At 59.6% G+C, this 54,662-nt stretch carries 46 protein-coding genes and 1 riboswitch; of the genes, 28 read left to right on the forward strand and 18 right to left on the reverse strand.

Translation table 11 applies throughout. The annotated features are described in order from the left end of the window. The coding region (locus tag Q7W83_RS26140; protein ID WP_473657875.1) for an AraC family transcriptional regulator at positions 1–655 on the reverse strand (655 nt) is incomplete at its 3' end. Between the two features lie 536 nt (positions 656–1,191). Beyond that, the gene (locus Q7W83_RS26145) at positions 1,192–2,568 is read right to left on the reverse strand and encodes an L-serine ammonia-lyase (protein ID WP_150633760.1); all 1,377 of its coding nucleotides are present in this window, start codon (positions 2,566–2,568) and stop codon (positions 1,192–1,194) included. Positions 2,569–3,005: 437 nt separating this feature from the next. On the opposite strand from Q7W83_RS26145, the gene Q7W83_RS26150 reads away from it, so the two are divergent. The 3 genes from Q7W83_RS26150 to choV all read left to right on the forward strand — a co-directional run bounded on the left by Q7W83_RS26150 (position 3,006) and on the right by choV (position 6,054). Beyond that, complete coding sequence (locus Q7W83_RS26150; RefSeq protein WP_150633759.1) at positions 3,006–3,956, forward strand: choline ABC transporter substrate-binding protein; 951 nt, start codon at positions 3,006–3,008, stop codon at positions 3,954–3,956. Positions 3,957–4,033: 77 nt separating this feature from the next. Continuing rightward, positions 4,034–4,879: a choline ABC transporter permease subunit gene (choW, locus tag Q7W83_RS26155; protein ID WP_150633758.1), complete on the forward strand. Its 846-nt coding sequence runs from the start codon at positions 4,034–4,036 to the stop codon at positions 4,877–4,879. Beyond that, entirely contained in the window at positions 4,876–6,054 is a 1,179-nt protein-coding gene (choV, locus tag Q7W83_RS26160) for a choline ABC transporter ATP-binding protein (RefSeq protein ID WP_150633757.1), read from the forward strand. Before choW ends, choV begins: the two co-directional genes overlap by 4 nt. Before the next feature lie 197 nt (positions 6,055–6,251). Here choV and Q7W83_RS26165 read toward each other — a convergent pair whose 3' ends face one another. Beyond that, positions 6,252–8,201, reverse strand: coding sequence for a BCCT family transporter (locus Q7W83_RS26165; protein WP_224787833.1), 1,950 nt, complete (start codon positions 8,199–8,201; stop codon positions 6,252–6,254). 378 nt (positions 8,202–8,579) lie between these two features. Here Q7W83_RS26165 and betI point away from each other — a divergent pair, with 378 nt between their 5' ends. From betI to yccS, 12 genes are all read left to right on the forward strand, one after another. Then, the gene (betI, locus tag Q7W83_RS26170; protein ID WP_150633755.1) at positions 8,580–9,173 is read left to right on the forward strand and encodes a transcriptional regulator BetI; all 594 of its coding nucleotides are present in this window, start codon (positions 8,580–8,582) and stop codon (positions 9,171–9,173) included. 109 nt (positions 9,174–9,282) lie between these two features. After that, positions 9,283–10,755, forward strand: coding sequence for a betaine-aldehyde dehydrogenase (gene betB / locus Q7W83_RS26175; protein ID WP_150633754.1), 1,473 nt, complete (start codon positions 9,283–9,285; stop codon positions 10,753–10,755). A 150-nt stretch (positions 10,756–10,905) separates the two neighbouring features. Beyond that, positions 10,906–12,609 (forward strand): choline dehydrogenase, encoded by a 1,704-nt coding sequence (gene betA, locus Q7W83_RS26180; protein WP_150653982.1) that lies wholly within the window; start codon positions 10,906–10,908, stop codon positions 12,607–12,609. Between the two features lie 228 nt (positions 12,610–12,837). After that, complete coding sequence (locus Q7W83_RS26185; protein WP_150653981.1) at positions 12,838–13,830, forward strand: hypothetical protein; 993 nt, start codon at positions 12,838–12,840, stop codon at positions 13,828–13,830. Next, on the forward strand, positions 13,830–14,555 hold the full coding sequence (locus tag Q7W83_RS26190) for an AzlC family ABC transporter permease (RefSeq protein WP_150653980.1): 726 nt from the start codon (positions 13,830–13,832) through the stop codon (positions 14,553–14,555). The genes Q7W83_RS26185 and Q7W83_RS26190 overlap by 1 nt, the downstream gene beginning before the upstream one ends. Beyond that, positions 14,552–14,896 (forward strand): AzlD domain-containing protein, encoded by a 345-nt coding sequence (locus Q7W83_RS26195; protein ID WP_150653979.1) that lies wholly within the window; start codon positions 14,552–14,554, stop codon positions 14,894–14,896. Before Q7W83_RS26190 ends, Q7W83_RS26195 begins: the two co-directional genes overlap by 4 nt. A 235-nt stretch (positions 14,897–15,131) precedes the next feature. Further along, on the forward strand, positions 15,132–16,574 hold the full coding sequence (locus Q7W83_RS26200) for a TldD/PmbA family protein (protein ID WP_150633752.1): 1,443 nt from the start codon (positions 15,132–15,134) through the stop codon (positions 16,572–16,574). After that, complete coding sequence (locus Q7W83_RS26205; protein WP_473657885.1) at positions 16,574–17,911, forward strand: TldD/PmbA family protein; 1,338 nt, start codon at positions 16,574–16,576, stop codon at positions 17,909–17,911. The genes Q7W83_RS26200 and Q7W83_RS26205 overlap by 1 nt, the downstream gene beginning before the upstream one ends. Before the next feature lie 74 nt (positions 17,912–17,985). Next, positions 17,986–19,413, forward strand: coding sequence for a multidrug transporter subunit MdtD (gene mdtD / locus Q7W83_RS26210; RefSeq protein WP_150633750.1), 1,428 nt, complete (start codon positions 17,986–17,988; stop codon positions 19,411–19,413). A 105-nt stretch (positions 19,414–19,518) separates the two neighbouring features. Beyond that, complete coding sequence (dbpA, locus tag Q7W83_RS26215) at positions 19,519–20,856, forward strand: ATP-dependent RNA helicase DbpA (RefSeq protein ID WP_263596744.1); 1,338 nt, start codon at positions 19,519–19,521, stop codon at positions 20,854–20,856. Between the two features lie 144 nt (positions 20,857–21,000). Beyond that, on the forward strand, positions 21,001–22,179 hold the full coding sequence (locus tag Q7W83_RS26220; RefSeq protein ID WP_473657889.1) for a BaiN/RdsA family NAD(P)/FAD-dependent oxidoreductase: 1,179 nt from the start codon (positions 21,001–21,003) through the stop codon (positions 22,177–22,179). Positions 22,180–22,400: 221 nt separating this feature from the next. Then, on the forward strand, positions 22,401–24,584 hold the full coding sequence (gene yccS, locus Q7W83_RS26225) for a YccS family putative transporter (protein ID WP_150633747.1): 2,184 nt from the start codon (positions 22,401–22,403) through the stop codon (positions 24,582–24,584). Between the two features lie 158 nt (positions 24,585–24,742). Here the strand turns inward: yccS and Q7W83_RS26230 are convergent, their stop codons facing one another. Further along, entirely contained in the window at positions 24,743–25,480 is a 738-nt protein-coding gene (locus tag Q7W83_RS26230) for a substrate-binding periplasmic protein (RefSeq protein ID WP_150639084.1), read from the reverse strand. Between the two features lie 253 nt (positions 25,481–25,733). On the opposite strand from Q7W83_RS26230, the gene Q7W83_RS26235 reads away from it, so the two are divergent. Beyond that, positions 25,734–26,186, forward strand: coding sequence for a GNAT family N-acetyltransferase (locus tag Q7W83_RS26235; RefSeq protein ID WP_473657893.1), 453 nt, complete (start codon positions 25,734–25,736; stop codon positions 26,184–26,186). A gap of 120 nt (positions 26,187–26,306) precedes the next feature. Here Q7W83_RS26235 and Q7W83_RS26240 read toward each other — a convergent pair whose 3' ends face one another. From Q7W83_RS26240 to Q7W83_RS26250, 3 genes are read right to left on the reverse strand one after another with little or no spacing between them, the layout of a single operon-like run. Beyond that, a complete protein-coding gene (locus Q7W83_RS26240; protein WP_010466964.1) occupies positions 26,307–26,603 on the reverse strand; it encodes a winged helix-turn-helix domain-containing protein in 297 nt (98 codons plus the stop codon). A gap of 16 nt (positions 26,604–26,619) precedes the next feature. Beyond that, entirely contained in the window at positions 26,620–27,111 is a 492-nt protein-coding gene (locus Q7W83_RS26245; RefSeq protein ID WP_150633744.1) for a YgjP-like metallopeptidase domain-containing protein, read from the reverse strand. Between the two features lie 46 nt (positions 27,112–27,157). Continuing rightward, entirely contained in the window at positions 27,158–29,281 is a 2,124-nt protein-coding gene (locus Q7W83_RS26250; RefSeq protein ID WP_473657897.1) for a putative bifunctional diguanylate cyclase/phosphodiesterase, read from the reverse strand. Positions 29,282–29,603: 322 nt separating this feature from the next. Between Q7W83_RS26250 and Q7W83_RS26255 the strand changes: the two genes are divergently transcribed. Further along, entirely contained in the window at positions 29,604–30,272 is a 669-nt protein-coding gene (locus tag Q7W83_RS26255) for a polysaccharide lyase family 7 protein (RefSeq protein ID WP_150633742.1), read from the forward strand. Between the two features lie 62 nt (positions 30,273–30,334). Here the strand turns inward: Q7W83_RS26255 and fba are convergent, their stop codons facing one another. From fba to tkt, 6 genes are all read right to left on the reverse strand, one after another. Beyond that, on the reverse strand, positions 30,335–31,399 hold the full coding sequence (gene fba / locus Q7W83_RS26260; RefSeq protein ID WP_046045276.1) for a class II fructose-bisphosphate aldolase: 1,065 nt from the start codon (positions 31,397–31,399) through the stop codon (positions 30,335–30,337). Positions 31,400–31,561: 162 nt separating this feature from the next. Beyond that, on the reverse strand, positions 31,562–31,894 hold the full coding sequence (locus Q7W83_RS26265) for an MliC family protein (RefSeq protein ID WP_150639081.1): 333 nt from the start codon (positions 31,892–31,894) through the stop codon (positions 31,562–31,564). 56 nt (positions 31,895–31,950) lie between these two features. Next, entirely contained in the window at positions 31,951–32,172 is a 222-nt protein-coding gene (locus Q7W83_RS26270) for a hypothetical protein (RefSeq protein WP_150633740.1), read from the reverse strand. A 34-nt stretch (positions 32,173–32,206) separates the two neighbouring features. Beyond that, positions 32,207–33,370, reverse strand: coding sequence for a phosphoglycerate kinase (locus Q7W83_RS26275; protein ID WP_150639080.1), 1,164 nt, complete (start codon positions 33,368–33,370; stop codon positions 32,207–32,209). A 12-nt stretch (positions 33,371–33,382) separates the two neighbouring features. Then, positions 33,383–34,435: an erythrose-4-phosphate dehydrogenase gene (gene epd, locus Q7W83_RS26280; protein ID WP_150639079.1), complete on the reverse strand. Its 1,053-nt coding sequence runs from the start codon at positions 34,433–34,435 to the stop codon at positions 33,383–33,385. A gap of 151 nt (positions 34,436–34,586) precedes the next feature. After that, the gene (gene tkt, locus Q7W83_RS26285) at positions 34,587–36,584 is read right to left on the reverse strand and encodes a transketolase (protein ID WP_150633737.1); all 1,998 of its coding nucleotides are present in this window, start codon (positions 36,582–36,584) and stop codon (positions 34,587–34,589) included. Between the two features lie 260 nt (positions 36,585–36,844). Here tkt and Q7W83_RS26290 point away from each other — a divergent pair, with 260 nt between their 5' ends. From Q7W83_RS26290 to Q7W83_RS26305, 4 genes are all read left to right on the forward strand, one after another. Continuing rightward, positions 36,845–37,840 carry an ArsR/SmtB family transcription factor gene (locus Q7W83_RS26290; RefSeq protein WP_150633736.1) on the forward strand — a complete coding sequence of 332 codons (996 nt, stop codon included), beginning with the start codon at positions 36,845–36,847 and terminating at the stop codon, positions 37,838–37,840. A gap of 18 nt (positions 37,841–37,858) precedes the next feature. Next, complete coding sequence (metK, locus tag Q7W83_RS26295; RefSeq protein WP_123434685.1) at positions 37,859–39,049, forward strand: methionine adenosyltransferase; 1,191 nt, start codon at positions 37,859–37,861, stop codon at positions 39,047–39,049. A 189-nt stretch (positions 39,050–39,238) separates the two neighbouring features. Further along, on the forward strand, positions 39,239–40,912 hold the full coding sequence (ligB, locus tag Q7W83_RS26300) for an NAD-dependent DNA ligase LigB (protein WP_473657907.1): 1,674 nt from the start codon (positions 39,239–39,241) through the stop codon (positions 40,910–40,912). A gap of 104 nt (positions 40,913–41,016) precedes the next feature. After that, complete coding sequence (locus Q7W83_RS26305) at positions 41,017–41,412, forward strand: DUF1090 domain-containing protein (protein WP_150639077.1); 396 nt, start codon at positions 41,017–41,019, stop codon at positions 41,410–41,412. A gap of 66 nt (positions 41,413–41,478) precedes the next feature. Here Q7W83_RS26305 and Q7W83_RS26310 read toward each other — a convergent pair whose 3' ends face one another. Beyond that, on the reverse strand, positions 41,479–41,928 hold the full coding sequence (locus tag Q7W83_RS26310; protein WP_150633733.1) for a c-type cytochrome: 450 nt from the start codon (positions 41,926–41,928) through the stop codon (positions 41,479–41,481). A 128-nt stretch (positions 41,929–42,056) separates the two neighbouring features. Here Q7W83_RS26310 and mltA point away from each other — a divergent pair, with 128 nt between their 5' ends. Continuing rightward, the gene (gene mltA, locus Q7W83_RS26315) at positions 42,057–43,241 is read left to right on the forward strand and encodes a murein transglycosylase A (RefSeq protein WP_150639076.1); all 1,185 of its coding nucleotides are present in this window, start codon (positions 42,057–42,059) and stop codon (positions 43,239–43,241) included. 142 nt (positions 43,242–43,383) lie between these two features. On the opposite strand, the gene Q7W83_RS26320 is transcribed toward mltA, so the two are convergent. Continuing rightward, positions 43,384–43,767 (reverse strand): MAPEG family protein, encoded by a 384-nt coding sequence (locus Q7W83_RS26320; RefSeq protein ID WP_150633731.1) that lies wholly within the window; start codon positions 43,765–43,767, stop codon positions 43,384–43,386. Positions 43,768–43,807: 40 nt separating this feature from the next. Further along, the gene (locus Q7W83_RS26325) at positions 43,808–44,641 is read right to left on the reverse strand and encodes an EamA family transporter (protein ID WP_150653975.1); all 834 of its coding nucleotides are present in this window, start codon (positions 44,639–44,641) and stop codon (positions 43,808–43,810) included. A 222-nt stretch (positions 44,642–44,863) separates the two neighbouring features. Between Q7W83_RS26325 and Q7W83_RS26330 the strand changes: the two genes are divergently transcribed. After that, positions 44,864–46,033 carry an MFS transporter gene (locus Q7W83_RS26330; RefSeq protein ID WP_150633729.1) on the forward strand — a complete coding sequence of 390 codons (1,170 nt, stop codon included), beginning with the start codon at positions 44,864–44,866 and terminating at the stop codon, positions 46,031–46,033. A gap of 144 nt (positions 46,034–46,177) precedes the next feature. Next, complete coding sequence (locus tag Q7W83_RS26335; protein ID WP_150639075.1) at positions 46,178–47,443, forward strand: cation:proton antiporter; 1,266 nt, start codon at positions 46,178–46,180, stop codon at positions 47,441–47,443. Here Q7W83_RS26335 and Q7W83_RS26340 read toward each other — a convergent pair whose 3' ends face one another. Together Q7W83_RS26340 and Q7W83_RS26345 are read right to left on the reverse strand one after the other, a co-directional pair. Beyond that, on the reverse strand, positions 47,444–48,328 hold the full coding sequence (locus tag Q7W83_RS26340) for a formate/nitrite transporter family protein (RefSeq protein ID WP_150633727.1): 885 nt from the start codon (positions 48,326–48,328) through the stop codon (positions 47,444–47,446). It lies immediately after the preceding gene. 98 nt (positions 48,329–48,426) lie between these two features. Beyond that, entirely contained in the window at positions 48,427–48,831 is a 405-nt protein-coding gene (locus Q7W83_RS26345) for an acyl-CoA thioesterase (RefSeq protein ID WP_150633726.1), read from the reverse strand. 198 nt (positions 48,832–49,029) lie between these two features. Continuing rightward, a riboswitch (S-adenosyl-L-homocysteine riboswitch) is annotated at positions 49,030–49,131 on the forward strand. A gap of 23 nt (positions 49,132–49,154) precedes the next feature. Here Q7W83_RS26345 and ahcY point away from each other — a divergent pair. The 4 genes from ahcY to Q7W83_RS26365 form a co-directional block, all read left to right on the forward strand. Next, positions 49,155–50,564, forward strand: a complete 1,410-nt coding sequence (ahcY, locus tag Q7W83_RS26350; RefSeq protein ID WP_077747242.1) for an adenosylhomocysteinase — start codon at positions 49,155–49,157, stop codon at positions 50,562–50,564. 164 nt (positions 50,565–50,728) lie between these two features. Further along, a complete protein-coding gene (gene metF, locus Q7W83_RS26355) occupies positions 50,729–51,574 on the forward strand; it encodes a methylenetetrahydrofolate reductase [NAD(P)H] (RefSeq protein ID WP_150639074.1) in 846 nt (281 codons plus the stop codon). Positions 51,575–51,765: 191 nt separating this feature from the next. Further along, positions 51,766–52,581, forward strand: a complete 816-nt coding sequence (locus Q7W83_RS26360; protein ID WP_150633724.1) for a substrate-binding periplasmic protein — start codon at positions 51,766–51,768, stop codon at positions 52,579–52,581. A 223-nt stretch (positions 52,582–52,804) separates the two neighbouring features. Further along, a partial coding sequence (locus Q7W83_RS26365; protein WP_473657919.1) for a DEAD/DEAH box helicase occupies positions 52,805–54,662 on the forward strand: 1,858 nt, incomplete at its 3' end.

The following is a 54,662-nucleotide window of genomic DNA, read 5'->3' on the forward strand; positions in this document are numbered from 1 at the left end:
GCATGTGCTTGAGCGGCACGCGCTGGTGATCCTGTTCGTTACGGATGCGCTCGTAGACAAACATCTCCGAAATCGCCGCCGACAGTTCACGCCCATGATCACGGCTGATCAAGTGCAGCATCATGTCTAGCGGCGCGGTGCCGCCGGAGCTGGTGAAACGGTTACGGTCGAGGGTGAACAGGCGCGTGCTCATGACAACGCGCGGGAAAGCTTCCTGCATCGAGGCCAGACATTCCCAGTGCACGCTGCAATCGAAACCGTCCAGCAGGCCGGCGCAGGCCAGGGCCCAGCTGCCGGTGCAGACCGCACCGAGGCGGCAGGCCTTGCGGGCCTGGCTTTGCAACCAGGATACGTGTTCACGGGTAACGGTGCGCTGTATGCCGATACCGCCGCAGACAATGATGGTGTCCATGGGGGGTGCTTTGTGCATGGAGGCGTCGGGGGTGATCTGCAGACCGTCACTGGCCCAGACCTGACCGCCGTCGACGGTGAGCGTGGTCCAGCGATACAGCTCGCGACCGGACAATTGGTTGGCCATACGCAGAGGTTCTACGGCGGAGGCCAGAGAAATCAGCGTGAAATTGTCCAGCAGCAGAAAGCCGATGGATTGAGGCGCACGGTTCTGGGGTTGGGCCCCGGAGTTGAACGTCGTCATCGCGGTATCTCCTCACACAAAGCGGGTGATGGCCTCAGGCGGAGGCTCTTGTTATTGCCATCGTTCTCGCGTGGGAGACGGGCTTTGTAATGACAGAGCAAATGCCATGCCTAAAATTGAATGCACGTTCAATAACTCCTGAAAACGACGTCGCGGCGTGTCTATATAAGCCGTGCGCAGAGTGGGGGTTATAAGTGCCATTAACGGTAGAAAGCGCTCTGCCCCGTTGGGCTTGAGCAAATCGGTAGCACTTGTGGGAACAGGGCTACGGCGACCTGAGGGAGAGTGTCACCGCAAGCACAGGTGACAGGCGGTAATGGCCAGACTGGGTTCCTGATCAGGGGAAGTCGCTTATCTGTAAGCGACGCGCCAAAACGTGGCGCGTTTCAATTCCTGTGTTCACTTAGCGCGCAGTTTTGACTGGTCTGACGCTATCGCTGGCAAGCTCCCACAAGGTTCTGCTGTGTGGCATAGATAGCCTTCACACCAGAGATCCCTGTGGGAGCTGGCTTGCCAGCGATTGGGGCGACGCGGAATCAGCACTCCACCGCACTCACCGCCAACCCACCCCGCGATGTCTCTTTATATTTGTCATGCATATCCGCCCCGGTATCACGCATGGTGCGGATCACCCGGTCCAGCGAAATAAAGTGCTGACCATCGCCGCGCAACGCCATCTGCGCCGCGTTGATCGCTTTCACCGCAGCAATCGCATTGCGCTCGATGCACGGCACCTGCACCAGCCCGCCGACCGGGTCGCAGGTCAGTCCGAGGTTGTGCTCAAGGCCGATTTCCGCTGCGTTGCACAACTGCTCCGGGGTGGCGCCGAGAATCTCCGCCAACCCCGCCGCCGCCATCGCGCACGCCGAACCGACTTCGCCCTGGCAACCGACTTCCGCACCGGAAATAGAGGCGTTCTTCTTGCACAGAATCCCCACCGCTGCGGCACTGAGGAAGTAGTCGACCACGTTGGCCTCCGTCACCACCTCGCTGAACTTCATGAAATAGTGCAACACCGCCGGAATGATCCCCGCAGCACCATTGGTCGGCGCCGTAACCATGCGCCCACCGGCCGCGTTTTCTTCGTTGACCGCCAGGGCGAACAGGTTGACCCACTCCATCGCGCTCAGGGTCGAGCCGATGACGTTGGGCTTGTTCAGCTCTTGCAGGCTACGGTGCAATTTGGCCGCACGGCGGCGCACGTTCAGACCTCCGGGCAGGATGCCTTCGTGCTTGAGGCCTTGCTCGACGCAATCCTGCATGGCCCGCCAGAGCTTCATCAGCCCGGCGCGGATTTCGTCTTCGCTGCGCCAGACCTTCTCGTTGGCCATCATCAATTCAGCCACGCGCAGGTTGTGCTGCTTGCAGAGGCTGAGCAGTTCGACAGCGCTGGAGAATTCGTACGGCAACTCGGTGCGATCCAGATCCACCACGCCGCTGGAGGCTTGCGCTTCATCGACGACAAAACCGCCGCCGATGGAATAGTAAGTGTCGCGATGCAGCTCGCCCTCATCGCCTTCGGCAATCAGGGTCATGGCGTTGGGGTGGAATGGCAGGTTTTCGTCGATCAGGCGCATGTCCCGGGCCCAGATGAACGGCACTGATAAACGACCGTCGAGCAGCAGCGTGTGGGTTTCGCGCAGGGTTTCGATGCGAATGCCGATTTGCGACGGATCGATCGCATCCGGCCACTCACCCATCAGGCCCATGATCACCGCGTTGTCGCTGCCGTGACCGATGCCGGTGGCCGACAACGAACCATAAAGCTGAACTTCGATGCGCCGCACTTGTTCCAAAAGACCCTGCTCACGCAAACCTTGCACGAACAGCGCCGCGGCGCGCATCGGCCCTACGGTGTGCGAACTGGAAGGGCCGATGCCGATTTTGAACAGGTCGAAAACGCTGATAGCCATTACTGCCGAACTCCTGGATATGCCAACTCCAGGCGCAGAAGCGCCCGGTGACGGAGCTGCTACGCTCAAGCTGCAATCCGTCGGGATGGCCGCATCATCAGGCTTTTATCGTGTGGTTCGACGTCTCACACCGACGCACTCATGCCCAGCAACGCCGCAGGTCTTTTACGTAGCATTTCCGCCGTTTTTTTGCGGTTCAGAACGGCAAAAGGGCCTGAAAAAATCTGTAAACGACGTCACCGACACTGGATGCGACCATCCCTGTACTGGATACGACGCACCCTGTAGGCGTCAGATTTTCACTGGTACATGATCGTATCGACTCGATTGCAAGGCGCCGTGGTAGAGATGTCTCCAAAACGCCATCCAACCGCAACCTATAAGTGCGGTGGTCCACAGTCGGAACACTGCCAAAAAAAACACCAAGGAGTCCATCCATGAAAGGTTCCCCGTCGTTGTTGTTGGCCGCCATGCTGAGTCTGCCGTTACTGGCTCAAGCCGCAGAACCCGCTCAGTGCAGTACCGTAAACTTCTCCGATGTCGGCTGGACTGACATTACTGTCACCACCGCCACCACCAGCGTCGTCCTCGATGCCCTGGGCTACAAAACCAAAACCACCATGATTTCCGTGCCGGTGACCTACAAGTCGCTGGCCGATGGCAAGAACATGGACGTATTCCTGGGTAACTGGATGCCGACCATGGAAAACGACATCAAGGCCTACCGCGATGCTGGCACCGTGGATACCCTGCGCGCCAACCTGGAAAACGCAAAATACACACTCGCCGTCCCCGAAGAGTTGTATAACAAAGGCCTGAAGGATTTCGCCGACATTGCCAAGTTCAAGAAAGAACTCGACGGCAAGATCTACGGCATCGAACCGGGTAACGACGGCAACCGTCTGATCCAGAGCATGATCGACAAGGACGCCTTCGGCCTGAAAGCAGCCGGCTTCAAGGTAGTCGAGTCCAGCGAGGCAGGCATGCTCTCGCAAGTCGATCGCGCCCAGCGCCGCAACACCGCCGTGGTGTTCCTGGGCTGGGAACCGCACCCGATGAACACGCGTTTCAAGATGAAGTACCTGACCGGCGGCGACGATTATTTCGGCCCCAACTTCGGTCAGGCGACCATCTTCACCAACACCCGCAAGGGTTACGCCCAGGAATGCAGCAACGTTGGACAGTTGCTGAAAAACCTGGTGTTCACCCTCGACATGGAAAGCACGCTGATGGGCAACGTCCTGGACGACAAAATGAAGCCTGACGCGGCCGCCAAGGCCTGGCTGAAAAAGAATCCACAGGTGCTCGATACCTGGCTCGCTGGCGTGACCACCATTGACGGTAAACCAGGCCTGGAGGCCGTTAAAGCCAAGCTCGCGCAGCCTTGAATTAAGAAGCATCGCTTACGCCGGACGGCTTCGGTCGTCCGGGCTGTTTATTTCCTTGCATGCGGACGTTCACTACCATGCTGATTGATCAGAAAATCCCTTTAGGCCAGTACATCGCGGGCTTCGTTGAATGGTTGACGCAACACGGCGCCAACACCTTCGACGCCATTGCCGTGTCCCTGGAAACGATGATCCACGGCGTGACTTTCGCGCTGACCTGGTTCAACCCGCTGGCATTGATCGGCCTCATCGCGCTACTGGCACACTTCATTCAACGAAAATGGGGACTGACGGTCTTCGTCATCGCCTCCTTCCTGCTGATCCTCAATCTGGGGTACTGGCAGGAAACCATGGAAACCCTCGCCCAGGTGTTGTTCGCCACCCTGGTCTGCGTGGTCATCGGCGTGCCACTGGGCATCGTCGCCGCGCACAAACCGATGTTCTACACCGTGATGCGTCCGGTGCTCGATCTGATGCAGACCGTACCGACCTTCGTTTACCTCATTCCTACCCTGACCCTCTTCGGTCTGGGTGTGGTCCCTGGTCTGATCTCCACGGTGGTGTTCGCGATTGCCGCGCCCATCCGCCTGACTTACCTGGGCATTCGCGATGTTCCACAGGAACTGATGGACGCCGGCAAAGCCTTCGGCTGCTCGCGCCGTCAACTGCTCTCACGGATTGAACTGCCCCACGCCATGCCAAGCATCGCGGCCGGTATCACCCAGTGCATCATGCTGTCGTTGTCGATGGTGGTGATCGCGGCACTGGTGGGCGCCGACGGCCTGGGCAAACCCGTGGTCAACGCACTGAACACTGCTGATATCGCCCTCGGCTTCGAAGCCGGCCTGGCGATCGTATTGCTGGCGATCATGCTCGACCGTATCTGCAAACAACCCGACGCTAAAGTAGGGGGTGACGCATGAGCATTATTCGCTTCGAAGACGTCGACGTAATCTTCTCCAAGGACCCGCGTGAGGCGCTCAAGCTCCTCGACCAGGGCATGACCCGCGACCAGATCCTGAAAAAGACCGGGCAGATTGTCGGTGTCGAAAAGGCCAGCCTGGATATCGAGAAAGGCGAAATCTGCGTGCTGATGGGCCTGTCCGGCTCTGGCAAATCCAGTCTGCTGCGTTGCATCAACGGCCTCAACACCGTGAGCCGCGGCAAGCTGTTCGTCGAGCACGAAGGCAAGCAGATCGACATTGCTTCCTGTACCCCGGCGGAACTGAAAATGATGCGCACCAAACGCATCGCCATGGTGTTCCAGAAATTCGCCCTGATGCCGTGGCTGACGGTGCGCGAGAACATCAGTTTCGGTCTGGAAATGCAGGGCCGCCCCGAGAAAGAACGCCGCAAACTGGTGGACGAAAAGCTTGAGCTGGTGGGACTGACTCAGTGGCGCAACAAGAAGCCCGACGAACTCTCCGGCGGTATGCAACAACGTGTAGGCCTGGCCCGCGCGCTGGCGATGGACGCCGACATTCTGCTGATGGACGAACCGTTCTCGGCCCTCGACCCGCTTATCCGCCAAGGCCTGCAGGACGAGCTGCTGGAGCTGCAAAGCAAGCTGAACAAAACCATCGTCTTCGTGAGTCACGACCTCGATGAAGCCCTGAAGCTGGGCAGCCGTATCGCGATCATGAAAGACGGTCGGATCGTGCAATACAGCAAACCCGAAGAAATCGTCCTCAACCCGGCGGACGACTATGTGCGGACCTTCGTTGCCCACACCAATCCGCTGAACGTTTTGTGCGGTCGCAGCCTGATGCGCACCCTGGACAACTGCAAGCGCATCAACGGTTCGGTCTGCCTGGATCCGGGCGGCGATTCGTGGCTGGACCTGGCGGAAGGCAACACCATCAAAGGCGCACGCCAGAACGGTGCGAGCCTGGACCTGCAGAACTGGATCCCGGGGCAGGCGGTTGAAGGCCTGGAACGTCGGCCGACGCTGGTGGACTCGAACATCGGCATGCGCGATGCGCTGCTGATTCGTTATCAGACCGGCAACAAACTGGTGCTACACGACAACAATCATGTGGTCGGGATTCTCGGTGACAGCGAGCTGTATCACGCGCTGCTCGGCAAGAACCTGGGGTAAGGCAGCACACACAAAAACGCCGCGAGAGGATCGCGGCGTTTTTGTTTATGGGATATCGGGTGATGCAGTGTTGAAGTTGAAGTCCCCATCGCCAGCAGGCTGGCTCCCACACTGGAATGCTTTCTCTTGTGGGAGCCAGCCTGCTGGCGATGAAGCCGACGCGGTGCTTCAGGCCGAAACACTGCGTCCTTGATTACTTAGCTATACACCCGGCCAAGGAGCTGCCGATGGCTTTCAAACTGATCGAGCACGTCACGAGTGATCTGATCCTGAGTGAAGCCCATCAAGTCGTAGTCCTGGCTGCCGTTGTGCAGATACACCTCGGCGCGGTAGTAACGGGCGCGCGGCTCATCGGCACTTTCAGCCGACACCGTGTCACTCGCCGCAGCCAGATAGCCATCCAGGCTCACTTCGTAGACAAAAGGGTTGCCCTCTTCCATCTCGATGCGCACGCCCATGCAACGCTTGGACTTACCGAGCAACGTTTGCACGTCCAGGCCTTGAGCGCGCAATTGCACCGCCGCGTCTTCCAGCGCCGGGCTGACTTGCTTGTCCATGAAACGCTGAACGATCGACTGGTTCGGTTGCAGGTCCAACTGGGTCAAACGCTCGCTGAAGCCACGACGACCGCGTGCCGCCAGTTCCGCTTGCTCCTGTTCGATCTGCACGTCCTGGCGCATGGCCTTGTGCAAGCCGAACATGAAGAACACCAGCACCACCGAGAACGGCAGACCGGCCAGCACCACCATGGTTTGCATGGCTTCGAAGTTACCGGCGAACAGCAGGCCGATGGTCACCAGGGTAATCACCACCGACCAGAAGATCCGCAGCCAGTGCGGCGCATCTTCGTCAACGTTGCCACCCTTGCAGGACAGGTTGGCCATCATCACCGCGCCGGAATCCGCCGGGGTCAGGAACAACACGAAACCGACAAAGATCGACACGCCGATCACAATCTTCGACGCCGGGTAATGCTCCAGCAACTGGTAGATCGCCATCGACGGCTGTTCCAGCGCCGTCTTCCCAAGCTCCACCGCCCCATGGTTCATCACCAGGTCCAGGGCCGAGTTACCGAAGATCGACAGCCACGCCAGGGTGAACCCCAACGGAATCAGCAGCACGCCGGCCACCAATTCACGCACCGTGCGACCACGGGAAATACGCGCGATGAACATGCCCACGAATGGCGCCCAGGAAATCCACCAGGCCCAGTAGAACAGGGTCCACAGGCCCAACCAGCGGTCGGACTTCTCACTGTCGCCTTCGTAGACGTAAAGGTCGAACGTCTTCAGCACCACGCCGTTGAGGTAGTCGCCGACGTTCTGCACGAAGCCGTTGAGCAGGTGCAAGGTCGGGCCAAACAGCAGCACGAAAATCAGCAGACCGCTGAACAGCACGATGTTCAGGTTGGACAGGCGACGGATGCCGTTTTCCACGCCGGACACGGCCGCGATGGTCGCGACGGTGCTCATCACGATGATCACGATCAGCAGGTTGGTGTTGCTGTGCTCCATGCCGAACAGGTTTTCCAGGCCCGACGACACTTGCAGCGAACCAATCCCCAGGTTCGTCACCAGACCCAGCAGGGTCACGAACATGCCGAAGCCGTCCACCGCGTGACCGGCCGCGCCTTTGACCCAACGCTCACCGACCAGCGGATACAGCGCCGAACGCAACGCCAGCGGCTGGTTGTGCCGATAAGCAAAGTACGCCACGGCCAGGCCGACCAGCGCGTAGATCGCCCAACCGTGCAGACCCCAGTGCAGGAAAGTCAGCTGCACCGCCTGACGCGCGGCCATGTTGCTGGCCGAAACGCCTTCCGGCGGATTGAAGTAGTGGTCCAGCGGCTCGGAAGCACCGAAATACAACAGCGAGATGCCGATACCCGACGAGAACAGCATCCCCGCCCAGGCACCATAGCTGAAGTCCGGGGTGTCATCCTTGCTGCCCAGTTTGAGCTTGCCGTAGGACGAAAACGCCAGGCCGACCACAAATACCAGGTAAGCGGCGATCACCACCATGTAGTACCAGCCGAAACTGCGGGACAGCCACGCCTGGGCGATACCGAGCAATCTGCCAGCCTCTTGCGGGGCAATGATCAGAATGGCGGTCAACAGCAAAATCAGCGCGGTAGAGGTGTAGAACACCCAACCGTTGACCGTCACCTTCTCGGGCGGGGTCTTTATTAGAGAGGCAGAACTCATGGCACAGATGCTCCAGGCAGTGCGAGAGAAGAACACAAGGCAACGCGGTACCCGACCAATCGGTTAGTTGGCAGCCGACCGACGGGTGATATAAAGACACCCCGAAAAAAGCCCGAAGCCCGGAACGCCGGGGCGTAGGGGTTTCGAGCCGCTTTGGATGTCGGTTTATCGCCATTTACACGTAGGAAAAATCTGTAAGCAGCGACGATTTGTCGCAGATCTTATTCTTTGTTGATTGAACGTTCAATCAAAACAAAATAGACTGGCCGTCAATCCGATAGACGTTTTACGTCCGCCGGAAGGCCTAAGGAGATGTGCAAGATGCCCAAGGTCGGTATGCAACCCATCCGCCGCCAGCAATTGATCGAAGCCACATTGCAGGCGGTTGATCAGGTCGGAATGGGGGACGCCAGCATTGCGCTGATCGCCCGTTTGGCCGGTGTCTCGAATGGCATCATCAGTCACTATTTTCAGGACAAGAACGGCCTGATCGCTGCCACGGCGCAGTATCTGATGAGCGTCCTCAGCGAGAACGTCACCGTGCGCCGTCAGGCGCTGACAGATGACAGCCCGCGGGCGCATCTGCAGGTGATCATCGAAGGCAACTTCGACGCCAGCCAGGTCAATGGCCCGGCAATGAAAACCTGGCTGGCCTTCTGGGCCACCAGCATGCACCACCCGTCTTTGCACAGGTTGCAGCGGATCAACGATCACCGTCTGTATTCCAACCTGTGCTGCCAGTTCCGCCGCGTATTGCCGCTCGATGATGCGCGCAGTGCAGCCCGGGGCCTGGCGGCGTTGATTGACGGTTTGTGGTTGCGGGGGGCGCTGTCGGGAGATGCTTTCGACACGGAGCAGGCGCACCGGATCGCTTACGAATACATGGATTTCCAATTGGCCAAGCAGGTGAGTTAGAGCACACATAAACGCTCAACCCCTGAACTGCTGCCGATCGGTGTTGCCACACTTGTATGGCTTCACCGCGGTGGCCTACGCCAACCACTTATGCACTTGCGAGGACACTATGGCCCGTTTCGAACTGCAAAAACTCTACATCGATGGCGGTTACTCCGACGCCAGCAGCGACGCCACTTTCGAAGCCATCAACCCGGCTAACGGTGAAGTCCTCGCAAAAGTACAACGTGCGACCAAGGAAGACGTCGAGCGCGCTGTCGTCAGCGCCGAAAAGGGCCAGAAAATCTGGGCTGCGATGACCGCCATGGAGCGTTCGCGCATCCTGCGTCGCGCCGTGGACATCCTGCGCGAGCGCAACGATGAACTGGCCGCCCTGGAAACCCTGGACACCGGCAAGTCGTTCTCCGAAACCAAGTACGTCGACATCGTTACCGGCGCTGACGTGCTGGAATACTACGCAGGCCTGGTGCCCGCCATCGAAGGCGAGCAGATCCCGTTGCGCACTACGTCTTTCGTCTACACCCGTCGCGAGCCGCTGGGCGTTGTCGCCGGCATCGGCGCGTGGAACTACCCGATCCAGATCGCCCTGTGGAAATCCGCACCCGCCCTGGCGGCCGGTAACGCGATGATCTTCAAGCCAAGCGAAGTCACGTCCCTGACCACGCTGAAACTGGCCGAGATCTACACCGAGGCAGGCCTGCCAGCCGGCGTGTTCAACGTGTTGACCGGCAGCGGCCGTGAAGTCGGCACCTGGTTGACCGAGCACCCGCGCATCGAAAAAATCTCCTTCACCGGCGGCACCGACACCGGCAAGAAGGTCATGGCCAGCGCTTCCGCTTCGTCCTTGAAAGACGTGACCATGGAACTGGGCGGCAAATCCCCGCTGATCATTTTCGACGATGCCGATCTCGATCGCGCCGCCGACACCGCGATGATGGCCAACTTCTACAGCTCCGGCCAGGTTTGCACCAACGGCACTCGGGTGTTCGTACCGACTCATCTGAAAGCCGCTTTCGAAGCCAAGATCGCCGAGCGCGTTGCCCGTATCCGCATCGGCAACCCGGAAGACGAAAATACCAACTTCGGCCCGCTGGTCAGCTTCGCCCACATGGAAAGCGTGTTGGGTTACATCGCCAAAGGTAAGGAAGAAGGCGCTCGCGTTCTGTGCGGCGGCAGCCGTCTGACCGAAGGCGAATTCGCCAAAGGCGCGTTCGTGGCACCGACGGTGTTCACCGATTGCACCGACGAGATGACCATCGTTCGCGAAGAAATCTTCGGCCCGGTGATGGCGATCCTGACTTACGAAACCGAAGAAGAAGTGATCCGTCGTGCCAACGACACCGACTTCGGCCTGGCCGCAGGCGTCGTCACCAAGGACCTGAACCGCGCTCACCGCGTGATTCATCAACTGGAAGCCGGTATCTGCTGGATCAACGCCTGGGGCGAGTCCGACGCGAAGATGCCGGTCGGCGGCTACAAGCAGTCGGGTGTTGGTCGTGAGAATGGCATCAGCTCGCTGAACAACTTCACACGCATCAAATCGGTACAGGTTGAGCTGGGCGATTACGCCTCGGTGTTCTAAGGCGGCATCTGCTTCGCCTGCGAGGCCGTCATCGCCAGCAGGCTGGCTCCCACAGAGTACGCATTCCAATGTGGGAGCCAGCCTGCTGGCGATCGAGTGCGCAGCACTCGTCAGTGCCTGACCTGACCAACTTCAAAGAGGGTGCATTCAATGTCCCAAGAATTCGACTACATCATCATCGGTGCCGGCTCCGCCGGTAACACCCTGGCGACCCGTCTGACTGAAGACGAAGGCGTCACCGTCCTGCTGCTCGAAGCGGGCGGCCCGGATTATCGTCTCGATTTCCGCACACAAATGCCGGCCGCCCTGGCGTTCCCGCTGCAAGGCCGTCGCTACAACTGGGCCTACGAAACCGATCCTGAGCCACACATGGACGGTCGTCGGATGGAATGCGGTCGCGGCAAGGGCCTCGGCGGTTCTTCGCTGATCAACGGCATGTGCTACATCCGCGGCAACGCGATGGACTACGACAACTGGGCCAAGCTTCCAGGTCTGGAAGACTGGGACTACCTGAACTGCCTGCCCTATTTCCGCAAGGCCGAAACCCGCGACATCGGCCCGAACGACTACCACGGTGGCGAAGGTCCGGTCAGCGTGACCACGCCGAAGGCTGGTAACAACCCGCTGTTCCACGCCATGGTTGAAGCCGGCGTACAAGCCGGTTACCCGCGCACCGAAGACTTGAACGGTTACCAGCAGGAAGGCTTCGGCCCGATGGACCGTACCGTGACGCCGAACGGCCGTCGCGCCAGCACCGCTCGCGGTTACCTGGATACTGCCAAAAAGCGCTCGACCCTGACCATCGTTACCCACGCCCTGACCGACAAGATCCTGTTCGAAGGCAAGCGTGCGGTCGGCGTGCGTTACCTGATCGGCGCCGCTGAAGAGCGCGTTGAAGCCCGCGCCCGTAAAGAAGTGCTGCTGTGCTCCGGCGCCATCGCGTCGCCGCAGATCCTGCAACGCTCCGGCGTCGGCCCGGCCGAACTGCTGAACAAGCTCGACATCCCGGTGGTCCATGACCTGCCAGGCGTCGGCGAAAACCTGCAGGATCACCTCGAGCTGTACCTGCAATACGCCTGCACCCAACCCGTCTCGCTGTACCCGTCGCTGCTCTGGTACAACCAGCCGGCCATCGGTGCCGAGTGGCTGTTCAACGGCACCGGTATCGGCGCCAGCAATCAGTTCGAAGCCGGCGGTTTCATCCGTTCCCGTCCGGAATTCGATTGGCCGAACATCCAGTACCACTTCCTGCCGGTCGCGATTAACTACAACGGCAGCAACGGCGTGAAAGAGCACGGTTTCCAGGCACACATGGGCTCCATGCGTTCGCCAAGCCGTGGTCGCATCCAGGCCAAGTCGAAGGATCCGCGCGAATACCCGAGCATCCTGTTCAACTACATGGCCACCGAGCAAGACTGGCAGGAATTCCGCGACGGCATCCGCCTGACCCGCGAAATCATGCAACAGCCGGCACTGGACGCCTTCCGTGGTCGCGAAATCAGCCCGGGCATCGACGTGCAAACCGATGAGCAGCTCGACAAGTTCATCCGCGAACACGCCGAAACCGCGTTCCATCCGTCATGCTCCTGCAAAATGGGCACCGACGACATGGCCGTGGTCGATGGCGAAGGTCGTGTACATGGCATGCAAGGTCTGCGCGTGGTCGATGCCTCGATCATGCCGATCATCACCACGGGCAACCTGAACGCGCCAACGATCATGATCGCCGAGAAAATCGCCGACAAGATCCGTGGTCGCAAGCCATTGCCGCGCAGCACGGCCGATTACTACGTGGCCGGTGATGCACCGGTGCGTGGTAAGCCGATGCGGGATGTGACACTGGCTGCTCAGTAATATCAGGCGCTTGTTCAAACAACCGTCAACCTCCCGGGGTCGGCGGTTTTTTTTGCCTAACACAAGTTAACCGCTCAGCCAGCTACATACACACCAAGCAACTAAATAATTACACTCCCTGTTAACAACAGCTAGTAACACTTCCAATTACACACATTTAAAAATTTCCACTAGTATTCGCGCCCGGCTCAACCTAGCCTCAATGAATATTTGAAGGAAATCAAGACCTTGCAGTGCATCGACAAAACTACGGACGTCAGTTTTTTCAGAGAAGAAATATCTAAAGAAAAAACAGTTTTTTTGGATTTTGGCTATTTGGCTGGTGTCATTGAGTCTTGGTGGAAAAAAAATAACAATCAAGGCACGCACGCTTTAAAATCCCAATTAATCAACCTCTTTTTGACCTACTTGCGCACAGAAGACACTGCCCACTTTGGCACGGTAGGTCTTAGGAATGGCCACGCAGCTATTTGTATAACAAATATTTTCAACCTAGACTCGCCAAAACTGGCTCTGACAGTGCACGAGGCTTTGGCCGACCTGTTCCACCTTACTGATATAAAGTACGAATACGAAGAACACAAAGCATTGTTTCTAAAGCCGTCGGCAGAAAAACATCGTGAATGGGGCAACGGACACGGTGATATCACTCCACACTCCGACGATCTATATGAAAACCTGGATGTAGACTATTTAGCCCTAACCGTTTGCCGCGACATCACAAAAACCCCCACCGCTTACTACTTTCCTAGCTCGTTGCTGTGCGAGCTGAACGATCAAGAGATTCACGAACTACTAACAATGGAAGCTGCGTTTATATCCGGCAAAAACGTTAGCGGCTTAAAAAAACGGGTTCGCCAAGTAGTCAAATTTTCCGAAATCTACGGCTTTCAATTTTCGCTGGATTTCCGAATTGATCCGCAGAACGGTGCACGGATGCGCGCGGTAAACGGCGGCCAACATGTCCTAGACAAAATACGTTCTGGCCTTAGCAGCGCAAAAAATCATGTCTCAATTGCTGAAACCGGCACGTTCCTTATCGTGGCCAACCACAAGGTACTGCACGCACGGCCGATGCTGAATCTCGATGCCGACCAGGTTCGTGCCCATGCGAACAACTCCACGTTCAATAATACGCCCCGGCTCTTGTTCCGAAGCAAAGGTCCTAGAAAGCAATACTACGCACTGAATGAAACAGCTTGTACTCGGGAGGCCTGTTAATGGTTGCCGCGCACGTACGCGCCCCATCTTCATCCGGCAACGTATTTAAAGAAGGGGCTCGCGATGCAATCACGTTCGGCGTCGCATTCATCTTTCTTTACCTCTCGATTGGCGCTCTAAGCGCCTCGCAATCACTAACTTTAAGCCAATCCCTTGCAACGACTCTGTTTATATTTTCTACCCCATTACAATTTTTGATAGTACAGAACCATAACGACGGATGGATTTTACTCCCTATCATCGTGGCTCTCAACGCTCGCTTTGTACTACTTTCCGCAACACTTGCGCCGCATATAAGAAATACTTCCACCGCGGCCATCATGGCCTCGTTAGTTCTTATTACGCCTTCGATATTCACCGGATGCGTCACTCGATTTAAACGAAGAGTAGACCACCCATTTAGCTACATGATCGGGTTGGGGCTCCCGATATTTGGCGTGTCGGTTATTTGCACCTATATCGGGTTCGTTGCTGGTGCAAAATTGACGTCGCCAATTATCTATGCAGCCATGACACTCCTGTTACCGTTACAGTTCACCGCGTTGGCTGGTAAACACTGGCCTCACTATGCGGAAGTTTCGGGTTACTGGCTGGGCTTTGTCGCTGCGCCACTGCTGGTCTACTTGTTCAGAGATTACAGCCTGCTCTGCACACCTTTCATAATTGGCGGTTTGATCGTGCTTATTGAAAACAGTTACAAAAAACGAGTCAGGATGGGCTCATGACAATCTGGCTTCTTATCGCATTTTCTGCCTGTACAGCCTTTGCATTTAGGGCCCTGCCCTTCGCCTTCAAAAACAGCAGCGCGCTCACACAAACCCAAGGTTCGTTTTATCGCTTTATCAGCTACAGCGCGCAAGCTATGTTGGGGGTAATCATATACGACACTGCTTTCAACAAGATGGATGCATTAACACTGATACAGCAGTTTCAAATTCTGGACGCGCTGAAACTGTTTCTGCTCGTGGGCACCTTCATCGCAGTCGCCAAAACGAAGAAGATCCTGCCTTCTTTCTTTGCAAGCCTACTCATCTATGTGACAGCGTTCGCTTATCTGAACGGTTAAAAGCAGCCTCCGTCTGGAGAGGTCTAGATCGCGAGCAGTCTTCAACGGGCTGTTCGTGAACTTAAGATCATCAGGCCACCTCGGTACGCGCGTTCTAAACTCCGTGAGCCTTTCCCACACAGCCTCACCCTTGATCTACCCCTCCCCCAAGCCTAATCTAGCGCCACGCAAACGTTTCACCTCTCGCCCTTCGCAACACCGCTGCACCGCCACTCCAGACCAAGGAGGTTCCCGAATGTTCGATTTCCACCCTCAGCTCAAGCAGCGCTTCGCTGCCTTACGCACGGGCGCTGAATTTTTTTCGCTGCGTTATGTGCGCGAGTCCGGCCAGTTCCTGTCGGTGCGCAAGAACGTCGCCGAACCTCCGAGCCTGAGCCGTGACGAAGGTGCGATGTTGACCGTGCGCGTCAACGGCGTCGAAGCCTACGCCGCGACCAACGACCTGTCGCAATCCGGCCTGCAAGCTGCGCTGGAAAAAGCCGAGCAACAAGCCCGCCGACTCAAGCCCCACGCCCTGCTCGACCTGCGCGATCACGCCGTCTCCAGCGACCGCGCCGATTACTTCTCACCGAATTTCGATCAGCCTTTCCCGTCCCTGAGCGACTGCTATCAACTGCTCGGCGCCGAATCCGCGTCCGTGCCCACGGACGAGCGACTGGTGAACTGGCAGGTGAGCATCGGCATCACCAACGTCGAACAGATCTACCTCAGCAGCGCCGGCGCTGAGCTGCGCCAGGCCCAGCGTTTTGTCTACCCGAGCCTGGAAGTCACCGCCTACGACGGCAGTGACAGCCAGACCCGAACCCTGGGCCGTGAAAACTTCGGCCAACAAGGCGGCTTTGATGTGATCAGCCGCTGCGGCCTCGTGGGTGCAGGTCCGAAAGTCGCCGATCAGGCGCTGCAATTGCTGCTGGCACCGAACACCCCGCAAGGCCCGCGCGACCTGTTGTTGATGCCCGACCAGATGATGCTGCAGATCCACGAATCCATCGGTCACCCGCTGGAGCTGGACCGCATCCTCGGTGACGAGCGCAATTACGCCGGCACCAGTTTCGTCAAGGCAGAAGACTTCGGTCATCTGCAATACGGGTCGACACTGCTCAACGTGACCTTCGACCCGGACATCCCCGAGCAGCTCGCCAGCTATGGCCATGACGACGACGGCACTGCCGCCAGCAAGCAACTTCTGATCAAGGAAGGCTTGCTGCTGCGTCCACTGGGCGGTGCGCTGTCGCAATTCCGTGCCGGCATGGACGGCGTCGCCAACAGCCGCGCCTGCGGCTGGAATCGCCCGCCGATCGATCGCATGGCCAACCTGAACATCGAGCCTGGCGACCAGCCGCTTGAGCAACTGATCGGCAACATCGAGCACGGTATTTTGATGAGCACCAACCGTTCCTGGTCGATCGACGATGCACGCAACAAATTCCAGTTCGGTTGCGAATGGGCTCAGTTGATTGAAAACGGCGAACTCAAAGGCGTGGTGAAAAACCCGAACTACCGGGCGATTTCCGCACAGTTCTGGAAAAGCCTCAGCGCCGTTGGCGACGCCAGCACCTTCAAGGTTCTGGGCACGCCGAACTGCGGCAAGGGCGAGCCGAATCAGGTGATCCGTGTCGGCCATGCGTCCCCGGCCTGTGTGTTCAGCAATGTGGATGTGTTTGGGGGAGACGCCTGATGACTACGTCAAACAATCAGGCCGATGGGTTCAAGGCCTTGGTCAACTGGCTGCGCGACGCGATTCGCGAACCGGAACAATTCACCCTCAGCTACGCCGCCGAGTCGTCGGCCTTTGTACGTTTTAACCACGCCAAGGTGCGTCAGGCCGGACAGGTTCAGCAGGCGAGTGTCGGTTTCAAACTGATCAACGAGGGGCGGCATGCCGACCTCGACATCACGCTGTCGGGCGACGCTGAAGTCGACCTCCAGCGTTTGGCCGAAGGGCTGCAACAGTTGCGCGACACCCTGCCGCTGCTGCCGCAGGATCCATACCTGCTGCTCAATCACAACGGCTGGCAGAGCAAGAACGTACAGGCGCATCCGCTGCCGGACACCGAGCAAGTGGTCGCCGAAATCGCCCAGGCTGCCGAAGGCCTGGACCTGGTCGGCTTCTACGCTGCAGGTCCGATCAGTCGCGGTTTCGCCAGTTCTTCAGGCGCGTTCGGCTGGCACCAGGCCAACAGCTTCAACTTCGACTTCAGCCTGTTTCATGCAAACGGCCAGGCGGTAAAAGCCAGCTATGCCGGGCATGACTGGAGCAGCGAAGGGTTTGCCCGGCGCTTCCAGCAGGCACGTGAGCAGCTTGAATTCCTGGGTCGTCCATTGCGTACGTTGGCACCGGGTCAGTATCGCGCTTACCTGGCGCCGGCCGCGCTGGAAGAGATCATGGGCATGTTGTCCTGGGGTGGCTTCTCTGCGCAGTCGATTGCCAGCAAGAGCAGCCCGCTGCAGAAACTTTACGCGGGCGACCATTCGTTCAGTCCGCTGGTGTCCCTCGACGAGCACGTCAGCGGCTCGTTGAGCCCGGCCTTTTCGGGTGAGGGGTATCCACGCAGTGACCTGAAGCTGATCGTCGAAGGCAAGGCTGGCGCGCAATTGGTCGGTTCACGCAGCGCCGCCGAATACGGCCTGACGGCCAACGGCGCCAGCGGCGGCGAATCGCCGACCGCGCTGAATATGGCGCCAGGCGCACTGCCGGACTCGGAGATCCTCAAGCAGTTGGGCACGGGTTTGTACATCAGCAACCTCTGGTACCTGAACTACTCGGACCAGCCGGGAGCACGCATGACCGGGATGACACGGTTTGCGACGTTCTGGGTCGAGAACGGCGAGATACAGGCGCCGGTCAGCACCATGCGTTTTGATGACAGTGCTTACAGCCTGCTGGGTTCGCAGCTGGAAGCGTTGACCGAAGAGCGCGAGCTGTTGCTGTCGGCGAGCACCTACAGTCAGCGGGCCACGGCATCGGCGTTGTTGCCGGGTGCACTGATCAGAAAACTCACGTTGACCCTGTAAACGCACGCCCTGCAGGAGCGTCGACCGGCCGCTCCTGCAGGATCGGTGTGTTATTCAAATTGACAAGAGGTCCCATGCCCAACCGCCTGCCTCTCGACGCCGTCACCGCCCGCTGGTTGCCGTGGGTCGTCGCCATTGCCTTCTTCATGCAGTCCCTCGACGGGACCATCCTCAACACGGCCCTGCCGGCCATGGCCCGCGACCTGGCGGAAGACCCATTGCGCATGCAAGGCGTAATCATTGCCTACATGCTCACCGTCGCCCTTCTGATCCCCGCCTCAGGCTGGATTGCCGATCGCTTCGGCACCAAGAAAATCTTCTTCGGCGCGATCCTGTTGTTCAGTTTCGGCTCATTGCTCTGCGCCCTGTCGAGCAGCCTGAGCATGCTGATCGGCGCCCGAGTAATTCAGGGCCTGGGCGGTGCGCTGATGCTCCCGGTCGGACGACTGGTGGTGCTGCGTGCCTACCCGCGCTCGGAACTGGTGCGGATCATGGGCTTCATCACCATTCCCGGCCTGCTCGGCCCGTTGATCGGCCCGACCATGGGTGGCTGGATGGTCGAATACCTGACGTGGCACTGGATCTTCCTGATCAACCTGCCGGTCGGCGCCGTCGGTTGCTACGCGGTGTGGAAATTCATCCCCGACCTTCGCGGCACTGAACGCACGCGGTTCGATAGCCTCGGTTTCTTGCTGTTTGGCGCGGCGATGGTGCTGATCACCGTCGCCATGGAAGGCCTCGGCGAACTGCACCTGCCGCACCTGCGCGTGATGTTGCTGTTGTTCGGCGGCATGGCGTGCCTCGCGGCGTACTGGCTGCGCGCCGGGCACATCGATAATCCGCTGTTTGCACCGTCGCTGTTCAAGACCCGAACGTTTGCCGTGGGCATTCTCGGCAACCTGTTCGCCCGCCTGGGCAGCGGCGCCTTGCCGTTCCTGGTGCCGTTGCTGCTGCAAGTGGCGTTGGGCTACTCACCCTCTCAGGCGGGGATGAGCATGTTGCCGCTGGCCGCTGCGGCGATGGTTGCCAAGTCCGTGGCGCGGCCGCTGATCGAGCGCCTCGGTTATCGCATCGTGCTGACCGGCAACACATTGGCGCTGGGGTTGATGCTGGCAAGCATGGGGCTGGTCAGCGAGCAGACGCCCTATTGGCTGCTGCTGGGCATGCTGGCGGTTCTCGGCGCAATCAACTCCTTGCAGTTCACCGCGATGAACACCGTGACCCTGATCGACCTCGACGACGCCAGCGCCAGCAGCGGCAACAGCCTGCTGTCGGTGGTCGCGCAATTGTCCTTGAGCCTGGGCGTTGCGTGCGCCGGTGCGCTGCTTGGCGGGTTCACGGCAGAGGTCGGAAACGATGGCGTGGACACGGTGCTGGGCGCGTTCCAACTGACCTTCGTGACGGTCGGAATCATGGCGATGCTGGCTGCAACGATCTTCTCGCAGCTGTCAAAGGAAGACGGACGGCGTGTCAAACGTCCGGAAGAACACATCGAACCTTAGGGCCAATGGCCACGGGACTGATACACTGCGCGACATTTTGTTTTGCAGGCCCGTCCCGTGACCACCATCGCCACCGCTTTTAATACTTTGCCGCTGTCCGCTGCCATGCTGGCTAACCTCGACTCTTTGGGTTATGCCGAGATGACGCCGATCCAGGCGCAAAGCTTGCCGGTGATCCTGAAAGGGATGGACCTGATCGCCCAGGCCAAGACCGGCAGCGGCAAGACCGCGGCCTTCGGTATCGGCCTGCTGAACCCGATCAATCCGCGCTTCTTCGGTTGCCAGGCACTGGTCATCTGCCCGACTCGCGAGCTGGCGGACCAGGTCGCCAAGGAACTCCGTCGTCTGGCCCGCGCCGAAGACAACATCAAGATCCTGACCCTGTGCGGCGGCGTAGCGTTCGGCCCGCAGATCGGCTCGCTGGAGCACGGCGCGCATATCATCGTCGGCACGCCGGGTCGCATCCAACAGCACCTGCGCAAGGGCTCGCTGATCCTTCACGGCTTGAACACCCTGATTCTCGACGAAGCCGACCGTATGCTCGACATGGGTTTCTACGATTCCATCGAAGAAATCATTGCGCAGTGCCCGGAACGCCGCCAGACCCTGCTGTTCTCCGCCACGTACCCGGTGGGCATCAAGCAGTTGGCCTCCAAGTTCATGCGCAACCCGCAGCAAGTGAAAGCCGAGGCGTTCCACGACGACACGCAGATCGAGCAGCGCTTCTACGAGATTTCCCCGGAAGAGCGCATGGACGCCGTGGTCAAGGTCCTCGCACATCATCGTCCGGCATCCTGCGTGGCCTTCTGCTTCACCAAGCAGCAGGTTCAGGAAACCGTTGATCACCTGACCGCCAAAGGCATCTCCGCCGTCGGCCTGCACGGCGATCTGGAACAGCGTGATCGTGACCAGGTGCTGGCGATGTTCGCCAACCGCAGCACTTCGGTACTGGTCGCCACCGACGTCGCCGCTCGCGGTCTGGACATCGATGCGCTGGACATGGTGATCAACGTCGAATTGGCCCGTGATTCGGAAATCCACATTCACCGCGTTGGCCGTACCGGTCGTGCGGGTGAGAAAGGCATTGCAATCAGCCTGGTCGCCCCGTCCGAAGCGCACCGCGCCCAAGCCATCGAGCAACTGCAGAAGTCGCCGTTGAGCTGGGATCAGCTGGACAACCTCAAGTCCCAGGGCGGCGGTCCGTTGCTGCCGCAGATGAGCACGCTGGTTATCGGCGCCGGCCGTAAAGACAAGGTGCGTCCGGGTGACATCCTCGGTGCATTGACCGGCGATGCCGGCATTCCGGGTGCGCAGGTTGGCAAGATTGCGATTTTCGATTTCCAGGCGTACGTGGCCGTGGAACGCGGGATCGCCAAGCAAGCCTTGCAGCGCCTGAATGACGGCAAGATCAAAGGCCGTTCGCTGCGCGTTCGCATCCTCTAAGAACGCCGCGCCCCGTGTGGGAGCTGGCCTGCCAGCGATGGCATCGACTCGGTCTGACGGGTAAACCGAGTGGATGCCATCGCTGGCAGGCCAGCTCCCACATTTGATTGCATTCCAGATCAGCTCTTGTGTGAGGACACCGTTTTGCGCTCTACCGAAGTCGTGATCATTGGCGCTGGCGCCGCAGGGTTGATGTGTGCACTGACCGCCGCCGGGCGCGGGCGCAAGGTGATGTTGCTCGACCACGCGAACAAGGCCGGCAAGAAAATCCTGATGTCGGGCGGTGGCCGCTGCAATTTCACCAACATGTACACCGAACCGGGCAATTTCCTCTCGCAGAACGAACATTTCTGCAAATCCGCACTGGCGCGCTACACGCAGTGGGACTTCATTGGCATGGTCGCCAAGCACGGCGTGCCGTACTACGAGAAGAAACTCGGCCAACTGTTCTGCGATAACAAATCCAGCGACATCCTCGAGATGCTGCTCAGCGAATGCGCTCAGGTCGGTGTCAGCCTGCACCTGGACACCTCGATCCAGACCATCGAGAAGCTGGAGAGCGGTTACCTGCTGGACACCACGCTGGACCAGATCACCTGTGAATCGTTGGTGATCGCCACCGGCGGTCTGTCGATCCCGACCTTGGGCGCCACCGGTTTCGGTTATCAGGTCGCCAAGCAGTTTGGCCACGAACTGTTGCCAACCCGCGCCGGCCTGGTGCCGTTCACCATCACCGATCAGCTCAAGGAGCTTTGCACCGAGCTGTCCGGTACGTCGGTCGATTGCCTGGTGAGCTGCAACGACCAGAGTTTTCGCGAGAACATCCTGTTTACCCATCGCGGCCTCAGCGGCCCGGCGATTTTGCAGATTTCCTCGTTCTGGGAATCCGGCGACGCGGTAGAGATCAACCTGATGCCGGATCACGACGTGCCGAGCTGGCTGCAAGAGCAGCAAGCCGAACGTCCGAACAGCGAACTGAAAACCCTGCTTGGCGAGATCTTCACCAAGAAGATGGCCAACCTTTTGGCGGACAACTGGTTCGTCTCCAAACCGATGAAGCAATACACCCACGCGGAAATTGCCGACATCGCGGAGAAACTGGCGAGCTGGAAAGTGGTGCCGGCCGGAACCGAAGGCTATCGCACGGCGGAAGTGACCTTGGGCGGCGTCGATACCAACGAGGTGTCGTCCAAGACCATGGAGTCGCTGAAAAGCCCTGGTTTGTACTTCATCGGCGAAGTGCTGGATGTCACCGGGCATCTGGGTGGTTTCAACTTCCAGTGGGCCTGGGCATCGGGTTACGCCGCCGCGCAGTACGTCTGATACACACACATCAAAATGTGGGAGCCTGCTCGCGATAGCGGTGTGTCAGTCAACATAAATGCCATCTAATCCACCGCTATCGCGAGCAGGCTCGCGCCCACATTTTGATGTGTGTAGGTTTTGAAGGAACAGATTTTGCTGTCAGATGTGATCGGCGCCATTGCGTCGGCGTCATTACTGGCTCAATTTAGCGTCATTGCCTCGGAAGGCCTTCGCACTTCATGCCATCGACCCCTTTTCATCAGTCTCTGCGCCGTCTCTGGGCGCTGGATAAATTCAGTTACAGCGTGCGGGTGTTCATCGCCCTGACCGGCAGCATGGCGTTGTGTTGGTATCAGGATGAAATGGGGCTGCTGATCCCGTTGTTCCTGGGGATCATCGCCAGCGCCCTGGCCGAAACCGACGACAGTTGGCAGGGCCGCCTCAATTCACTGGCCGTGACGCTGGTGTGCTTCATCGTCGCGGCCCTGTCCGTCGAACTGCTCTTCCCCTACCCCATCCTCTTCATCATCGCTTTCGCGTTGGCAAGTTTCTGCCTGACCATGCTCGGTGCGCTCGGCGAACGTTATGGCGCGATTGCCTCGGCGACGTTGATTCTGTCGGTCTACACCATGATCGGCGTGGACCAGCGCGGCGGCGCGGTGACCGATTTCTGGCACGAACCGGTGCTGCTGGTGGCCGGCGCGGCGTGGTACGGCTTGCTCTCGGTGTTGTGGCAGGCGATGTTTTCCAATCAGCCGGTGCAGCAGAGCCTGGCGCGGCTATTCCGTGAATTGGGCTTTTACCTGAAGCTGAAGTCGTCGCTGTTCGAGCCGATCCGGCAGATGGACGTGGAAGCGCGGCGGCTGGAACTGGCCCAGCAGAACGGTCGGGTCGTCGCGGCCCTGAACGCCGCCAAGGAAATCATTCTGCACCGGGTCGGCAACGGTCGACCGGGCTCGAAAGTCAGCCGCTACCTGAAGCTCTACTTTCTTGCTCAGGACATCCACGAACGCGCCAGTTCCTCGCACTACCCGTACAACGCGCTGGCCGACGCCTTTTTCCACAGCGACGTGCTGTTCCGCTGTCAGCGCCTGCTACGCCAGCAGGGCAAGGCTTGCCGGGCGCTGGCGGAATCGATCCAGATGCGCCAGCCGTTCATCTATGACGCCAGTTTCGCCGAAGCCCTCAGCGACCTGCACGCGTCCCTTGAACATCTGCGCATCCAGAGCAATCCAGCCTGGCGCGGACTGCTGCGATCCTTGCGCGCACTGGCCGCCAACCTTGGCACGCTTGACCGCTTGCTCAGCGACGCGAGCAACCCCGACGCCCTCGCCGACGCCACCGACAGCAGCCTGCTCGACCGTTCGCCACGCAGCCTCAAGGATGTCTGGATTCGCTTGCGCACGCAGCTGACGCCGACCTCGCTGCTGTTCCGCCACGCCCTGCGCTTGCCCCTGGCGTTGAGCATCGGCTACGGCATGGTGCATTTGATTCACCCCTCGCAAGGTTACTGGATCATCCTCACCACGCTGTTCGTCTGCCAACCGAACTACGGCGCGACCCGCCGCAAGCTCGGTCAGCGGATCATCGGCACCGCCATCGGCCTGACCGTGGCGTGGGCGCTGTTCGATCTGTTCCCGAATCCGCTGATCCAGTCGTGTTTCGCCATCGCCGCCGGCGTGGTGTTCTTTATCAACCGCACCACCCGCTACACCCTGGCCACGGCCGCGATCACGCTGATGGTGCTGTTCTGCTTCAATCAGGTCGGCGATGGTTATGGGCTGTTCCTGCCGCGACTGTTCGATACCTTGCTCGGCAGCCTGATCGCCGGCCTGGCGGTGTTCCTGTTTCTTCCGGACTGGCAGGGCCGACGCCTGAACAAGGTGCTGGCCAACACCCTGACCTGCAACAGCATTTACCTGCGCCAGATCATGCAGCAATACGCTGCCGGCAAGAGCGACGACCTGGCTTATCGCCTGGCCCGACGCAACGCGCACAACGCCGATGCGGCGCTGTCGACGACGCTCGCCAACATGCTGATGGAGCCGGGGCATTTCCGTAAGGAAGCGGATGTAGGGTTCCGTTTCCTGGTGCTGTCGCACACCTTGCTCAGCTATTTGTCAGGACTGGGTGCACACCGTGAAACCCAGTTGCCGGCGGAGGTGCGCGAACACTTGATCGAAGGGGCCGGCGTGAAACTGGCGACCAGCATCGATGAGATCGCTCAAGGGTTGGCGAGCAAACTGCCGATTGCGATTCAGAGCGATGAAGAAGAGGCACTGGCCAATGAGCTGGAACAAATGCCGGACGAGATCGACGAGGGGCAGCGATTGGTGCAGACGCAGTTGGCGTTGATCTGCCGGCAGTTGGGGCCATTACGGACGTTGGCGGCGCATCTCATCAAGGACACCAGCGAGGATTGAAATCTGTGGTGGCTGGCGGGCCTCATCGCTGGCAAGCCAGCTCCCACAGGGGCACATGTGCTGTGTCCGGAATTGCATGCACGCCATGAATCCATTGTGGGAGCCGGCCTGCCCGCGATGAGGCCATCAGCAACAGCGCAAAATCCGGATCAGCCCACTCACATCCCATGCTCCTTCATCAACCGCTCATAACTGCCATCCGCCTTCATCTCGGCAATCTCCCGATCAAAACCCGCCACGATCTGTTCGTGATGCGGATGTTTCAGGCTGACCAGAATGTGCAGGCTGTTCTCGCTCAACGGCTTGGGCAGGAATTCCACGGCATTGCGCACCTTGGCTGGCTCCCGAGCCAGGTAGTAACGCGCGACGTATTCGTCCTCCAGCGTCAGCTTGACCCGATCGGCAGCGAGCATGCGCACGGCCATGGCGAAACTGTGCACCGGAACTTTCTGTAGCGAGACGTCCTCATCGAACGCCGGTGAATAGGCGTAACCGCGCACCACTGCAATCGGGTAAGTGTGCAGTTGTTGCAGGTTGTTGTATTCGATTGGTGCGTCTTTGCGCTTGAGGAAACGCACGCGGTTGAGCAAGTACTCGCCGGAAAACTGGCCGAGCTTGGTGCGTTCTTCGGTATACCAGGCATTCACCAGCACATCGTAACGACCCTCGCCCACACCCAGCAGGGCGCGCGCCCAGGGCACCTGTTCAAAGTCACTGGCATAGCCGGCCCGCGCCAGCGCGGTACTGACGATGTCTGTGGCCAGCCCGCCGTTGACCAGTGTGGCGTCGGAAAAGGGTGGCCATGAATCGGCGACCAATCGCAGCTTTTCCGCTGCGGCACTCTGAGTCAGCAACAGCAATCCGATCAAGGCCAAAGCTCGATGCACTCGCGGCATGCTCGAAAATCCTTAGCGGGCGGCTGCCCGACGTTTCAGCCAAAACTCCCAGGCCCCGTACCGGCGAAACCCAAGTACTGACATTAGCTCATCAAAGCCACTGCGCAGCGCTTCATCCCAGATTACACAAAGAAGACAACGCCGCGCGAAATGAATGATGGCATTTTGGCCTTTCTCACAGACTCCCCAGCCTTAAAGACATCTTCCGTCCAGGCGATTAGTATCGAATCGACTTGGTCAACGGAATGTGAAGATGACAATCGATTGGATCTGCAAGCACCACAGCGATCTGGGCAAAGAGCAGCTGTACGCCATTCTGCAGCTACGCGCAGAGGTCTTCGTTGTGGAGCAGAAATGCGTCTATCAGGACGTGGACGGCCAGGATCTGGAGGGTGACACCTGCCACTTGATGGCCTGGAACGGTGATCGGCTGGTGGCGTACCTGCGCTTGCTCGACCCGGAACTACAGGGCGGCGATGTAGTGATCGGCCGGGTACTTACCGCCCCGGAGGCGCGCGGCAAAGGGTTGGGGCACGAACTGATCGTCCAGGCGTTGAAGCAGGCGGAAAAACGCTGGCCTGAGGTGCCGGTTTATTTGTCGGCCCAAGCGCATTTGCAGGGGTATTACGGGCGGTACGGATTTGTCGTCGCGGGTGAGGAATACCTCGAGGATGGTATTCCGCATATCGGGATGCGTCGTCCTTGAGGGCCCTATCGCGGGCAAGCCAGCTCCTGCAGGATTTGCGTGGCCGCCGGATTTGCACACGGCGCATCCCTTGCAGGAGCGGGCTTGCCCGCGATGGCGTCATAACTGGCACCGCAAATTTCAGGGATACTCCAACACCGCTTTGATCTGCCGCAGATTGCGCTCGATCCACCCCCGGTCAATCGCTCCCCACTCGCGAATCCGATAACGCCCGGCATGATTGCGCGCGCCCTCTTCCTGCTCGAACTCGCAAATAATGTCCAGATCCGCCAACGCAGCAATGGTGTCCTGCGCCGTGCGCCGGGGCATGCCGGTCGCTTCGGTCAATGCCGGAACGCTGCTGGCCAACCCGCTGTCGATCAGGTACGCCACGTATAACCGGCGATAGAAGCTGCTTTTGGTTTTGCTCACGTCCATCCATACACTCCTTCGGCTACTGCATATCCCGCCACGTCAGGTACACCCGCAAATCGAATTCGACCTGGTGATACCCCGGCAACATGTGTTCGCACAATTTGTAGAACGCCTTGTTGTGATCCGATTCCTTGAAGTGCGCCAGCTCATGCACCACGATCATTTTCAGAAACTCGCAAGGCGCTTCCTTGAACAGCGAAGCCACGCGAATTTCCTTCTTGGCCTTGAGTTTGCCGCCCTGCACTCGCGAGATGGTGGTGTGCAGACCGAGGGCACGGTGGGTCAGGTCCAGACGATTGTCGAACAACACTTTGTCGATGGCCGGGGCGTTACGCAGGTATTCCTGCTTGAGGTCGAGGGCAAAGGCATAGAGCGCCTTGTCACTCTGAACGTCGTGCTTTTGCGGGTATCGCTTATCCAGGTAATCGCCCAGCCGACCTTCGGTGATCAGCCCGCGCACCTGGTCCTGCAATTCAACGGGATAGGCCTGGAGGTATTTCAACGCAGTCATCGGAGCGGGCAACATCAATTATTGAAAGGCCGCCAGTGTAGCGAATTCAATCGATCAACGCGCTCCAGTCGAACGGCTGCAAAAAGTCTGCGACGTCCTCAGCCATCATCGGCCGAGCGACCAGGAAACCTTGCACATACTCGCAACCATTGGCTTGCAGCCATTCATATTGCTCGACCGTCTCAACCCCTTCAGCGATCACCAGCATTCCGTATTGTTTGCACAGGTCGATCACACTGCGCACCAGTGCCGCATCCCGTGAAGACGCTGGCAAGCGAGCGATGAGATGGCGATCAAGCTTGAGCGTGTCCAGCTCCAGGTCCCGCAAATGTGACAACGAGCACGGCCCGGAACCGAAATCGTCCAGCGCCACCCGCACCCCCAGATTACGCAGCAGGCGCAGTTGTTTGCGGGTTTCCTCGGGGTTATGCATCAAGGCCTCTTCCGTGACCTCGACTTCCAGATGCCGCGCCTGCAAGCCATGGCGCTCCAGCACCTGACGCAACTCGGTGACCAGGTTGGGCATGCCGAACTGTGTACTGCTCAAACTGACGCCCAGCACCAAGTCCTCGGCAAACAAGGTTTCCCAGGCTTTGCGTTGCCCGGCGCCGCGATGATAAATCCAGCTGCCCAGACGACTGATCAACCGCGCCTCTTCCAGCAACGGCAAAAACAGCCCGGGCGGCACGTCGCCGACACTTGGATGCTGCCAGCGCAGCAGTGCCTCGAACCCGCGAATCCGCCCTCCGGCAATGGCTACCTGCGGCTGATACACCAGATTGAAATCGCGGTTTTCGATGGCAGTGCGCACACTTTCTTCGAGCATCAACCGTGAACGCGCCCGGCCGTTCATTTCATGGTCATAGAAGCGATATTGCTGACGCCCGGCACGCTTGGCTTCGTACATCGCGATGTCGGACGCTCGCAGCAAACCATCGAGATTGGCCCCGCAATCCGGAAACGTGGCGATGCCGATACTGGCGCCAAGGGCGATGTCCAGACCCTCAATCTGCTGACAGATCGACACCCGTTCAATCAGCTTCTCGGCAATCTTCGCCGCCTGCTCGGGAAACTCCAGATCGAGCAGCGCCGTGAACTCATCGCCGCCCATGCGCGCCAGAATGTCGAACGGCCGCAAACACGCCTTCAACTGCTCGGAGACCCAGCGCAACACGCGGTCGCCGGCATCGTGGCCGAGGGAATCGTTGACCCGCTTGAACCCGTCGAGATCGAGGTACAACAACACCCACGCGCTGTCGGAACGTTCGCCGCGCAGCAGCAGGTTCTCCACGGTCTGATAAAACCCCCGGCGGTTGAGCAACCCGGTCAAAGGGTCGGTCACCGCCTGGAATTCCAGTTGCTGATGCAGGTGGCGCACCACCGACATGTCCAGCACCGTCACCACCATCGCACATTGTTCGGTGGGCAGCGGTGCGCAAGACAGCGCCACGGGCACCTGCTGGCCGGGAGCCGTACGCAACAGCGCATCATGCAGGCGCAAGGTTTCGCCGCGCTTGTAGCCGGCGAGTAGCTCGGAATCGGCCCAGATCGGTATATGTGGCTTTTGCAGGTAATCCAGAAACTCTTTGCCTTGCAGGTCTTGCAGTTTGGCATTGAGCAGCCGCGACATCGCCGGGTTGGCAAAGCGGATCAGCCCGTCCTCGCCGACGACCAGGATGCCTTCGGCGGCGTTATCCAGCACCGACGCATTAAAGGCGCGCGCGACCTCCAGATCGTGGCTCAGACGCTGCAACGCCCGACGATTGCGCTGATGCTCGAGCAGTGCCTGGACTTTGGGCTTGAGAATTTGCGGGTCGAACGGTTTGAACAGGTAATCCACCGCACCGCTGGCATAGCCCTTGATCACGGCGTCCTGGGACTGTTCATTGGCGGTAAGGAAAATGATCGGCGTCAGGCAGGTGCGCTGGCTGCCGCGCATCAGGCGCGCGACTTCAAAGCCGTCCATGCCCGGCATCTGCACATCCAGCAGCACCAGGTCGATATCGTGCTCGAGTAAAAGGCTGAGGGCTTCGAAACCGGACGCAGCAGTGATGACCTGCCAGTCCTGGCGCTGCAGCAACGCGCGCATGCTGATCAGGTTTTCAGGGTAATCATCGACGATTAAAAGGGTTGAGCTGCCTTCGGCTGGCGGGGGTTGCGCGCATTCCATGCTGCTTCTCTATGTCGGGGCGTCAGGCCGGTTTCTCGTGAAAACCGGACAAGTAACAAGCCTTCACTCTAGACCGGGATCTGCAAAAGCAGAAGGTGTCAGTACGCCATCATTTAACCAAAGGGTTCATTTGCCGACTAACGGTCGCCTCTACAGCCCGCTAAAACCGGGAAAGATGGCCTTTTAACAGGATTTTGACGTCATCCATCTGTCAGACAGACGTTAACAAAATGGCCTTCTACGCTTATAAAGACCGCCCTCCAAGGCGCGTGCTAGAGCTTCTGGTACGTCCGTGCTGCAAAAATCCGTGGAAGCTTTGCCTATGATCGATCTCGCATCCTGGAACCTCAGTGTTCCCGTCGGCAACCCGCCGTACACCGTTGAAACAGCCAAACTGGTGAATGGTTTCAAGGATCAATACTTCAATTCCGACACCGGCACCCTGTTTTTCTGGTCCCCAGTGACCGGTACGAAAACCGAAAACGCGAAATATCCGCGCACCGAACTGCGGGAAACCTACAGTAACGGCACCCTGAAAAACTGGTATTACCCGGACGCCGACAATTCCTTGCGTGCCACCCTGGCGGTGAACCAGGTGCCGAGCTCGGGCAAAATCGTCATTGGCCAGATCCACGCCTATGAAAGCCAGAAGCCCATGGTCAAGGTCGAGTATCAGTACAAGACCAGCAGCAAGACCGGCAACATCGTCGCCAAAGTGCGCATGCACCCTGATGATGATGAAGGCCGGGTGATCACCATCGCCACCGGCGTGAAGCTGGACCACGAATTTTCCTACCTCATCCACCTGAGCCCCGGCGGGGCGCTGGGCATCAGTGCCGCCGGTTACCAATGGGACACCAACATCAGCGCGACGTGGCGGGTCAAACCGCTGTACTTCAAAGCCGGGGTGTATGTGCAGGACAACACCGGGTACACCAGTGAAGGCGGGAAAGTGACGTTCAGCAAGCTGGATATTGATCACGATAAATAGCATCACCCACAAAAAACCCGCCTGTCTCGGCGGGTTTTTTGTGCAACTCAAACGCTGGAGGCTTAGTTGACCTTGGCGTTCAACTCACCTTTCAGATAACGCTGATACATCGCTTCCAGCGAGATCGGCTTGATCTTCGAAGCGTTGCCGGCGGTACCGAAGGCTTCGTAGCGAGCGATACACACATCACGCATCGCCGTTACAGTCGCGCCGAAGAACTTACGCGGGTCGAACTCGCTCGGGTTAGTGGCCATCAGGCGACGCATCGCACCGGTGGATGCCAAGCGCAGGTCGGTGTCGATATTGACCTTGCGCACGCCGTGCTTGATGCCTTCGACGATTTCTTCAACCGGCACACCGTAGGTTTCTTTGATGTCGCCGCCGTACTGGTTGATGATCGCCAGCCAGTCTTGCGGAACCGAAGACGAACCGTGCATCACCAGATGGGTATTCGGGATGCGCTTGTGGATCTCTTTGATGCGGTCGATGGCCAGCACGTCGCCGGTAGGCGGCTTGGTGAACTTGTACGCGCCGTGGCTGGTGCCGATGGCGATGGCCAGGGCGTCGACCTGGGTGCGCTTGACGAAGTCAGCGGCTTCTTCCGGGTCGGTCAGCATCTGGCTGTGATCCAGAACGCCTTCGGCGCCGATGCCGTCTTCTTCACCGGCCATGCCGGTTTCCAGCGAACCCAGGCAGCCCAGCTCGCCTTCTACCGAGACGCCGCAAGCGTGCGCCAAGGCCACGGTTTGTTGGGTAACGCGGATGTTGTAGTCGTAGTCGGTCGGGGTCTTGCCGTCTTCGCCCAGGGAACCGTCCATCATGACCGAGCTGAAGCCCAGTTGGATGGAGCGCTGGCAGACGTCAGGGCTGGTGCCGTGGTCCTGGTGCATGCACACCGGGATGTGCGGGAATTCTTCGATTGCCGCGAGGATCAGGTGACGCAGGAACGGCGCGCCGGCGTATTTGCGAGCACCGGCCGAAGCCTGGACGATCACCGGGGAGTCAGTCTTGTCAGCGGCTTCCATGATGGCGCGCATCTGCTCAAGGTTGTTGACGTTGAAGGCTGGAACGCCGTAACCGAATTCGGCTGCGTGGTCCAACATCTGGCGCATGCTGATAAGTGCCATTGTGTGTGTCTCTCCCGGTTTGGGTCGTTAATCGTGCCAGCCTGCCGGAGCGGCGGCGGCTATTCAAGTTATTGCAGATCGGGGGTTAGGCCCGGGCTGCGAATTCGGTGTTGCCTGAATCTGAGAACTGCCCGGAACCCTTGTGGGAGCGTGGCGTGTCAATTACTGCGCTTTACAACCGCGGCCGATCAAATCGTTGGTGGCTACCCAGTAAACCAGGCCTTCCTCACCTTTTATGTGAAGCGCCAGCATGTCGTTGCTGTACAGCGAACCTTCGGCGCCCGGCTCGAGCTTCAAGCGATAGACCTGATCGGCCCCGCCGAGGCGCACGTCGACGGCCTTGCGGCTGTCGTCGGTGTAGCGCCAAACCACTTTGGCCTGACTGTCGCAGGTCCAGGTGATCCAGCTGTCCGTCGATTCGGCCGGCTTGAACAGGTTGAAATTCGAGCAACCTGCCAGCAGAGCCAGCGCCGTAATGGCGATAAAACCTTTCATCCGTGTTCCTCGACCGACGGCGCACGCTGTCAGCCCTGAGTAAGGAGTCAGACCCGTCAAGGGCAACCACGTTCCTTGGCGGGGGTCTGTGTTTCGTATTTGTCCAGTCCGTCAGGCCCGGAACGCTTGTTGAGCACCGGATTGGTTTCCGCTTGCCAGTCAGCCTGGTAGCAGCCTTTCTCCACCGACTGCGGCGCAGGGTCCGGCTTGGCTTTCGGGTTACTCCCGCAAGCGGCCAGCGAACCCGCAACGATCAACAGCGCTAGCGTCTTGACCATGTGAACACTCCCTTGCCTGGCCAAATCAGCGACCTCAGGCCTTGGCCCGACTTTCCAGGACTTCAACCGCCGGCAACACCTTACCTTCGACGAATTCAAGGAATGCGCCGCCACCGGTAGAAATGTAGGAGATCTGATCCGCAACGCCATATTTGTCGATGGCCGCCAGGGTGTCGCCGCCGCCCGCGATGGAGAACGCCGAGCTTTCCGCGATGGCATGGGCCAGCACTTTGGTGCCGTTACCGAACTGGTCGAATTCGAACACGCCGACCGGGCCGTTCCACAGAATGGTCTTGGACGACTTCAGCAGCTCGGCGAAATTCGCCGCGGTCTGCGGGCCGATGTCCAGGATCATGTCGTCTGCCGCGACGTCGGCGATCAGCTTGACGGTCGCGGTGGCGCTTTCAGCGAATTCCTTGGCAACGACAACGTCCACCGGCAGAGGCACGCTGACTTTCGCAGCGATTTCGCGGGCGGTGTCCAGCAGGTCCGGCTCGTACAGGGATTTGCCGACCGGATGACCGGCAGCGGCCAGGAAGGTGTTGGCAATGCCGCCGCCGACGATCAGCTGGTTGCAGATCTGGCTCAGGCTGTTCAGCACGTCGAGTTTGGTCGAGACCTTGGAGCCGGCAACGATGGCGGCCATTGGCTGGGCCGGGGCGCCGAGGGCTTTGCCCAGTGCGTCCAGTTCAGCGGCCAGCAGCGGGCCAGCGGCGGCGACTTTGGCGAACTTGGCGACGCCATGGGTCGAACCCTCGGCGCGGTGCGCGGTGCCGAAGGCGTCCATCACGAACACGTCGCACAGGGCGGCGTATTGCTGGGCCAGTTCGTCAGCGTTCTTTTTCTCGCCTTTGTTGAAGCGCACGTTTTCGAACAGGACGATGTCGCCGGCCTTCACGTCAACGCCGCCCAGGTAATCGGCCACCAGCGGCACTTCACGGCCCAGAGCCTTGCTCAGGTAGTCGGCGACTGGCTTGAGGCTGTTCTCGGCCGAGAACTCGCCTTCGGTCGGGCGGCCAAGGTGCGAGCAGACCATCACGGCCGCGCCTTTTTCCAGGGCCAGCTTGATGGTCGGCAGCGAGGCCAGGATTCGCGCATCGCTGGTGACAACACCGTCCTTGACTGGGACGTTGAGGTCTTCGCGGATCAGTACGCGCTTACCTTGCAGATCGAGGTCGGTCATCTTCAACACGGTCATGGGTCGCATTTCCTACTGTTTTGGAGAGGCAGCTGTTTGCAGATAGTGTTCTGCAACGTCCAGCATTCGGTTGGCAAAACCCCATTCGTTGTCGAACCAGGCCAGGATGTTCACCAGCCGCGGGCCGGAAACTCGAGTCTGACTGGCATCGACGATCGCCGAATGTGGGTCATGGTTGAAATCGCAACTGGCGTGAGGCAACTCGGTGTAGGCCAGCAGGCCTTTGAGCGGGCCGCTGGTGGCAGCCTCGCGCAGAATCCGGTTGACCTCGGTGGCGTCGGTGTCGCTCACGGTCTGCATCGTAATGTCGAGGCAAGACACGTTAACCGTCGGCACCCGCACGGCTTTGGCCTGAATTCTCCCGGCAAGTTCCGGCAACAGGCGCTCGATGCCACGCGCCAGACCAGTGGACACCGGAATCACCGATTGAAACGCCGAACGCGTGCGGCGCAGGTCTTCGTGATGATAGGCGTCAATGACAGGCTGATCGTTCATCGCCGAGTGGATGGTGGTGATCGACACGTATTCCAGACCAATGGCCTGATCCAGCAGGCGCAACAGCGGCACGCCGCAGTTGGTGGTGCAGGACGCATTCGACACCAGCAACTCGTCGCCGGTCAGGCAATCCTGGTTAACGCCGTAGACGATGGTGGCGTCGACATCCGCCTCGCTGGCCATCGGCTGGGAAAACAACACGCGCGGCGCACCGGCGTCGAGGAAGCGCTGGCCATCTTCGCGGGTGTGGTAAGCGCCGGAGCACTCCAGCACCAGATCGACGCCAAGCGACGCCCAATCGATGCCTTCGGGGGTGGCACTGCGCAGGACCTTCACGCAGTCGCCATTAATATGCAGACAATCGCCGTCGACCTTCACTTCGCCGGGAAAGCGCCCGTGCGTGGAGTCGAAGCGTGTCAGGTATTCGATGCTGGCCATGTCGGCGAGATCGTTGATCGCGACAATTTCAAACCCGGCCGCCGAGCCTCGCTCAAACAACGCACGCAAGACGCAACGACCAATCCGGCCGTAGCCGTTGAGTGCAACTTTGTAGGGACGCGGTTGAGGCATGGGGTTCTCGATTACCGTGGTGAATCCATTATTGCAGCGCTGCCTGAACTACCGCTATCGCGGGCAAGCCCGCTCCCACAGGGATCTACATCATCCGTGTGGGAGCGGGCTTGCCCGCGATGGCGTCAGTTCAGACGACACATTTTCCGGATCAGTCTTCCAGCAGCTCTTCAGCCTGACCCAGGATGTTCTCCAGGGTGAAGCCGAATTCTTCGAACAAGGCTGGCGCAGGCGCCGACTCGCCGTAGGTGGTCATGCCGATCACGCGGCCTTCCAGGCCCACGTACTTGTACCAGTAGTCCGCGTGAGCGGCTTCGATGGCGATACGGGCGCTGACTTGCAACGGCAGAACCGCTTGCTTGTAACCGGCGTCCTGAGCATCGAACACGCTGGTGCAAGGCATCGAAACAACGCGCACCTTGCGACCTTGCTCGGTCAGCTTGTCATAAGCCTGAACCGCCAGACCGACTTCCGAACCGGTGGAGATCAGGATCAGCTCAGGCTCGCCTTCACAGTCCTTCAACACATAACCGCCACGGGCGATGTCAGCGATCTGCAGCGCGCTGCGCTCCTGATGCTGCAGGTTCTGACGCGAGAAGATCAGCGCCGAAGGGCCGTCCTTGCGCTCGATGGCTTCTTTCCAGCAAACCGCCGATTCAACGGCATCGGCTGGACGCCAGGTGTCGAGGTTCGGCGTGCTGCGCAGGCTGGTCAGTTGTTCGATCGGCTGGTGAGTCGGGCCGTCTTCGCCCAGGCCGATGGAATCGTGGGTGTAGACGAACACCACGCGTTTCTTCATCAACGAGGCCATGCGCACAGCGTTGCGTGCATATTCCATGAACATCAGGAAGGTCGCGCCGTAAGGCACCAGGCCGCCGTGCAGGGACACGCCGTTCATGATCGCGCTCATGCCGAACTCGCGAACGCCGTAGTACACGTAGTTGCCGCTGGCGTCTTCGGCGGTGACACCTTTGCAACCTTTCCACAGGGTCAGGTTGGAGCCGGCCAGGTCAGCGGAGCCGCCGAGGAATTCCGGCAACAGTGGGCCGAACGCATTCAGGGCGTTCTGGCTGGCTTTACGGCTGGCGATGGTTTCGCCCTTGGCCGCGACTTCAGCAATATAAGCCGAGGCTTTTTCAGCGAAGTCAGCCGGCAGTTCGCCGCTCAGACGACGGACCAGTTCGTTGGCCAGCTCAGGGAAAGCCGCGGAGTAGTCAGCGAAACGCTGATCCCACTCGGCTTCGGCCGCACGACCGGCTTCCTTGGCGTCCCATTCGGCGTAGATGTCGGCCGGGATTTCGAACGGGCCGTGGTTCCACTTCAGCGCAGCACGGGTCAGTGCGATTTCCGCGTCACCCAATGGGGCGCCGTGGCAATCCTCTTTACCTTGCTTGTTCGGCGAACCGAAACCGATGGTGGTCTTGCAGCAGATCAGGGTCGGCTGTTCGCTTTTGCGAGCCGTCTCGATGGCAATCTTGATCTCTTCAGGATCATGACCGTCGACGTTGCGGATCACCTGCCAGTTGTAGGCTTCGAAACGCTTAGGGGTGTCATCGGTGAACCAGCCTTCGACTTCGCCGTCGATGGAGATGCCGTTGTCATCGTAGAAGGCGATCAGTTTGCCCAGACCCAAAGTACCGGCCAGAGAGCCGACTTCGTGGGAAATGCCTTCCATCATGCAGCCATCACCCAGGAACACGTAGGTGTGGTGATCGACAACGTTGTGGCCCGGACGGTTGAACTGCGCCGCCAGGACTTTTTCTGCCAGGGCAAAACCAACCGCGTTGGCCAGACCCTGGCCCAGTGGACCGGTGGTGGTCTCGACGCCAGGGGTGTAGCCGAATTCCGGGTGACCCGGGGTGCGGCTGTGCAGCTGGCGGAAGTTTTTCAGGTCATCGATCGACAGGTCGTAGCCGGTCAGGTGCAGCAGCGAGTAGATCAGCATCGAGCCATGGCCGTTGGACAGCACGAAGCGGTCACGGTCGGCGAACGATGGATTGCTCGGGTTGTGCTTCAGGTAGTCACGCCAAAGTACTTCGGCGATATCCGCCATACCCATCGGGGCACCGGGATGGCCGCTGTTGGCTTTTTGCACGGCATCCATGCTGAGGGCACGAATGGCGTTGGCACGCTCACGACGGCTGGGCATCGCTGATCTCCTAGGGTTTGAATAAAACGAAACGGAAAAAAGGCGAGCATTTTCCCTCACCGACCCGCCTCGGGGCAATGACAGATAGTCATTCGAAGGCGTTTTTCCGGTGGATAAAGGCGCATTCGCCTGGTGAAACCTTTCCGCTGACGATTTGTAGAGTGACCCTTTCCCCGAGAAGTGCCATCTATCGAGCAATATCAAAACTTTTTGATATTGCTCTTGCAGTCATTTCTGACCGTCACTAGACTGCTGGCCTTATGAATTTACGCGTGCCTTCCATTCAACATGACGATTGCGATGAGCTGGCAGCCTTGTGCAAGGCTGGCGGCGATCCTCTGCGTCTGAATGTATTGCGCGCGCTGGCCAACGACTCGTTTGGCGTACTGGAGCTGGCGCAGATTTTCGGCATCGGTCAGTCCGGGATGAGTCACCACCTCAAGGTGCTGGCCCAGGCGGAACTGGTAGCGACCCGCCGCGAAGGCAATGCGATTTTCTACCGTCGCGCCCTGCCCCACACCGAGCTGCTGGGTGGCCAGCTGCATGCCGCGCTGCTCGATGAAGTGGACAACCTGACCCTGCCTGCCGATGTGCAGTCGCGGATCGGTCAGGTCCACGGGCAACGAGCAGCGGCCAGCCAGGACTTTTTCTCACGGGTCGCGGAGAAGTTTCGCGCCCAGCAAGACCTGATTGCCGGCCTGCCGCAGTACCGTGAAAGCGTGGTGACGCTGCTCGACAAGCTGGGCTTCAGTGAAGGTGCCACAGCCATCGAAGTCGGCCCCGGCGACGGCGCTTTTCTGCCGGAACTGGCGCGCCGCTTCACGCACGTCACGGCGCTGGACAATAGCCAGGCGATGCTCGAACTGGCGCGTCAGGTCTGTGATCGTGAATCCCTGACTAACGTCAGCCTGCAACTGGCCGATGCATTGAACGGTGTAAGCCTTCAGGCCGATTGCGTTGTACTGAACATGGTGCTGCACCATTTTGCCGCGCCGGCCGATGCCCTCAAGCACATGGCCGGTTTGCTGCAACCAGGCGGTAGCCTGCTTGTGACAGAGTTATGTAGCCACAACCAGAGTTGGGCCAGGGAGGCCTGCGGTGATCTCTGGTTGGGGTTTGAACAGGACGATCTGGCCCGTTGGGCCACCGCTGCGGGACTCGTTCCCGGGGAAAGCCTCTATGTAGGCTTACGTAATGGTTTCCAGATTCAGGTCCGCCATTTTCAGCGACCGGCTGGCGACACTCACCATCGGTAAATTCAGGAAAAAATCGAGATGAGCGAATACTCCCTCTTCACCTCCGAGTCCGTGTCCGAAGGGCACCCGGACAAAATCGCCGACCAGATTTCCGATGCGGTGCTGGACGCCATCATTGCTGAAGACAAGTTCGCCCGTGTGGCGTGCGAGACGCTGGTAAAAACCGGCGTGGCAATCATCGCAGGTGAAGTCACCACGTCGGCCTGGGTCGACCTGGAAGAAATCGTCCGTAACGTCATTCTGGACATCGGCTACAACAGCTCCGATGTCGGCTTCGACGGCGCAACATGCGGCGTGATGAACATCATCGGCAAGCAATCCCCTGACATCAACCAGGGTGTTGACCGTGCCAAGCCTGAAGATCAGGGCGCCGGCGACCAGGGCCTGATGTTCGGCTACGCCAGCAACGAAACCGACGTGCTGATGCCAGCACCGATCACCTTCTCGCACCAACTGGTGCAGCGTCAGGCCGAAGCCCGTAAATCCGGCCTGCTGCCTTGGCTGCGCCCGGACGCCAAGTCGCAAGTGACTTGCCGTTACGAAGGCGGCAAGGTTGTGGGTATCGACGCTGTTGTACTGTCGACCCAGCACAACCCTGAAGTGTCGTACAAAGACCTGCGCGAAGGCGTGATGGAGCTGATCGTCAAGCACGTGCTGCCTGCCGAACTGCTGACCAAAGACACCCAGTTCCACATCAACCCGACCGGCCAGTTCATCATCGGTGGCCCGGTAGGTGACTGCGGTCTGACTGGTCGCAAGATCATCGTCGACAGCTACGGCGGCATGGCCCGTCACGGCGGCGGCGCGTTCTCCGGCAAGGATCCATCGAAGGTTGACCGTTCGGCTGCCTACGCCGGTCGTTACGTGGCGAAGAACATCGTCGCTGCCGGCCTGGCCGAGCGTTGCGAGATTCAGGTTTCCTACGCGATCGGTGTTGCTCAACCGACTTCGATCTCGTTGAACACCTTCGGCACCGGCAAAATCAGCGACGACAAAATCGTCAAACTGGTTCGCGAAGTGTTCGACCTGCGTCCATACGCAATCACCACCATGCTCGACCTGCTGCACCCGATGTACCAGGAAACCGCAGCGTACGGCCACTTCGGCCGCACCCCGGCGACCAAAACCGTGGGCGAAGACACCTTCACCACGTTCACCTGGGAAAAAACCGACCGCGCCGACGACCTGCGTCTGGCTGCCGGCCTGTAAGACTTCCCCGGCGGTACCAAAAGCCCCGCACGGTTCGCCGTGCGGGGCTTTTTATTGTCTTTCGCTTGGGACTCTGTCGGCGATGAGGCCAACCCAGTCACCCGGAAACACAAGGCAAAACACCCACCCTTCCCGCCTGACGATAAGTGACTAGCCTTCAAGTATTCCAATTGAGCAAGGACGCTCAGCATGCTTCTGCGCCTGTTTACTATTTTCGCCCTGACCTTGCTCTGCTCGATCTCAAACGCAGCCGATTGCCCCGACTGGTCACCCGTACGGGCGCTGGACGAAATCACCGCCCTGCAAAAACAAATCGACATTTGGGACGACAGCTATCACCGCCGCGGCCACTCATTAGTCACCGACGAACTCTACGATCAGTCCCGTGCACGGCTGACCGAATGGCGAAAGTGTTTTGACCTGGATCTGGCCCCCGAACCCTTGCGTACCGCTGGCGGCAAGGTCACTCACCCTGTCGCCCACACCGGCCTGGAAAAAGTTCGGGATAGGCATGCGGTCGAAAACTGGCTGCGCAGCCGCGAGGACATCTGGATACAACCCAAGGTCGACGGCGTAGCCGTGACGCTGATCTATCGCAATGGCGTGCTGCATCAGGCGATCAGTCGCGGTGACGGCGTGAATGGGCAAGACTGGACGACCTCGGCGCGACTGATCCCCGCCATCCCCCTACAACTGGCGCAACCCGTGGATTTGCTCGTGCAAGGCGAACTCTACTGGCGCCTGATCGACCATGTACAAGCCAAGGCCGGAAGCCTCAATGCGCGCGCCACCGTGGCCGGTTTGATGGCGCGCAAGGAAGTCAGCCCTGAGCAGGCCGCCGGTATCGGCTTGTTTATCTGGGAATGGCCACAAGGCCCGGCCGGTTTGCCCGCTCGCATCGCCGCGCTGGATGCGCTGGGTTTGCCGAGCATCGCGCCTTACAGTCAGCCGGTGCAGACGTTTGCCGATGCCGAACACTGGCGCGATCACTGGTATCGCTCGCCCCTGCCCTTTGCCAGTGACGGTGTCGTCCTGCGCCAGAGCCAACGCCCTTCGGCCGAACGCTGGCAAGTGAAAACACCCTACTGGGCGGTCGCCTGGAAATACCCCTTCGCCCAGGCATTGGCTGAAGTGCGCAAAGTCGACTTCAAGGTCGGTCGCACCGGACGAATCACCCCCGTGCTGGACCTGAAACCGGTGACGCTCGATGACCGGCAGATCAAGCGTGTCAGCGTCAGCTCCCTGCGCCGCTGGATGGACCTGGACATCCGGCCCGGGGACCAGGTGTCCATCAGCCTTGCGGGGCTGACCATTCCCCGGCTCGATGGCGTCGTTTTGCGAGCCACCGAACGCCCGGCGTTGAACGCGCCGCTGCCAGCCGACTTCCATCATTTGAGTTGTTGGCAACCGACGCCCGGCTGCGAAAGCCAATTTCTCGCGCGACTGACCTGGCTCAGCGGCAAGCAGGGGTTGGCCTTGCCTCATGTTGGCCCAGGAACATGGGAGAAACTTTTCGAAACAGGCCACCTGAATGGCCTGCTGGATTGGTTGACCCTCGACGCTCAAGAGCTTGCTAACATTAACGGCTTCGGCGAGAACAGCAGTAGGCGCCTTCTAAACAGTTTCAACAGCGCCCGCCAACGCCCTTTTGCTCGCTGGCTCAAAGCCCTGGGTTTACCACCGACCGGCCAGGCCCGCCTCGCCGGCTCCTGGCAGGAACTGGCACAACGAAACACCGAACAATGGCAGGCCGAAGCTGGCATCGGTCCGGGACGCGCGGCGCAATTGAGCGCATTTTTCCGCGACCCGCAGGTCCTGGCCTTGAGCGACACATTACGTGCGGCGGGGATCGACGGTTTTTAGCGACCGCAGATGCTCGCCCACCTGGGAACCCAAAGTTGCGGATGGGCTCAAACGCCCATCGCCCTATCGACCCGATTGCACCTGACCTTGCACATGGAGCTTTTATGAAATTTCTTTCACCGCTCGCCCTGCTGGCCCTTTGCGGTGTGATGGCCGCTCCACTGATGGCCGCCGAAGAGGCCCCGGGGCTGACCGGTTGTGCCGCCAAGAAGCAAGGCATCATCAACCAGATCGAGCTGGCCAAATCCCACGGCAATGCCGATCAGCAGGCGGGCCTGGAAACAGCACTGAGCGAAGTCACCGCGCATTGCACCGATGCTTCGTTGAAGAAGGAGCGGGAAAACAAGGCCCTCGACGCCAAGCATGAAGTGAGCAAACGCCAGGCCGATCTCGACAAAGCCATGAAGAAAGGCGATCCCGAGAAGATCAACAAGCGCAAAGACAAACTGGCCGAGTCGCGCAAGGAACTGCAGGACGCGCTGGATGAGCTGGATAAGTAAAAGCGAAAATGATCAAAGATTTTCTGCTGCTCTTGCTCGCAAAGATGTCAGAGGGAACACCGCCAATCAATGATCCCGAAACTCTTTATGGCACGCACTGCAGGCATCCTCGACCTTCTGCACCGCTGGCCCAAGATTGCTGGCCTTGTAAGGCTGAACCTTGCTGGCAATCACCAATTCACCGGTGGCGGCTTCAAGAGTGCGGGCCATTTCCTGAAAGCGTGCCTGTTTCTGCCAGACATCGCCCTTGGCGCTGGTGTGATCTTCTTCGCGCACCTGCGGAAAATGCTTCCACGGCTCATGGGACAGAGCATCGAGCTTCACCGCGCCGTCAGCGAATTTCGGGCCGTCGAATGGAATGCGACCACGCAACATGCCGCCCAGGTCTTCGCCGGTCTTGAGCATTTGTTTGAAGATGGCCTTGCGCTGACCCAGTGGCGAATTCGGATCGACACCGCCGCAGGCGGACAAGGTCAGGCAGGCCAGCAATACAATAGAAAGTCTTTTGAGGGTCATGGTGGCTTCAGATCACGGAAAACGGCGGCCAGTATCCTCGCGTGATCGGCAAAGACCAATAGCCCTATTATCAATACGGGTTGTTTGAGCGCATGGAGCACTCACGCAACCGACAAAGGAATTACTCCATGAACAGCCGTTTCAAGGCATGGCGTCATCGCCTCGCCTGGACCCTCCCGATAGTGGCCGTGCTCGCAGGCTGCACTGGCGGTGACAACAACACACCGAAAACCCACGCGCTGGCGACTTACTCCAGCGCCACCTGGGAGGCACTGCCGACAGTCTCCGATAACGACCTGGTCGCCGGTTTCGGCTCATGGCGCAGCGCCTGCACCCGACTCAAGGCAGACCCGGTCTGGGGCTCGACCTGCGCCGCTGCCGCCAACGTGCCGCAAACCGCCAATGACATTCGCGGCTTCCTCAAACAGAACCTCGACGTCTACGGCCTGCGCGCCGCCAACGATAACCCCAACGGCTTGATCACCGGCTACTACGAACCGGTCTACCCCGGCAGCCTGACCCAGACTGCCGTGGCGAACATCCCGGTGTACGGGGTTCCAGAAGACATGATCATCGTCTCCCTGGACAGCATCTACCCGGAGCTCAAAGGCAAACGCCTGCGCGGACGGCTTGAAGGCCGCGTGCTCAAACCTTACGACGATGCAGCAACGATCGAGACCAAAGGCGTCAAGGCACCGGTTGTGGCATGGCTGACCGACCCGATGAACCTGCAATTCCTGCAAATCCAGGGCTCGGGTCGCATTCAACTCGACGACGGTCGTCAGTTGCGAATCGCGTACGCCGACCAGAACGGCCATCCGTATCGCCCCATCGGCCGCTGGCTGGTGGAGCAAGGCGAACTGAAGAAAGAAGACGTGACCATGGGCGCAATCAGCAACTGGGCCAAGGCCAATCCGGCACGCATTCCGCAATTGCTTGGCAGCAACCCGAGCTATGTGTTCTTCACCCGCAACCCGGACAGCAATGAAGGCCCTCGTGGCTCGCTGAACGTGCCGCTGACTGCAGGTTACAGCGCGGCAGTGGATCGCAAAGTGATTCCGCTGGGCAGTCTGTTGTGGTTATCCACGACGCGGCCGGACGGCACCGCACTGGTACGCCCGGTGGCAGCTCAAGACACTGGCGGCGCGATTGCTGGCGAAGTCCGTGCGGACTTGTTCTGGGGCACCGGCGAAGCAGCCGGGCAATTGGCAGGTGACATGAAACAGCAGGGGCAGATCTGGATGCTCTGGCCCAAAGGCGCGGCGTTGCCGCAAGTGCCTCAGGTGGCTGATGCGGTTAAAGCCAATCCTTGAGTTCTGCTTCGGCTGATAGATAGTAATCGCGGGCAAGCCCGCTCCCACAGATTAGTTGTCTAACCACTCTATCGTGATCGACATAAATCCCTGTGGGAGCGGGCTTGCCCGCGATGAGGCCAGCAAAAACGCCCGGTTATTATCAGACAGAAACCACAAAAAAACTGACGATCAACCCAATCCCCACAAACCACACCAGCGACCGCAGAATCGCCCAGTCCGCCAGGTAGCAAATGATGTACAGCAGACGGCTGGTGATGAACAACACCGACAGCACATTGATCGTCACCAGCTCGGCGTTGCCGGCCAGATGGGCCACGATCACCGCCGCCGCGAACGCCGGGGTCACTTCGAAACTGTTCAATTGCGCCGCATAGGCGCGCCGGCCAAAACCATTCAGTGACTCGAGAAAATCTCGGGGGTCATGATTGTCTTTCAGTCCAAAACGGCCACTGGCCTTGGCAATACCCACGCAGAGATAGGGCAGAAAAAACGCGATCAAAATGCACCACAGAGCAACCGTCATAAAGCAGTCCTTTCTTCAGTTTTAAAATGTTGAGCACCCGTCAAAACTTCATCACCAACATGCCGATCAACACCAGCCCACAGGCTAAGAGCCGTGGCCGACCGAAAGGTTCTTTCAGGTAGCGCATACCGAACAGCACCACCAGAATCACGCTGATCTCGCGCAAGGCCGCCGCCTCGGCAATCGACCCCAGTTGCATCGCCCACAGCACCAGAGCGTAGCTGAACAGCACGCAAAACCCGACCGCCAACCCCAAGCGCCACTGTTCACGCCAGAACAGCATGAACGCCGGTCGCTTGCGCACCAACGCGAGCAAGGGAAACGGCCAGGCGCTGAACAACGTCACCCAGACCAGGTAATCCAGCGGATGCGACCAGCGCCGCAACGCCTGGCCATCGATAAAGGTGTAGCAGCCAATACACAGGCCAATCAGCGCCACCACCGGCAGCATCGACCATGGCAAGCGCGCACCGCCACCGCCCTGCCACAGCAGGCACAACATACCGAAGGGGATGAGTAGAATTCCAAAGATCTGCTGATTCGTCAGCACCTCCCCGGCAAAGATCAGCGTCAGGGCCAGCACCACTAACGGCGACAAGCCACGCATCAGCGGGTACACCAGACCGAGATCACCGACCCGATAGGCCTGAATCAGCAGATAACGATAGAGCAATTCGAACGCTGCCGATGCGAGAATCCATGGCCAGATTTCAATGGGTGGCAACGCCACGAACGGCAGCATCAGCGCGACAAAAAGCATCGCCACGCTGTCCATGCAGGCCACGACCAACAACCGTTCCGCACTGAATTTGATCAGGGTGTTCCACGCCGCGTGCAACAGCGCCGCCACCAACACCAACGCCGTCGCAAGCACGGCACACTCCTTTTTTATTGATTCCCCTCCCGCGTAGGAGCGAAGGGGAGAATTGATTCGCCATATGTCAGCAGCTGTTTATACTGCAAGCGACCACGCCGCACTCAGTTGCGCACAGACTAATTCCAATAATTCCTGCCATGGCCCGCTCTCCTTCGAGAACGGTCGTCGGCCCGCGTATGCCTGATCACAGCGTCAAGACTACCGACAGAGACCTTGCGCATGCCACTCGCTTTGCTTGCCCTCGCTGTTGCCGCGTTCGGCATCGGCACCACTGAATTCGTCATCATGGGCTTGCTGCCCGACGTCGCTCGCGACCTTGCCGTGAGCATTCCCCACGCCGGTCTGTTGATTACCGGTTACGCCCTGGGCGTGGTGTTCGGCGCGCCGATCCTCGCCATCGGCACCGCCAATATGCCGCGCAAAGCCACACTGCTGGGCATGACGCTGATGTTCATCCTCGGCAACGTGCTGTGCGCGTTGGCGCCAAACTACGCCACGCTGATGGCCGCGCGAGTCGTCACCGCGTTGTGCCACGGGGCGTTCTTCGGCATTGGTTCGGTGGTCGCGGCCGGTCTGGTCGCTCCGAACAAACGGGCGCAGGCGATTGCCATGATGTTCACCGGCCTGACCCTGGCCAACGTGCTCGGCGTGCCATTGGGCACTGCGCTCGGCCAGTACGCGGGTTGGCGCTCGACGTTCTGGGCGGTGTCGGTGATCGGTGTGATCGCCGCGATTGCGCAGTGGGCCTGGTTGCCGAAAGACATCGCCATGGACAAGGCCAATCTCGCCAGCGAGTTCAAGGTGCTGGGCAAGGTCAACGTGCTGTTGGCTTTGGGCATGAGCGTGCTGGCGTCGACCAGCCTGTTCAGCGTGTTCACCTACATCGCGCCCATTCTTCAAGACATCACTGGGGTCAGCCCCCACGGTGTGACGATTATGCTGCTGTTGTTCGGCGCGGGCTTGACGGCGGGCAGCATGCTCGGCGGCCGTCTGGCCGACAGTCGTCTGCTGCCTTCGCTGGTGGGCATGGCGCTGGCGGTGGTGGTCGTGCTGGCCGCCTTCACGCAGACCAGTCACTCGGTGATTCCGGCGGCGATCACGCTGGTGTTGTGGGGGATCTTTGCCTTCGCCCTGTGCCCGATCCTGCAATTGCTGATCATCGATCAGGCGCATGAAGCACCCAATCTGGGTTCGACGTTGAACCAGAGCGCATTCAATCTCGGGAACGCTGCAGGCGCCTGGATGGGTGGCCTGGTCGTTGCCAGCGGCGCGGACCTGGCAGACTTGCCGTGGACCGGCGCACTGGTCAGTGGCTTGACGGTGCTGACTGCAGTTTTCTTCATTTACCTGCAACGTCGCGGTGCGACTGCGGTCAATGTGTCCGGCTGAATAATTGCGTCACCGCTATCGCGAGCAAGCTCGCTCCTGCAGGGATCTCCAGTACGGCCGGGATCAAATGTGGGCGCGGGCTTACTCGCGAAAAAACTGACTCGCTGCACCTGCACAAACCTGTTTTCCAACCAAGGACCCCGGATGCTTGAACTTGTCGCTGCCTTTATCTGCCTCACCACCCTCCTCACCTACGTGAATTTCCGCTTCATCGGCCTGCCCCCGACCATCGGCGTCATGGTCACCGCGCTGATGTTTTCCTTGTTGCTGCAAGGGTTGAGTTTCCTCGGTTACCCCGGCCTCGAAGAGCATGTGCAACAGCTGATCGGCCAGATCGATTTCGGTGATCTGCTGATGAACTGGATGCTGTCCTTTCTGCTGTTTGCCGGCGCGCTGCACGTCAATCTCAATGACCTGCGCAGCTATCGCTGGCCCATCGGCCTGCTGGCAACGTTTGGCGTATTAATCGCCACCGCCGTGATCGGCAGCCTCGCGTATTACATCTTTGCTCTGTTCGGCTGGCACGTGAGTTTTCTGTATTGCCTGCTGTTCGGCGCGTTGATTTCCCCAACTGACCCGATCGCGGTGCTCGGCGTGCTGCGGACTGCCAACGCGTCCAAGCCGTTGAAAACCACCATCGTTGGCGAATCGCTGTTCAACGATGGCACCGCAGTGGTGGTGTTCACCGTGCTGCTGGGTATCGCGCAACTCGGCGAAACCCCGACCGTAGGCGCCACCGCCATGCTGTTCGCGCATGAAGCGATTGGCGGCGTGTTGTTTGGTGGGCTGATCGGTTATCTGGTGTACCTGATGATCAAGAGCATCGAGCAGCATCAGATCGAAGTGATGCTGACCCTGGCGCTGGTGATCGGCGGCTCGGCCATGGCGTCGGAACTGCATGTTTCCGCACCGATCGCGATGGTGGTCGCCGGCCTGATCATCGGCAATCTGGGGCGCAATCTCGCAATGAACGACATGACCCGAAAGTACCTGGATGGTTTCTGGGAGCTGCTCGACGACATGCTCAACGCCCTGTTGTTTGCCCTGATCGGCATGGAGCTGTTGCTGCTGCCGTTCAACTGGCTGCACGTGCTGGCAGCCAGTTTGCTGGCCCTGGCGATTCTGCTCTCGCGCCTGTTGACCGTGGCACCGGCTATCCTGCTGCTGCGGCGCTGGCGCACAGTGCCGCGCGGGACAATCCGGATTCTGACCTGGGGAGGCTTGCGCGGTGGTGTTTCGGTGGCGCTCGCCCTGGCGCTGCCGTTAGGCCCGGAGCGTGATTTACTGCTGAGCATCACCTACATCGTGGTGTTGTCGTCGATCCTGTTGCAGGGCTTGAGCATCGGCAAACTGGTCAAGCACGTGACTCGCGATGAGCCTGCGCCAGCGGCACAGGCCGGGCATCACTGATTACTTTTTGACCTGCTGCGGGTCGGGCTTCCCCCGATCCGCAGACTGCTTCGGCGGCCCGCTTTCGCTGCGAATCTGCGCATGACTCAACAGCGCAAAGATAAAACTGCCACCGATGATGTTCCCCGCCAGCGTCGGCCCGGCGAACACCAGCCAGAAATCCTTCCACGGCAACTCGCCGGCAAACACCAGATACGACACCTCGGCCGAACCGACGACGATGTGGGTGAAATCCCCCAGCGCCATGAGGTAGGTGATGAGGATGATGATCCACATCTTGGCGCTCTCCATGGACGGAATCATCCAGACCATGGTTGCGATCATCCAGCCCGACACGATGCCCTTGGCGAACATCTTGCTCGCGTCGTTCTCCATGACCTTGCGCCCGATGTCGAGGAAGGCCAGGTCGGTCTTGGTGTCGAAAATCGGCAGATGCAACATCACATACGCAACCAGCAAGGTGCCACAGAGGTTACCCACCAGCACCACCGACCACAGCCGCAACAACCGGCCGAAATTGTTCAGGGTGGGTTTGGTCATCACCGGCAGCACCGCCGTCAGGGTGTTCTCGGTGAACAATTGCTGACGGGCGAGGATGACCGCAAGGAACCCGGCGCAATAACCGAAACTGGCGATCACCTTGAAGTGTTCACCGTCCGGCAGGCGCGAGTTGAGCAACCCCATGGCCATCAGCGACAGGCCCATGGTCAGGCCGGCGGCGAGTGCCGACCACCACAACGCGGCGACACTGCGCTCAAGCTCCTGATCGCCCTGGGTGCGGATGATTTCGTGCAGTACAGCCGCACGCGGTGGCTGGTTTTTTTCGACGTCGTGCTGTTCTTCAACCGAAAGGTTCGGGGTCTTGCCGTCTTTTTGCGTGTCCATAGAGCTCCGGAACCGGTGGCGTGTCATGTAAGTACGACACGCGGGGTTCGGCGCTGTTCAGTGGTCCCACAAATGAAACCGCTCCTACGGGGCAGGTGTCATTGTTGAATGCCGTCGTCCTGGAACTGGTCTTTGACGTATTTGATCTCGGTTCGGCCGTGCGGCGCGGGCAAGCCGTCTTCACCGAGGTTGACGAAGACCATCTTTTCAACCGTCAGGATGCTTTTTCGGGTGATCTTGTTGCGCACCTCGCAAGTCAGGGTGATCGAGGTGCGGCCGAACTCGGTGGCGGTGATGCCCAGTTCGATGATGTCGCCCTGGCGCGAGGCACTGACGAAGTTGATTTCGGAAATGTACTTGGTAACCACGCGCTGATTGCCCAACTGGACGATGGCGTAGATCGCCGCTTCTTCGTCGATCCAGCGCAACAGACTGCCGCCGAACAGTGTGCCGTTGGGGTTGAGGTCTTCGGGTTTTACCCATTTGCGGGTGTGGAAATTCATGTTCACTCCTGAGCGTCTTGCCGAATGATGGGCGCCATCATGGCAGAGCCCGGACTAGAGCTCTATTAAGCATCGACTATGGTCCCGATTACCGTTCGGACATTGACTGACAGAAAGGCTTTGGAAGATCAGCATAGCCCGCTATAATCGCCCCCGTTTCAAAACGGTAACGTTCCATTGATACCGTTTTCCCGCCACCTGTCCGAGGGGCGCTGCAGCAGGTTCGACCTGTCAGGCTCGGATGGGGCGTTGCCTGGTCTCATTGACCAGACACTAAACGCACAACGGCGCCCATTCGCATACATTACGAATGGAGGCTCTTCATGAGCGCTGTTATCACGCCTGCAGATTTTAACGATTACAAAGTCGCCGACATGTCCCTGGCTGCCTGGGGCCGTCGCGAAACCATCATCGCCGAATCCGAAATGCCAGCCCTGATGGGTCTGCGCCGCAAGTACGCCGGTGAGCAGCCGCTCAAAGGCGCGAAAATTCTCGGCTGCATTCACATGACCATTCAGACTGCCGTGCTGATCGAAACCCTGGTTGCCCTGGGTGCCGAAGTGCGTTGGTCGTCGTGCAACATTTTCTCGACTCAAGACCAGGCCGCTGCTGCTATCGCCGCTGCCGGTATCGCGGTCTACGCCTGGAAAGGCGAAACCGAAGAAGAGTACGAGTGGTGCCTGGAGCAAACCATCCTGAAAGATGGCGCGCCTTGGGATGCCAACATGATCCTCGACGACGGCGGCGACCTGACCGAGCTGCTGCACAAGAAGTACCCGGCGATCCTCGACCGCGTCCACGGCGTGACCGAAGAAACCACCACTGGCGTTCACCGCCTGCTGGACATGCTGGCCAAGGGCGAGCTGAAAATCCCGGCCATCAACGTCAACGACTCGGTGACCAAGAGCAAGAACGACAACAAGTACGGCTGCCGTCACAGCCTGAACGACGCGATCAAGCGCGGTACCGACCACCTGCTGTCCGGCAAGCAAGCGCTGGTCATCGGTTACGGTGACGTGGGCAAGGGCTCCGCTCAGTCCCTGCGTCAGGAAGGCATGATCGTTAAAGTCTCCGAAGTCGACCCGATCTGCGCCATGCAAGCCTGCATGGATGGCTACGAGCTGGTTTCGCCGTTCATCGACGGCATCAACAACGGTACCGAAGCATCTATCGACAAAGCGCTGCTGGGCAAGATCGACCTGATCGTGACCACCACCGGCAACGTCAATGTTTGCGACGCGAACATGCTCAAAGCCCTGAAGAAGCGCGCTGTTGTCTGCAACATCGGCCACTTCGACAACGAAATCGACACCGCTTTCATGCGCAAAAACTGGGCATGGGAAGAAGTGAAGCCACAGGTTCACAAAATCCACCGTACTGGTCCTGGCGCATTCGATGCCCAGAACGACGACTACCTGATCCTGCTGGCCGAAGGCCGTCTGGTTAACCTGGGTAACGCCACCGGTCACCCGAGCCGCATCATGGACGGTTCGTTCGCCAACCAGGTTCTGGCCCAGATCTTCCTGTTCGGCCAGAAGTACGCCGACCTGTCGCCAGCCCAGAAAGCCGAGCGCCTGACCGTTGAAGTACTGCCGAAGAAACTCGACGAAGAAGTGGCCCTGGAAATGGTTCGCGGTTTCGGCGGCGTTGTGACTCAACTGACCAAGACTCAGGCCGACTACATCGGCGTGACCGTCGAAGGTCCGTTCAAGCCGCACGCTTACCGCTACTGATCGGTCCTGCTGCCTGCTCTCCCTGTGGGAGCGGGCTTGCCCGCGATAGCGATCTGTCAGTCAGGCAACATTGATACTCGATGTGCTGGCCCCATCGCGAGCAAGCTCGCTCCCACATGGGAAGTGCAAGCCTCACAGGCTTACGCGTTTTAAAGGATATGACCATGTCCCAAGACCGTCGCTACAGCTTCGAGTTCTTCCCTACGAAGACCGACGCTGGGCATGAAAAGCTGCTCGCCACTGCTCGTCAGCTGGCAACGTACAACCCCGATTTTTTCTCCTGCACCTATGGCGCTGGCGGCTCGACCCGTGATCGAACCCTCAACACCGTGTTGCAACTTGAAAACGAAGTCAAAGTCCCAGCCGCACCGCATCTGTCCTGCGTGGGCGACAGCAAGGACGACTTGCGCGGCCTGCTGGCGCAATACAAGGCTGCCGGCATCAAGCGCATTGTTGCACTGCGCGGTGACCTGCCTTCGGGCATGGGCATGGCCAGCGGCGAAATGCGCCACGCCAACGATCTGGTCGACTTCATTCGTGAAGAGACCGGTGATCATTTCCACATCGAAGTCGCCGCTTACCCGGAGATGCATCCGCAAGCACGCAACTTCGAAGACGATCTGACCAACTTCGTGCGCAAAGCCAACGCTGGCGCCAACAGTGCGATCACCCAGTACTTCTTCAACGCCGACAGCTATTTCTACTTCGTCGAGCGTGTACGGGCGATGGGCGTGAACATCCCGATCGTGCCGGGCATCATGCCGATCACCAACTACAGCAAGCTCGCGCGCTTCTCCGATGCCTGCGGTGCGGAAATCCCGCGCTGGATCCGCAAGCAACTGGAAGCCTACGGCGACGACACCCAGAGCATTCAAGGCTTTGGTGAGCAAGTCATTACCGAGATGTGCGAACGCCTGCTGCAAGGTGGCGCGCCAGGTCTGCACTTCTACACGCTGAACCAGGCTGAAGCGAGTCTGGCGGTGTGGAACAACCTGAAGTTACCGCGTTAACAGACGTTTAAAGCAAGATCAAAAGATCGCAGCTTCGGCAGCGCCTGCATCGGGATGTGTAATCCTTGTAGGCCCTGCCAAAGCTGCGATTTTTTGCTTTTAACGCACTTTTATTGTGAAGCAATACACGGAGATAGAGCTTCTGGAGCGGGTTTCTGGCTCTTTACGGTTTCTCGTCGTAATCTCAAGCCATGCCTTTGATCGCCCAGCTACTCACCGTGTTTCTTTTCACTTGCCTGAGCTTCGCCGCTCGGGGCGAGAAGCTGCGCATTGTCACTGAACCGTGGGCGCCTTATGTCTATGAGGAAAACGGCCAATCACTGGGCCTGGACTACGAAACCACGGCCATCGTCTTCAAGCGGCTGGGGATCGAAGTCGAGTGGCAGTTCCTGCCGTGGAAACGCTGCCTGTCGATGCTAGAAACCGGCCAGGCCGATGGTGCGCTGGACATTTTCCATAGCGATGAGCGCGATGCGACCCTGCTCTACCCCAGCGAACCGCTGTCGGAAGTCCAGTTCGTGATGTTCTATGCCAACGAACGCCCGCATCCGTTTCGCACCCTCGACGACCTGAAAGGCCTGACAATCGGCACCTCGCCGGGCTATCTGTACAGCCCGGACTTCAGCGAATCGACCCTGTTCACACGCGAACCCGCGCCTACCCATGAAGCCAACTTCGGCAAACTGGTGCGCGGCAGGATCGACCTGCTGATCACCGACCGCCGGGTGGGCCAGCATTTGCTCGACGAGTTGGACATCCGCGACAAGATCAGCGAAAACCCGATTGTCATCAGCCAGCAGAGCCAGTTCCTGGCGGTGCGCCGCAACGCGGGCATGGACTTGCTGGTGCAGCGCTTCGGCGCCGAGCTCAAACGTTTCAAGCGCGAACCCGCGTACGCCGAACTGAGCGCCCGTTATGGTGCCGACCCGGCTGCCAGCACAAAAACTGCCGCGGCCACCGCCGCCCACGAAAAAACCGTTGAGCAGCAGGAAAGCGGCGCGCAGTGATTGCTCTGTTATACTCCGGCCTTCCCGCCAGGCTCACGCCCGGACGCTCGGACTTGTTCAAGGCATCTCGACCCCGCTACAGCGCAGCTTTTCAGCCCGCGCGAGCGCTCCAGACGAGCTTTCAAGGCCCAGCAGGACCGGACGGGATTGCGTTCTTCTTAAACGCCATTCGCGCCAGGCAAGACTCCCATTGGGCCAAGCCCTAACTAAAACAGGATTACTCATGTCCTTTGCTTCCCTCGGTCTCTCCGAGGCTTTAGTCCGCGCCATCGAGGCAGCGGGCTATACCGAGCCTACTCCGGTGCAACAGCGGGCCATTCCCGCCGTGTTGCAAGGTCGCGACCTCATGGTTGCGGCTCAGACAGGTACTGGTAAAACCGGCGGCTTCGCCCTTCCGATTCTGGAGCGGTTGTTCCCCAACGGTCACCCGGACAAATCCCAGCGTCACGGCCCGCGCCAACCGCGCGTATTGGTCCTGACCCCTACCCGCGAACTCGCGGCCCAGGTCCACGAGAGCTTCAAGGTCTATGCCCGTGACCTGAAGTTCGTCAGTGCCTGCATCTTCGGCGGCGTCGGCATGAACCCACAGGTTCAGGCCATGTCCCGTGGCGTTGACGTGCTGGTGGCCTGCCCTGGCCGCCTGCTCGACCTCGCCGGCCAAGGCAGCGTCGATTTGTCCCACGTGGAAATCCTCGTGCTGGACGAAGCTGACCGCATGCTCGACATGGGCTTCGTCCATGACGTGAAAAAGGTCCTGGCCCGTCTGCCGAGCAAACGTCAAAACCTGCTGTTTTCGGCGACGTTCTCCAAGGACATCACCGACCTCGCCGGTAAACTGCTGCACAACCCGGAACGCATCGAAGTCACGCCGCCGAACACCACGGTCGAGCGCATCGAGCAACGCGTCTTCCGCCTGCCGGCCAACCACAAGCGTTCGCTGTTGGCACACTTGATCACCGCAGGCGCCTGGGAACAGGTGCTGGTGTTCACCCGTACCAAGCACGGCGCCAACCGTCTGGCCGAATACCTGGATAAACACGGTCTCAGCGCCGTCGCCATCCACGGCAACAAGAGCCAGAACGCACGCACCAAAGCCCTGGCCGACTTCAAGGCCGGCGAAGTGCGCATCCTGGTTGCTACCGACATCGCCGCTCGCGGCCTCGATATCGACCAGTTGCCACACGTGGTCAACTTCGAACTGCCGAACGTCGACGAAGATTACGTGCACCGTATCGGCCGTACTGGCCGTGCCGGTCGTTCGGGCGAGGCGATCTCGCTGGTGGCCCCGGACGAAGAAAAACTGCTGAAAAGCATCGAACGCATGACCAAGCAGAAAATCGCCGACGGCGACCTGATGGGCTTCGATTCCAGCGCCGTAGAAGCCGAGAAGCCAGAAGTCCGCGAGCGTCCGGATGTGCGTAACCCGCGCAACCCACGTGGCCCGCGCGGCGACGGTCCAAACGGCAGCGGCGGTGGCGGCGGTCGTAAAGACAAGGGCAAGGACAAGGGCGGCAAGGAAAAACCGGCGGCCAGCGGCCGTGGCGAGCGCCCGGCACGTGAGCAGAAGCCACGCGAAGGCACCCCGGCGCGCGAGCAACAGCGCCCGGCGCCACGCGCTGCCGCTGATCGCGCTCCGGACGAGTTCCTGGACGACGATATCGATAACTTCGGTAACCGCGTCGACTACGTGCCTCAAGCCAAACCGGCCCAGGGTCGTGGCCGCCGTCCGGGCGCTCCGGCACAAGGCGCAGCGGCTGGCGCAGGCGCACCACGCACCGGCGGCAAGCCTCAGGGTCGCCAAAGCGGTCCGCGCAGCAGCGACGGCGCCACCACCGGCACACCGCCGGCCAAGCGCAGCGGTCCACGCAACGGCGCGCCACGTGACGGTCAGGCCCGTCGCGAAGAAGGTCGCAACCGCCGCCCGGCCCGTACCGACGACCAGCCTCGTTCGGAACCGGCTGTGCAGAACCCGCGCGGCCCGGCGCCGAAGATCATTCACAAGGAGTCGAAAACCGATCGTTTCCCGACTCCCGAGCAACTTGATCAATTGCCAGGCCGTCCGCGCGGCGAAAAACCAGCGT

The sequence above is a fragment of the Pseudomonas sp. 300 genome (assembly GCF_055803035.1).

Bases quoted from the DNA above. Each gene is read 5' to 3' on its own strand.
- Q7W83_RS26265 (WP_150639081.1), bottom strand. From the start codon at position 31,894: ATGAAAGGTTTTATCGCCATTACGGCGCTGGCTCTGCTGGCAGGTTGC.
- metF (WP_150639074.1), top strand. From the start codon at position 50,729: ATGTCCCAAGACCGTCGCTACAGCTTCGAGTTCTTCCCTACGAAGACC.
- yccS (WP_150633747.1), top strand. From the start codon at position 22,401: ATGCCATCGACCCCTTTTCATCAGTCTCTGCGCCGTCTCTGGGCGCTG.
- tkt (WP_150633737.1), bottom strand. From the start codon at position 36,584: ATGCCCAGCCGTCGTGAGCGTGCCAACGCCATTCGTGCCCTCAGCATG.
- Q7W83_RS26320 (WP_150633731.1), bottom strand. From the start codon at position 43,767: ATGACGGTTGCTCTGTGGTGCATTTTGATCGCGTTTTTTCTGCCCTAT.
- Q7W83_RS26250 (WP_473657897.1), bottom strand. From the start codon at position 29,281: ATGGAATGCGCGCAACCCCCGCCAGCCGAAGGCAGCTCAACCCTTTTA.
- Q7W83_RS26235 (WP_473657893.1), top strand. From the start codon at position 25,734: ATGACAATCGATTGGATCTGCAAGCACCACAGCGATCTGGGCAAAGAG.
- betA (WP_150653982.1), top strand. From the start codon at position 10,906: ATGTCCCAAGAATTCGACTACATCATCATCGGTGCCGGCTCCGCCGGT.
- epd (WP_150639079.1), bottom strand. From the start codon at position 34,435: ATGCCTCAACCGCGTCCCTACAAAGTTGCACTCAACGGCTACGGCCGG.
- mdtD (WP_150633750.1), top strand. From the start codon at position 17,986: ATGCCCAACCGCCTGCCTCTCGACGCCGTCACCGCCCGCTGGTTGCCG.
- Q7W83_RS26200 (WP_150633752.1), top strand. From the start codon at position 15,132: ATGTTCGATTTCCACCCTCAGCTCAAGCAGCGCTTCGCTGCCTTACGC.
- Q7W83_RS26195 (WP_150653979.1), top strand. From the start codon at position 14,552: ATGACAATCTGGCTTCTTATCGCATTTTCTGCCTGTACAGCCTTTGCA.
- ligB (WP_473657907.1), top strand. From the start codon at position 39,239: ATGCTTCTGCGCCTGTTTACTATTTTCGCCCTGACCTTGCTCTGCTCG.
- choW (WP_150633758.1), top strand. From the start codon at position 4,034: ATGCTGATTGATCAGAAAATCCCTTTAGGCCAGTACATCGCGGGCTTC.
- Q7W83_RS26150 (WP_150633759.1), top strand. From the start codon at position 3,006: ATGAAAGGTTCCCCGTCGTTGTTGTTGGCCGCCATGCTGAGTCTGCCG.
- Q7W83_RS26305 (WP_150639077.1), top strand. From the start codon at position 41,017: ATGAAATTTCTTTCACCGCTCGCCCTGCTGGCCCTTTGCGGTGTGATG.
- metK (WP_123434685.1), top strand. From the start codon at position 37,859: ATGAGCGAATACTCCCTCTTCACCTCCGAGTCCGTGTCCGAAGGGCAC.
- betB (WP_150633754.1), top strand. From the start codon at position 9,283: ATGGCCCGTTTCGAACTGCAAAAACTCTACATCGATGGCGGTTACTCC.
- Q7W83_RS26330 (WP_150633729.1), top strand. From the start codon at position 44,864: ATGCCACTCGCTTTGCTTGCCCTCGCTGTTGCCGCGTTCGGCATCGGC.
- Q7W83_RS26270 (WP_150633740.1), bottom strand. From the start codon at position 32,172: ATGGTCAAGACGCTAGCGCTGTTGATCGTTGCGGGTTCGCTGGCCGCT.
- Q7W83_RS26335 (WP_150639075.1), top strand. From the start codon at position 46,178: ATGCTTGAACTTGTCGCTGCCTTTATCTGCCTCACCACCCTCCTCACC.
- ahcY (WP_077747242.1), top strand. From the start codon at position 49,155: ATGAGCGCTGTTATCACGCCTGCAGATTTTAACGATTACAAAGTCGCC.
- Q7W83_RS26240 (WP_010466964.1), bottom strand. From the start codon at position 26,603: ATGGACGTGAGCAAAACCAAAAGCAGCTTCTATCGCCGGTTATACGTG.
- Q7W83_RS26245 (WP_150633744.1), bottom strand. From the start codon at position 27,111: ATGACTGCGTTGAAATACCTCCAGGCCTATCCCGTTGAATTGCAGGAC.
- Q7W83_RS26340 (WP_150633727.1), bottom strand. From the start codon at position 48,328: ATGGACACGCAAAAAGACGGCAAGACCCCGAACCTTTCGGTTGAAGAA.
- choV (WP_150633757.1), top strand. From the start codon at position 4,876: ATGAGCATTATTCGCTTCGAAGACGTCGACGTAATCTTCTCCAAGGAC.
- Q7W83_RS26345 (WP_150633726.1), bottom strand. From the start codon at position 48,831: ATGAATTTCCACACCCGCAAATGGGTAAAACCCGAAGACCTCAACCCC.
- dbpA (WP_263596744.1), top strand. From the start codon at position 19,519: ATGCTGGCTAACCTCGACTCTTTGGGTTATGCCGAGATGACGCCGATC.
- Q7W83_RS26145 (WP_150633760.1), bottom strand. From the start codon at position 2,568: ATGGCTATCAGCGTTTTCGACCTGTTCAAAATCGGCATCGGCCCTTCC.
- Q7W83_RS26360 (WP_150633724.1), top strand. From the start codon at position 51,766: ATGCCTTTGATCGCCCAGCTACTCACCGTGTTTCTTTTCACTTGCCTG.
- mltA (WP_150639076.1), top strand. From the start codon at position 42,057: ATGAACAGCCGTTTCAAGGCATGGCGTCATCGCCTCGCCTGGACCCTC.
- Q7W83_RS26275 (WP_150639080.1), bottom strand. From the start codon at position 33,370: ATGACCGTGTTGAAGATGACCGACCTCGATCTGCAAGGTAAGCGCGTA.
- Q7W83_RS26290 (WP_150633736.1), top strand. From the start codon at position 36,845: ATGAATTTACGCGTGCCTTCCATTCAACATGACGATTGCGATGAGCTG.
- Q7W83_RS26310 (WP_150633733.1), bottom strand. From the start codon at position 41,928: ATGACCCTCAAAAGACTTTCTATTGTATTGCTGGCCTGCCTGACCTTG.
- Q7W83_RS26255 (WP_150633742.1), top strand. From the start codon at position 29,604: ATGATCGATCTCGCATCCTGGAACCTCAGTGTTCCCGTCGGCAACCCG.
- Q7W83_RS26230 (WP_150639084.1), bottom strand. From the start codon at position 25,480: ATGCCGCGAGTGCATCGAGCTTTGGCCTTGATCGGATTGCTGTTGCTG.
- Q7W83_RS26205 (WP_473657885.1), top strand. From the start codon at position 16,574: ATGACTACGTCAAACAATCAGGCCGATGGGTTCAAGGCCTTGGTCAAC.
- fba (WP_046045276.1), bottom strand. From the start codon at position 31,399: ATGGCACTTATCAGCATGCGCCAGATGTTGGACCACGCAGCCGAATTC.
- Q7W83_RS26190 (WP_150653980.1), top strand. From the start codon at position 13,830: ATGGTTGCCGCGCACGTACGCGCCCCATCTTCATCCGGCAACGTATTT.
- betI (WP_150633755.1), top strand. From the start codon at position 8,580: ATGCCCAAGGTCGGTATGCAACCCATCCGCCGCCAGCAATTGATCGAA.